The sequence below is a fragment of the Peptostreptococcus stomatis DSM 17678 genome (assembly GCF_000147675.1).
GTDB lineage: Bacteria > Bacillota > Clostridia > Peptostreptococcales > Peptostreptococcaceae > Peptostreptococcus > Peptostreptococcus stomatis.
The window spans coordinates 57,672-100,781 of record NZ_ADGQ01000035.1; the positions used below are offsets into that span (position 1 = coordinate 57,672).

43 protein-coding genes and 1 riboswitch (1 of these 44 cut by a window edge) are annotated in these 43,110 nt (G+C 39.8%); all 43 genes read left to right on the forward strand.

The genetic code is table 11. The features are described 5' to 3' along the window. On the forward strand, positions 1–467 hold the 3' portion of the coding sequence (gene glyQ / locus HMPREF0634_RS03435; protein WP_007788980.1) for a glycine--tRNA ligase subunit alpha. Its footprint begins 418 nt before the window's first position; only the last 467 of its 885 coding nucleotides appear in the window; its start codon lies beyond the left edge, outside the window; the stop codon is at positions 465–467. Beyond that, complete coding sequence (gene glyS / locus HMPREF0634_RS03440) at positions 460–2,529, forward strand: glycine--tRNA ligase subunit beta (RefSeq protein WP_007788954.1); 2,070 nt, start codon at positions 460–462, stop codon at positions 2,527–2,529. The genes glyQ and glyS overlap by 8 nt, the downstream gene beginning before the upstream one ends. Positions 2,530–2,787: 258 nt before the next feature. Next, positions 2,788–3,372: a DUF3793 family protein gene (locus HMPREF0634_RS03445; protein ID WP_007789104.1), complete on the forward strand. Its 585-nt coding sequence runs from the start codon at positions 2,788–2,790 to the stop codon at positions 3,370–3,372. A gap of 13 nt (positions 3,373–3,385) precedes the next feature. After that, the gene (locus HMPREF0634_RS03450; protein ID WP_007788983.1) at positions 3,386–3,811 is read left to right on the forward strand and encodes a flavodoxin; all 426 of its coding nucleotides are present in this window, start codon (positions 3,386–3,388) and stop codon (positions 3,809–3,811) included. A gap of 248 nt (positions 3,812–4,059) precedes the next feature. Continuing rightward, positions 4,060–4,962 (forward strand): alpha/beta fold hydrolase, encoded by a 903-nt coding sequence (locus HMPREF0634_RS03455; protein ID WP_007789034.1) that lies wholly within the window; start codon positions 4,060–4,062, stop codon positions 4,960–4,962. Between the two features lie 93 nt (positions 4,963–5,055). Further along, positions 5,056–6,984, forward strand: a complete 1,929-nt coding sequence (locus tag HMPREF0634_RS03460; protein ID WP_007789081.1) for an OPT family oligopeptide transporter — start codon at positions 5,056–5,058, stop codon at positions 6,982–6,984. Between the two features lie 249 nt (positions 6,985–7,233). Next, on the forward strand, positions 7,234–8,079 hold the full coding sequence (locus HMPREF0634_RS03465; protein ID WP_007789039.1) for an N-acetylmuramoyl-L-alanine amidase family protein: 846 nt from the start codon (positions 7,234–7,236) through the stop codon (positions 8,077–8,079). A 96-nt stretch (positions 8,080–8,175) separates the two neighbouring features. Further along, positions 8,176–8,928 (forward strand): DeoR/GlpR family DNA-binding transcription regulator, encoded by a 753-nt coding sequence (locus HMPREF0634_RS03470; RefSeq protein ID WP_007789118.1) that lies wholly within the window; start codon positions 8,176–8,178, stop codon positions 8,926–8,928. Between the two features lie 127 nt (positions 8,929–9,055). Then, a complete protein-coding gene (pfkB, locus tag HMPREF0634_RS03475) occupies positions 9,056–9,970 on the forward strand; it encodes a 1-phosphofructokinase (RefSeq protein WP_007789027.1) in 915 nt (304 codons plus the stop codon). A 90-nt stretch (positions 9,971–10,060) separates the two neighbouring features. Further along, positions 10,061–11,935, forward strand: a complete 1,875-nt coding sequence (locus HMPREF0634_RS03480; protein WP_007789051.1) for a PTS fructose transporter subunit IIABC — start codon at positions 10,061–10,063, stop codon at positions 11,933–11,935. 306 nt (positions 11,936–12,241) lie between these two features. Then, positions 12,242–12,487 carry a TM1266 family iron-only hydrogenase system putative regulator gene (locus HMPREF0634_RS03485; protein WP_007789032.1) on the forward strand — a complete coding sequence of 82 codons (246 nt, stop codon included), beginning with the start codon at positions 12,242–12,244 and terminating at the stop codon, positions 12,485–12,487. Between the two features lie 56 nt (positions 12,488–12,543). Continuing rightward, entirely contained in the window at positions 12,544–13,596 is a 1,053-nt protein-coding gene (gene hydE / locus HMPREF0634_RS03490) for a [FeFe] hydrogenase H-cluster radical SAM maturase HydE (protein WP_007788939.1), read from the forward strand. Positions 13,597–13,698: 102 nt separating this feature from the next. Then, positions 13,699–15,102, forward strand: coding sequence for a [FeFe] hydrogenase H-cluster radical SAM maturase HydG (gene hydG / locus HMPREF0634_RS03495; RefSeq protein WP_007789111.1), 1,404 nt, complete (start codon positions 13,699–13,701; stop codon positions 15,100–15,102). A gap of 12 nt (positions 15,103–15,114) precedes the next feature. After that, positions 15,115–16,314 carry a [FeFe] hydrogenase H-cluster maturation GTPase HydF gene (gene hydF, locus HMPREF0634_RS03500; RefSeq protein WP_007789102.1) on the forward strand — a complete coding sequence of 400 codons (1,200 nt, stop codon included), beginning with the start codon at positions 15,115–15,117 and terminating at the stop codon, positions 16,312–16,314. A gap of 195 nt (positions 16,315–16,509) precedes the next feature. Beyond that, entirely contained in the window at positions 16,510–17,001 is a 492-nt protein-coding gene (locus HMPREF0634_RS03505) for a DUF1097 domain-containing protein (RefSeq protein WP_007788949.1), read from the forward strand. A 350-nt stretch (positions 17,002–17,351) separates the two neighbouring features. Continuing rightward, positions 17,352–18,221 (forward strand): sigma-70 family RNA polymerase sigma factor, encoded by an 870-nt coding sequence (locus HMPREF0634_RS03510; RefSeq protein ID WP_007789021.1) that lies wholly within the window; start codon positions 17,352–17,354, stop codon positions 18,219–18,221. A gap of 219 nt (positions 18,222–18,440) precedes the next feature. Further along, complete coding sequence (locus tag HMPREF0634_RS03515; protein WP_007788997.1) at positions 18,441–18,971, forward strand: acetyl-CoA carboxylase biotin carboxyl carrier protein; 531 nt, start codon at positions 18,441–18,443, stop codon at positions 18,969–18,971. Positions 18,972–18,988: 17 nt separating this feature from the next. Beyond that, positions 18,989–20,413, forward strand: coding sequence for an acetyl-CoA carboxylase biotin carboxylase subunit (accC, locus tag HMPREF0634_RS03520; RefSeq protein WP_007788942.1), 1,425 nt, complete (start codon positions 18,989–18,991; stop codon positions 20,411–20,413). Next, positions 20,394–21,251, forward strand: a complete 858-nt coding sequence (accD, locus tag HMPREF0634_RS03525; RefSeq protein ID WP_007788952.1) for an acetyl-CoA carboxylase, carboxyltransferase subunit beta — start codon at positions 20,394–20,396, stop codon at positions 21,249–21,251. Before accC ends, accD begins: the two co-directional genes overlap by 20 nt. Beyond that, positions 21,248–21,991, forward strand: a complete 744-nt coding sequence (locus HMPREF0634_RS03530; RefSeq protein WP_007788990.1) for an acetyl-CoA carboxylase carboxyltransferase subunit alpha — start codon at positions 21,248–21,250, stop codon at positions 21,989–21,991. The genes accD and HMPREF0634_RS03530 overlap by 4 nt, the downstream gene beginning before the upstream one ends. 4 nt (positions 21,992–21,995) lie before the next feature. After that, complete coding sequence (locus HMPREF0634_RS03535) at positions 21,996–22,475, forward strand: MarR family winged helix-turn-helix transcriptional regulator (protein WP_007788956.1); 480 nt, start codon at positions 21,996–21,998, stop codon at positions 22,473–22,475. Beyond that, a complete protein-coding gene (locus tag HMPREF0634_RS03540; protein ID WP_007789074.1) occupies positions 22,465–23,541 on the forward strand; it encodes a beta-ketoacyl-ACP synthase III in 1,077 nt (358 codons plus the stop codon). Before HMPREF0634_RS03535 ends, HMPREF0634_RS03540 begins: the two co-directional genes overlap by 11 nt. Positions 23,542–23,668: 127 nt before the next feature. Next, the gene (locus HMPREF0634_RS03545) at positions 23,669–23,893 is read left to right on the forward strand and encodes an acyl carrier protein (protein ID WP_007789060.1); all 225 of its coding nucleotides are present in this window, start codon (positions 23,669–23,671) and stop codon (positions 23,891–23,893) included. Between the two features lie 5 nt (positions 23,894–23,898). Further along, positions 23,899–24,837, forward strand: coding sequence for an enoyl-[acyl-carrier-protein] reductase FabK (gene fabK / locus HMPREF0634_RS03550; RefSeq protein WP_007789093.1), 939 nt, complete (start codon positions 23,899–23,901; stop codon positions 24,835–24,837). A 167-nt stretch (positions 24,838–25,004) separates the two neighbouring features. Then, a complete protein-coding gene (locus tag HMPREF0634_RS03555; RefSeq protein WP_007788991.1) occupies positions 25,005–25,943 on the forward strand; it encodes an ACP S-malonyltransferase in 939 nt (312 codons plus the stop codon). Then, positions 25,940–26,686 carry a 3-oxoacyl-[acyl-carrier-protein] reductase gene (fabG, locus tag HMPREF0634_RS03560; RefSeq protein ID WP_007788958.1) on the forward strand — a complete coding sequence of 249 codons (747 nt, stop codon included), beginning with the start codon at positions 25,940–25,942 and terminating at the stop codon, positions 26,684–26,686. The genes HMPREF0634_RS03555 and fabG overlap by 4 nt, the downstream gene beginning before the upstream one ends. Before the next feature lie 23 nt (positions 26,687–26,709). After that, entirely contained in the window at positions 26,710–27,945 is a 1,236-nt protein-coding gene (gene fabF / locus HMPREF0634_RS03565; protein WP_007788978.1) for a beta-ketoacyl-ACP synthase II, read from the forward strand. 8 nt (positions 27,946–27,953) lie between these two features. Continuing rightward, entirely contained in the window at positions 27,954–28,379 is a 426-nt protein-coding gene (gene fabZ, locus HMPREF0634_RS03570) for a 3-hydroxyacyl-ACP dehydratase FabZ (protein ID WP_007789116.1), read from the forward strand. A gap of 160 nt (positions 28,380–28,539) precedes the next feature. Next, positions 28,540–28,637, forward strand: a riboswitch (purine riboswitch). A 79-nt stretch (positions 28,638–28,716) separates the two neighbouring features. Next, the gene (locus HMPREF0634_RS03575; protein ID WP_007789011.1) at positions 28,717–30,054 is read left to right on the forward strand and encodes a nucleobase:cation symporter-2 family protein; all 1,338 of its coding nucleotides are present in this window, start codon (positions 28,717–28,719) and stop codon (positions 30,052–30,054) included. 74 nt (positions 30,055–30,128) lie between these two features. Next, positions 30,129–30,698 carry a xanthine phosphoribosyltransferase gene (locus HMPREF0634_RS03580; protein ID WP_007789072.1) on the forward strand — a complete coding sequence of 190 codons (570 nt, stop codon included), beginning with the start codon at positions 30,129–30,131 and terminating at the stop codon, positions 30,696–30,698. Positions 30,699–30,732: 34 nt separating this feature from the next. Continuing rightward, the gene (locus tag HMPREF0634_RS03585; protein ID WP_007789058.1) at positions 30,733–31,611 is read left to right on the forward strand and encodes a diacylglycerol/lipid kinase family protein; all 879 of its coding nucleotides are present in this window, start codon (positions 30,733–30,735) and stop codon (positions 31,609–31,611) included. 259 nt (positions 31,612–31,870) lie between these two features. Beyond that, positions 31,871–32,257, forward strand: a complete 387-nt coding sequence (locus HMPREF0634_RS03590; RefSeq protein WP_007789112.1) for a GntR family transcriptional regulator — start codon at positions 31,871–31,873, stop codon at positions 32,255–32,257. Positions 32,258–32,336: 79 nt separating this feature from the next. Beyond that, entirely contained in the window at positions 32,337–33,767 is a 1,431-nt protein-coding gene (locus HMPREF0634_RS03595) for a PH domain-containing protein (RefSeq protein WP_050786345.1), read from the forward strand. Positions 33,768–33,919: 152 nt separating this feature from the next. After that, positions 33,920–34,666 carry an alkaline shock response membrane anchor protein AmaP gene (gene amaP, locus HMPREF0634_RS03600; RefSeq protein WP_040565704.1) on the forward strand — a complete coding sequence of 249 codons (747 nt, stop codon included), beginning with the start codon at positions 33,920–33,922 and terminating at the stop codon, positions 34,664–34,666. Between the two features lie 12 nt (positions 34,667–34,678). Then, a complete protein-coding gene (locus HMPREF0634_RS09345; RefSeq protein WP_050786346.1) occupies positions 34,679–35,173 on the forward strand; it encodes a DUF2273 domain-containing protein in 495 nt (164 codons plus the stop codon). Positions 35,174–35,244: 71 nt separating this feature from the next. Beyond that, positions 35,245–35,628 carry an Asp23/Gls24 family envelope stress response protein gene (locus HMPREF0634_RS03610; protein ID WP_007789065.1) on the forward strand — a complete coding sequence of 128 codons (384 nt, stop codon included), beginning with the start codon at positions 35,245–35,247 and terminating at the stop codon, positions 35,626–35,628. Positions 35,629–35,795: 167 nt separating this feature from the next. After that, entirely contained in the window at positions 35,796–36,671 is an 876-nt protein-coding gene (locus HMPREF0634_RS03615; protein WP_007789041.1) for a DNA-3-methyladenine glycosylase family protein, read from the forward strand. A 123-nt stretch (positions 36,672–36,794) separates the two neighbouring features. After that, complete coding sequence (gene cls / locus HMPREF0634_RS03620) at positions 36,795–38,276, forward strand: cardiolipin synthase (protein WP_007789068.1); 1,482 nt, start codon at positions 36,795–36,797, stop codon at positions 38,274–38,276. A gap of 82 nt (positions 38,277–38,358) precedes the next feature. Then, the gene (locus HMPREF0634_RS03625) at positions 38,359–38,640 is read left to right on the forward strand and encodes a co-chaperone GroES (protein WP_007789003.1); all 282 of its coding nucleotides are present in this window, start codon (positions 38,359–38,361) and stop codon (positions 38,638–38,640) included. Positions 38,641–38,752: 112 nt separating this feature from the next. After that, positions 38,753–40,375: a chaperonin GroEL gene (gene groL / locus HMPREF0634_RS03630; protein WP_007789053.1), complete on the forward strand. Its 1,623-nt coding sequence runs from the start codon at positions 38,753–38,755 to the stop codon at positions 40,373–40,375. A 254-nt stretch (positions 40,376–40,629) separates the two neighbouring features. Next, complete coding sequence (gene guaA, locus HMPREF0634_RS03635) at positions 40,630–42,165, forward strand: glutamine-hydrolyzing GMP synthase (protein WP_007789015.1); 1,536 nt, start codon at positions 40,630–40,632, stop codon at positions 42,163–42,165. Positions 42,166–42,259: 94 nt separating this feature from the next. Next, positions 42,260–42,391, forward strand: a complete 132-nt coding sequence (locus tag HMPREF0634_RS10045) for a hypothetical protein (RefSeq protein WP_276324346.1) — start codon at positions 42,260–42,262, stop codon at positions 42,389–42,391. Positions 42,392–42,459: 68 nt separating this feature from the next. After that, entirely contained in the window at positions 42,460–43,035 is a 576-nt protein-coding gene (locus HMPREF0634_RS03640; RefSeq protein WP_007788953.1) for a uracil-DNA glycosylase family protein, read from the forward strand. The last annotated feature ends 75 nt before the right edge of the window (positions 43,036–43,110 follow it).

The following is a 43,110-nucleotide window of genomic DNA, read 5'->3' on the forward strand; positions in this document are numbered from 1 at the left end:
CTTACTTCCAGCAGGTAGGGAATATAGAATGTGAATTAGAGACTGGTGAAATCACTTACGGTCTTGAAAGAATAGGTATGTATATACAGGACGTAGATAGTGTGTATGACCTAAAGTGGAATGATGAAATCACTTATGGTGAAGTTTTCAAGAGGCAAGAATATGAAAACTCTAGATATGCCTTTGATGAATGTAATGCAGAAATGCTGTTTAAGTTGTTTGATATGTATGAGGCAGAGGCAGTGCGCCTGGCTGAGATAGGCTTGGTAATACCTTGCTATGACTATGTATTGAAGTGTTCTCATACATTTAATACCCTAGAGGCTAGGGGGGCTATCGGTGTTAGCCAGAGGGCAGCCTTTATAGGTAAGATTAGGTCCTTGGCCAAGATAGTAGCAGAATCCTATGTTAAACAGAGAGAAGAACTGGGATATCCATTATTGAAGGCAGGTGAAATCAATGAATAATTATCTATTATATGAAATAGGCGTAGAAGAAATGCCATCAAGATTTGTGGAGTCTACTCTTGGTCAGTTGAAGGACAACCTTACAAGGGCCTTGACAGAAAACAGGGTTGGTTTTTCTGAAATTGAAACTTATGCAACACCAAGAAGACTAGTCCTAGTAGTAAGGGGCTTGGCTGACAGGCAGGCAGACCTAGAAGAAGAGGTAAAGGGTCCATCTAAGAAGATTGCCCTGGCAGAAGATGGTAGCTTTACAAAGGCAGCCCTTGGATTTATGAAGGGTAAGGGCCTTAGTGAAAAGGACGTATACTTTAAGGACCTGGATGGAACTGAATATATATATGCTACCTTAAAGGAAACTGGTGAAGATACAGAGAAAATCCTATGTGATGTCCTGGGAGAGATAGTAAAGGCTGTAGTATTCCCTAAGTCAATGCGTTGGGGCGGAAAGAACATGAGGTTTGTAAGACCTATAAGATGGCTTTTAGCCTTGATGAATGACAGGGTAGTACCAGTAAATATGGAAGGTATTGTAGCTTCTAACAAGACTGTGGGCCACAGGTTCCTTGGATCCAAGTCAATAGAGGTGATAAGTATAGAAGACTACCTGGCTAAGTTAGAAGAAAACTATGTAATACTTGACCAGGCCAAGAGAAAGGCTATAATAAGAGACCAGATAGACAAGGTGGCTGCCAGCATAAATGGTAGGGTAGATATGGATGAAGACCTGCTAGAAGAAGTAACTTATATAGTAGAGTATCCGACAGCCTTCTATGGTGAATTTGACAAGGAATATGCCAGCTTACCGAAGGAAGTAGTTAAGACTCCTATGAAGGCCCACCAGAGGTATTTCCCAGTAGTGGACGATAGGGGAGAACTATTGGCTAACTTCATTGCAGTTAGAAATGGTAATGACTACATGATAGAAAATGTTAAGAAGGGTAATGAAAAGGTACTTGAAGCTAGACTAGCAGATGCCCTATTCTTCTTTAAGGAAGATAGGAAGAAGGCCTTAGTAGACTATAGGTCACAGCTAGATACGGTTGTCTTCCAGGAAAAGTTAGGTACCCTACTAGACAAGTCAGAAAGACTTTACAAGTTGGCAGGAAAGATAGCTGATGAAATAGATGCAGGCATAAAGAAAGACCTGCTAGAAAGGGCAGCCTACCTATGCAAGGCAGACCTGGTAACTAGTATGGTATTTGAATTCGATGAATTACAGGGATATATGGGTATGGAGTACTCAAAGCTAGACAAGGAAGACCCTATTGTATCCGAGGCCATCTATGAACACTATATGCCAAGATTTAGTGGTGATGAAATACCTCAATCAGCAGAGGGTGCCATCCTATCAATCGTAGACAAGATAGATACTATAGCAGGTTTCTTTGCCATTGGTATCCAGCCAACAGGTTCTGCTGACCCATTTGCCCTTAGGCGTCAGTGCCTGGGAATATTGACTATCCTGCTTGAAAAGAATATAGAGCTAGATATAGCTAAACTAGCTGACCTGGCCCTAGATCAGTACGCTGGAGTGGACTTTGACAAGGATGTAGTAGTTGACCAGATAGTTGCCTTCTTCAATGAGAGGACTAGGGTAATGTTTAAGGATTTGGGTATCAGGTACGACGTAGTAGATGCAGTCCTTGCCAGTGATGAAAAGAACATGTCAGACCTATATGCCAGGGCTCAGGCTATAAATGCCTGGATAGATAATCCTAGCCTAAATGATATGTTGGTAGCCTTTAACAGGGTATCAACACTAGCAGAAAAGGCTGAAGGTCTGGATATAAAGGAAGCGACCCTTCTTGAAGCTGCAGAAAAAGACCTATATGCCAAGTTTGTCCTGGTAGAAAAGGAAATAGAAGACCTTATGGGACAGAAGAAGTATACAGAGTCACTGGATTCTTTCGCTTCACTGAAGCCAGCTATAGATGCTTTCTTCGATACGGTAATGGTAATGGATGAAAACCTTGATGTTAGGAATAATAGGCTAGCCCTACTTGCTAATATCTATAAGGCCATGTTAAAGATTTGTGACCTATCAAAGATAGTGTATAAGTAAATTGTAGACGTAAAACCTGTAAATAGGTTTAAAAGACGGGTATAGATAGACCTTGAGCTAACTCTCAATATGAGGCTTAGTTCAGGGTCTATTTTTTATATTTATATGTTTGATGGACAGGATTAAAACCAGTAGACAAAATTATCGAAAATTATTATCAAAAATCATTGACAGAGATTATCAACATTGTTATAATAAAAATGGGTATTGATTGATATAAAAAATCAGTACCCTATCTAAGAAAGGTTGGTATATTTTATGGCAGACGTAAAGTTTGAAAACATACTTGCATACTACTGCTCTCCGGTTTTGACAGGGGCAAAGGTTTCTAACTTGGTATCCATATCAAAGAAAGAATTGCCTGACTATCGCAGACTGGTTCAGTACTATAATAAGAGATTTGAAAAATATGATATTAAAATTAATCCAATATGCGAGTGTGGACAGAGAATTTTAGTTTTTGTCTATAAGCAGTCCCAACTCTACCAGTACTTGAGAATGTCCGATGTAAATACAATCCTGGAGGATTATGGTTACTCTAGCTCATGGTCACTAAACAAGTATATTGCTACTTTGAAAACTAGGATGAGCAGGGGAGACTTCCCCCATGAAATCGGTGCATTTTTAGGCTATCCTGTATCAGACATACTAGGATTTATAGAAAACAATGGCAAGAACTATAAGTATAGTGGCTATTGGAAGGTCTATGGAGATGCTGAAGAGGCCAAGGCCTTGTTTGAAAAATATGATAGGTCTAGGTGTATGATGATGGAAAAGATGAGTTGTGGAGAGTGTTTGGAAAATATATTAGGCCAATTTAAAAATCAATTATACATAGCATAGGAGGAATTAGAAAATGAAGAAAGTTGGAGTTTTTTATTGGAGTGGAACAGGTAATACACAGGCAATGGCAGAAGCTATTGGTGAAGGACTAGCAAAGGCTGGCGTAGAATATGATGTAATAAATATTTCAAATGATCCTGGCAAGAGTGTAAAGGACTATGAATCTCTAATATTCGGTTGTCCATCAATGGGATCAGAAGTTCTAGAAGAAGCTGAATTTGAACCATTCTTTGAAGAAGCTGAAGGTTCAATAGGCGGTAAGAGAGTTGCTCTATTCGGTTCATACGGATGGGGAGATGGAGAATGGATGAGAGACTGGCAGTCAAGAGTTGAAGCAGCTGGTGCTAACCTATTCGACGATGGATTAATCGTTAACGAAACTCCAAACGAAGAAGGCATAGCTCTATGCGTAGAATTAGGAGAAACATTCGCAAGATAGTTGATACTTGCCATGATGAGATACTTCCATTAAGCATGTATTAATCTGCATGTCTGCTGGTAAGATCAGAAGATATTAAAACGTAAATTAGCATATTGAGTGATTTGATTTATATCAAGTAAATTGAGTCTTTTTGATATACCCTAAAGATAAAATAATCAGTGAAAAGAGGCCTACCCTATAGGTCTCTTTTTATTTACTTATATTTTCCTGACTTGTATAATAGTTAGTAAAGGGAGTTGATTTAAGTGGATAGGTTAGAATGGTATTTTGGAGAGAGAAATATATATGCATCAGAGTGGCCAGTTGAAAACCCAAGGGGGGTAGTTCAAATAGTCCACGGCATGATAGAACATATAGACAGGTATGAAGGCTTTATCAGAAAATTGAATAAGGAAGGATATATAGTGGTTGGTGATGACCATATGGGTCATGGCAAGTCTGCTAGTGGTAAGAAAAATTTTGGTATCTTTACAGGGAATTGGATGGACCTGGTAGAGGATATAGGAGACCTTCAAAGGCAGACTGCAGCCAAGTATCCAGACCTACCCTATATCATGCTAGGGCATTCTATGGGGTCTTTTGCAGTCAGAACCTATGCATCCCTATATGGGGATATGATTGATGGCCTTATCGTTATGGGAACCGGCCATGTGCCACTAGTGGCCTCTAGGTTTGGCTTGTTAGTGTCTGCCATTATTGGAAGCTTGAAGGGCGAAAAGTATAGGAGTAAGTATTTACACAAGGCTTCGCTAGGATCCTATAATGACAGGATAGAAAATAAGAGGACCATATCTGATTGGTTGACCAGGGATGATTCAGTTGTAGATTCTTACCTATCAGACAGGTATTGTAGGTTTATACCGTCAGTTAGCATGTATAGGGCCATATTTGAAGGTGTTGACTACGTGGCTAGGAGGAAGAACATAGCCAAGATGCCTAAGGACCTACCAATTCTCCTGATATCAGGCCAGGAGGACCCTGTTGGAGACTATGGCAAGGGGGTAGACAAGTTTTATTCAATCCTCGAAGACCTAGGCTTCAAAAGAGTCACAAAAAAAATATACCCAGGGTGTAGGCATGAGATACTTAATGAGCTAAATAGAGAAGAAGTAATAAAATATATTTTTAACTGGATAGTTAATATTTAGAAAAATATGCAGAGTATGTTATTTTGTGGTATAATAGGTCTTAGGTTAGAATATTATTTTTAATTTAAATTTTTAAGAAAGGAAAATGTGATAATGAGTGCTAAGAAATTATCAAAAGAAGCTTACGGTGGCGTAAAGGGTAAAGATTATGTACCCTACAATACCGATAAGACAAAAAGAGGTTCAAATACTGTAGTTATGATCATAGGTATGATCCTGGCAATAGTATTTGCAGCTTCTACAGCCTATTCAGGAATGAAGGCTGGATTAACAGTTGCAGCAGGTATACCTGGATCTATAATAGGGTCTGCCTTTGTAGCAGCTTTTGCAAAGAAGAAGGGTCTATTAGGAAAGAACCTTGTTCAGGGTATGGCCAGTGGTGGTGAATCAGTTGCCAGTGGTTTGATATTCGTTCTACCAGCAGTACTATTGATTGGCAGTAAGATATCTTTTGTTGAAGGTCTTGTAATAGGTCTAGGAGGTGTCCTATTTGGTCTAGGAGTTGCTTCTCTAGTTCTTGACTACCTAATAATAGAAGAACATGGTAACCTAATGTATCCGGAATCTATGGCTATATCTGAGACACTAGTTGCATCAGAAGGTGCCGGAGATTCAGTTAAGTTCATGGGAGTTGGATTTGTAATCAGTGGTATTATAACAATTTTAACAGGTTCATTCTTAAACCTATGTAACAATGTTTACAGTAAGTTAGGAGAATCATTCTACAAGTTCAAGTTTGAAATAGAAGCTAACCCACTACTATTAGGTATAGGATTCATAGTTGGTTTAGAGGTTTCTATATCAATGTTTGCAGGATCTATCCTTTCAAACTTTGGTATACTTCCTTTGATTGGTTACTTCTCTGATATGGCTCACCAGAGTCACCATGTATGGAATAATGCTTCTACAGCAATTGGTCAGATGGATGTAAATACAATCTCAGGTGCCTATGTTAAGTATATAGGTGCGGGTATGATGCTTTGTGGTGGTGTAATTGGTGCTATCAAGCTTATCCCAGTTATAGTTTCATCTATCAAGCAGACTATGGGTGCTAAATCTGCTGGTGTAAGCCAGGAAGGTGTTGGCGTTCAGAGATTAATCCTTATAGGTGGTATAGTACTAGGTTTCGTTGGTGCCGTAATGGTATCAGGAAACATATTAATGGCTATAGTAGGTATAGTGATTTCATTTATCCTATCAGCTTTATTCGTAATAGTTGCAGGTAGATTGACAGGTACTATAGGTACTTCAAACCTACCAGTTTCAGGTATGACAATTGCATCTCTAGTTATAGCGACTCTAGTATTTGTTATAGCTGGTTGGACTGACCCAGCAAGTAATAAGACTCTATTGATGTTCGCATCATTTATAGTTGTTGCTATAGCTATGGCAGGTGGATATGCCCAGTCACAGAAGGTTACATTCGTAATCGGTGGTAATGAACCAGAAATGCAGAAGCACTATGCTATATCAGGTATCTTAGGTGTTGTTGTCGTTGTTGGTGTAATGATTCTACTTGCTGACCAGTTGGCAATAACAGGTGCTAACCCTCCTTTCGCCCTACCACAGGCTAACTTGATGGCTACACTTACATCAGGTATAATGTCAGGAGACCTTCCATGGGTAATGATTATAGTAGGTGTTGTAATGGCCCTATTCATGTTCTTACTTGACTTACCAATCATGACAGTTGCTATAGGTTTCTACCTACCAATATCTACAAGTTCTATCATATTGATAGGTGCCCTAGTTAGAGTTCTTGTAGAAAAGATGGCTAAGTCTGAAGCAGAAAAGCTTGCAAGAGTGTCTAGAGGTATCAGTTTATCTTCTGGTCTAGTTGCTGGTGGATCTATAGTAGGTCTAATAGGTATCATACTTCAGGTAACTGGTGTTGTTGGTGGACATACTCCAGAGGGATTTGCTGCTGGTAATGGTATGGCCCTAGTATTACTGGCCGCCATGGTAGTCGCGACTTTTGTTGCAATTATGGCTACTAAGGTTAAGCTACACGAGGAAGAATAAAAAATATTTTTATAAATTTGAATTATACTTGCTAGGAAGCCTATCTTATAGGTTTCTAGCTTGTGACAAGGCCCAGTTTGAGGATTACTCAGACTGGGTCTTTTTATGTCAATTTTGTGAGTCACCTTTTAGTAAAACTTCATATATATGGCATATTCTGCTTGAATTTGACAGTTTTTTTTGGTATGGTTATAAATAAGAAGAAAGTATAGGATAATACTTAAATTAGTTTAGAAAGTAGGAGAGTTTATGAGGAAGTTAATTTATGTGTTTTCATTGTTAGTAATGGCCTCAGTGCTATTAGTAGCATGTGGTCCAAATAGTCAGAGGGCAAGTAGTGGCGGGGTTAACCAGTCACAGACCCAAGGGTCTGATGAAAATTCTACCAGGTCAAAGTCCAAGAAACCTGACCAAAAGAATGATAGAAAAAATGAGGATGAAAATGATAGAAAAGGTAAGACAGGCAAGGGTCATACTGTAGTAATTGATCCGGGCCACCAGGAGGCAGCCATGAATGATCTTGAACCAATTGGACCAGGTGCCAGTCAATCCAAGCCAATGCTGTCATCGGGAACAAGTGGAGTTGCAACAGGTGTTCCAGAGTACCAACTAGCCCTGGATGTATCCTTAAAGTTGAGGGATGAACTAAGGGCCAGGGGCTACAAGGTTGTCATGATAAGAGAAGACAACCACTGTCCGATTAGTAATAAGGGGAGGGCAGAAATTGCCAACAAGTATAGGGGTGCCGTATTTTTAAGGATACATGCCAATGGAGATTCCAATCCGTCAACTTCAGGCATGCTAACCATGTGTCCGGCAAGTGACAACCCCTACACACCAGAGATTATAGGGGATAGCAACCGTTTAGCCAGGCTTGTGTTAGACCAGATGGTCAAGTCTACAGGGGCTACCAGTAAGGGAATAATAGAAACAAACAATATGAGTGGTATAAATTGGTGCAAGATACCGGTAACGATTATAGAGATGGGCTTTATGTCTAACCCGGATGAAGACAGGTTATTGCAGACTGAGGACTACCAAAAGAAGATAGTAGATGGAATTTCAAATGGAGTAGACAAGTACTTTGAGATATAGGCTGAGTTTATTTTAGAATGATTAAAGTTTATATTTAAAGGGTTTTACCAGAAGAAAGAATAATAATATAGTATATAGTTAAAGGAGATAATATTGATGTTAACAGAAGAAAGACAGGCCTATATATTAGACAGGGTCAATAAGTTCAACACCGTCAAATTGAAGGACCTGGTGATAGAATTAGGGGCTAGTGAGTCAACGATAAGGAGGGACTTTGACGACCTGGAAGACAAGGGCCTGATTAAGAGGATTCATGGGGGTGCCATGAGTATAGATGGTGCCTTTACCTTTGACAATACGATTTTTGAGAGAAGTGAAAGGGCTCTGAGCGAGAAAATAGCCATAGGAAGATACTGTGGAAACCTGGTTAAGGATGGAGACTTTGTATATATAGATGCAGGTACTACCTGTTATGAAATAATCCCCTTCCTAAGGGGCAAGGATATAGTAGTTGTTACTAATGGAATCCACAATGTAGATAGGCTACTAGAAAATAACATCAAAACCTATATCTTAGGTGGTTATGTGAAACCCCTGACTAAGGCTGTCATAGGGGAAGAGGTAATCTTAGACCTGGGCAAGTACAGGTTTACCAAGGCCTTTATAGGGGCCAATGGTATCAGTGCCAACTCATCAATCACTACGCCAGATATCAGTGAAGCCAACATCAAGGCAGAAGCTATCAGGAGGTCCAAGGATGTCTATGTGGTGACAGATTCTAGTAAGTTTGGCAAGGTATCTTTTGCCAAAATATGTGATTTAGATGAAGTTTCTATAGTTACAGATGCAAAGAAAGAGGTCATAGACAATAGAATACTTGAAAATACTAGGATAATCAGTGTAGAATAATGATGAAAGAAATTGAAAGAAAATTATAAAAAATGGTTGATTTTATAAAAATTTTTTGGTATACTAAGCATATAGTGATAGAAAATAAAAGAAAATAATATATTATGACAGAAAAGAGGTGCATTTCATGATATATTCAGTAACACTTAATCCATCTATTGACTACATAGTCCATTTGAAAGAATTCAATGAAGGAAAGTTAAACAGGTCCGAGGGTGAATATGTAAATGTCGGTGGCAAGGGTATAATGGTGTCTAAGTTGCTCACCAATATAGGTGTAGAAAACAAGGCACTAGGATTCCTAGGTGGTTTTACAGGTGACTATATCTACTCCTGGTTCAAAGACCAGGGGATGAAAGAAGATTTCATCAGAGTAGGCCAGAATACGAGGATAAATGTCAAGCTTAAGGGAAAGCAAGAAAGCGAAATAAATGGCAAGGGTCCAATTATAAGTGACGAAGAAGAAAAAGACTTCTTGGATAAATTGGCAGGCCTAAATGAGGGTGATACAGTCATTATATCAGGAAGTGCGGCACCAGGGCTTAGTAAGGATATCTTTGACCAGATAATTAAAACATGCAAGGATAAGAAGGCTGACTTTGTAATAGATACCAGCGGTCAGGCCCTAAGAAAGGCAATAGAATCAAAGCCCCTATTAATTAAACCAAACTTCGATGAAATAAGCGAACTTTTCGACCAAGAATTTACTAGCAAGGAAGAAATAATCCCATACGGTAAGAAGTGCCTTGATATGGGAGCCCAGTACGCAATAGTCTCTATGGGTGGAGACGGAGCCCTATTCTTTGATGGTGACAATGTATATTATGCACCAGCTGTAAAGGGTGTCCTGGTAAACTCGGTGGGGGCAGGAGATTCAATGCTAGCAGGTTTTGTAGGTAGTATAAAGAGTGGGCTAGAACCACTAGAGGCCTTTAAGTGGTCGGTTGCCAGCGGCACAGGAACTGCATTTTGTCAGGATATAGCAACCAAGGACCAGATTGATGAAATCTATAAAAAGATAAAAATAGAAAAGTTGTCATAAGGAAGTCGTCAGCTTGGAGAGTAAGTTGACCCAAAGTATCTTGAGAGTCTTTTGAGGGATGCTTGATTTAAAATTAGTAAAGGAGTAATTATGAAAATTTCAGATTTGTTGAAAAAAGAAATTATGATTATGGACCTTAGTGCCGATACTAAGGAAGGTGTAATCGATGAAATGATCGCTAAATTAAGCGAAAAGAATATGATAAATGACCCTGTAGCCTTTAAGCAGGAGATTATGAATAGGGAAGAATTATCATCAACAGGTCTAGGCGATGGTATAGCAATGCCCCATGCCAAGACTAGTGCAGTAAATACACCTTGTGTTCTTTTTGCTAGAAAGTCTCAGGGACTTGATTACGATTCACTAGATGGCCAGCCAGCCTACCTATTCTTTATGATAGCGGCAGAAGATGGGGCTAACAATACCCATATTGAAACCCTAGCCAACTTATCAAGACTTCTCTTAAAGCCTAACTTTATAGATTCTCTAAAGGCAGCCAAGGATGCTGATGAAGTCCTAGCCTTGGTAGAAGCTGGTGAAGCAGAAGTTACTGAGGCAAAGAAGGAAGAAGCCCAGGCTGTAGTGGATGAAGAGAGACCATTGATAGTGGCAGTTACTGCTTGCCCAACTGGTATAGCCCATACATATATGGCTGAAGATGCCCTAAAAGAGCAGGCCAAGAAGATGGGTGTAAATGTAAGGGTTGAGACAAATGGTAGTGATGGTGCCAAGAATGTATTGACTAAGGAAGAAATAGAAAAGGCTGTTGGTGTAATAGTTGCAGCCGACAAGAATGTAGAAAAGGATAGGTTTGATGGCAAGCACCTACTAAAGACACCAGTTAGTGAAGCCATTAGAAATCCGGAAGACCTAATCCAGAAGTCTTTAAATAAGGAAGGAAGTATCTTCAAGGCTAGTGGAGAGGTCAAGTCTCAGGAAGATAATAAGGAAAAAACTTCTATAGGAAGTAAGATATACAAGGATGTAATGAACGGTGTATCTCACATGCTACCATTCGTAGTAGGTGGAGGTATCCTGATAGCAGTATCATTTATGGCAGAGAGCTCATTTGGTGAAAATAGCCAGATATACAAGTTCTTGATGGATATTGGTGGTAATGGTGCCTTTACAATGTTGATTCCTATCTTGGCAGGTTACATAGCTATGAGTATAGCTGATAGACCAGGTCTAATGCCAGGTATGGTCGGTGGTCTTTTGGCAGTCAACTCTGGTTCAGGTTTCTTGGGTGGTCTAGCTGCCGGTTTTATAGCTGGTTATGTAGTCCAATTCCTAAAGAAGTTGACATCCGGTATGCCTAGGTCCCTTGATGGTATTAAGCCTATGATTATCTATCCGGTATTTGGTTTGTTATTGACAGGATTAATCATGCAGTTTGGTATAAATCCGATATTCGCAGGAATTAACAAGTCAATGAATACAGCCCTTACTCACTTGGGTACAGGTAATGCAGTCCTTCTAGGAGCAGTTCTAGGTGGTATGATGGCAGTTGATATGGGTGGTCCAGTTAACAAGGCAGCCTATACCTTCTCAATAGGTGTATTCACAGCAACTAAGTCTGGTGCCTTCATGGCAGCCGTAATGGCAGGTGGTATGGTTCCACCTTTGGCTATAGCCCTAGCTACACTAGTATTTAAGCATAAGTTTACAGACAAGGAAAGAGAGTCTGGTATGACAAACTGGTTGTTGGGTGCAACATTTATCACTGAGGGTGCAATACCTTTTGCGGCAGCAGACCCAGTAAGGGTAATCGTGAGTTCAGTTATAGGTTCAGCTATAGCAGGTGGACTAACTCAGTTATGGCATGTTAATGCCCCAGCCCCACACGGTGGTGTCCTGGTTGCCTTCGTAATGAACCCTCACCACGTATTGTTCTTCTTCCTATCAATAATTATAGGTACGGTAATATCTGGTATGATCTACGGTATCTGGAAGAAGGTTGCTTAGCCACTAGTATCAGATGATACAGAGCGTTTAAGTATTTAAGCATACAAGTATTTAAGCATATAAGATGCCCCTGAGAAGGTGGGTAATTTTCTTAAAAGCGCACAAATAAAGACTTTAAAATAAGCATAAATCTAAAACTAATAAAAACAATTAATATATGATCAGAAAGAGGAGTCTTCTCAGACCAGACCTAAGGGTCCTGGTGGAGTGGGCTTCTTTTTGGATTATCCAGTTTCCTGTATTAAAAGACTATACTTTATGATATAATTTTTAGGTAAGGAGTAGATGACTTTTGGAGGTGGAATTATGGAGGAAAGAGTAGCCGTTATAGGTGCTATCTTGAAAGACCCTACAAGGTCGCAGAGTCAATTTAATAGGATAGTTGCTGAATACCATGACCTGGTCAGGGGTAGGATGGGACTACCACTTAAGGACAAGTGTATGTCTGTCATTAGTATTACAGTTGTTGGTAGTATGGACCAGATAAACACTATGACAGGCAGGTTGGGCAACCTGGAGGGAGTCACAGTCAAGACTGCAATTTCAAAGTAAGATTTGCTAACTAGCCTGCTAGAGGAAGATATATTTTATAGAAAGAATGATAGTTTATGAATAAAAAAGTATATAAGCTAATAAATGACCTTTACTTTGAGCATGACTTGAAGGAAGAGGACCTGGTATATATCTTGGACAATATGGACTCTGAAGACGTGGACTACCTTCTTGGCCTGGCCTACAACACCAGGAACAACCATTATGGTAAGGCCGTCTATCTCAGGGGTCTAATAGAGTTTAGCAATTATTGTAAAAGAGAGTGTAAATACTGTGGTATCAATACCTTCAACAGGGATGTCAAGAGGTATAGGATGACCAAAAAAGAGATAGTTGACACCTGTAAAGAGGGCTACAAGTTGGGTTTTAGGACCTTTGTACTCCAGGGTGGCGAAGATCCATACTTTACAGATAAGCGTATCTGTGATATTGTAAAAGCTGTAAAGAAACTATTTCCCGATGTAGCCATTACCCTATCTCTAGGTGAAAGGCCAATAGAGTCATACAGGGCTATGAAGTTTGCTGGTGCTGATAGGTTTTTGCTTAGGCATGAGACTTCCAACCCAGGCCTATATAGGTGGTTACACCCCTTTTCCAGCTTGGATTCCAGAATTGGATGTCTATATAGCTTGAAGTATACGGGTTTCCAAACAGGGGCAGGTTTTATGGTTGGCCTACCTTGGTATACCAACAAGGACTATGCTCATGATTTGAGGTTTTTAAAGGACTTGGAGCCTGAAATGATAGGTATAGGTCCCTTTATACCACACTCAAGTACCAGTATGAAGGACTATAGTCCAGGGTCTTTAGACCAGACTGTTTTGATGTTGGCCCTTATAAGGCTCCTACTACCAAAGGTGCTCTTACCTGCTACAACTGCCCTTGCAAGCATAGGTCATATGGGTAGGAAGATGGGCTTGGATGCTGGTGCAAATGTAATAATGCCAAATTTAACCCCAATAAAGTATAGGGGGGACTACAGCCTCTACAACAATAAAAAAAGTACAGGTAGTGAGTCTGCTGATTCATTAAAAATGATAAAGCAGGAGCTAAGATCCTATGGATATAGGGCAGATATGTCTAAGGGAGATAGTAAAATGTGCGACTAGTCGAGCTAGGGTTATTGAAAAATTTAAGACCCTTCTTGGTAAGTCTGTTAAGTGTATTAAAAATCTGACAAAAAAGTGTTTCTAATTTGAAAGGTGGACAAAATGAATAGGAAGAGATTTGACGAAAATGTAAGTATAGATAGAGACTATATTCTATCTTTAATTGATGGTGCAAAAAATACTACAAGACAAGACATCGACAGGATATTGGAGAAGGCTACACATAAGAAGGGGCTTGACCATGCTGAGATTGCAGCCCTGCTTGAAATCAAGGACCCTGACCAGGTTCAGAAGCTTTATGAAGTTTCAGGCAGGATCAAGAGGGATGTCTATGGGAATAGGATAGTATTGTTTGCACCTTTATATATTAGTGATTATTGTGTAAATAACTGTGTTTACTGTGGATATAAATGTAAGAATAAATTCAATAGGAAGCGCCTGACTATGGACGAAATCAGACGTGAGGTGGAAATCCTTGAGGAAATGGGCCACAAGAGGTTGGCCCTAGAAGCAGGTGAAGATCCCCTAAACTGCCCTATTGACTATGTTCTAGAGGCAATAAATACCATTTATGATACCTATGAAAAAAATGGGGTTATCAGGAGGATAAATGTAAATATAGCAGCCACTACTGTGGAAAACTACAGGGCCTTAAAGGATGCCCAGATAGGAACATATATCTTATTCCAGGAAACATATGACAAGCCAGTCTATGAAAAGATGCATCCAAACTGCCTAAAGGGAGACTATAACTACCACTTAACAGCCTTTGACAGGGCTATGGAGGCAGGTATAGATGATGTTGGAGCAGGTGTCTTGTTTGGTCTAGCAGACCCTAAATTTGAAGTCCTAGGCCTTATGTTGCACAATGAACACCTGGAGAAAAAGTATGGGGTAGGCTTCCATACCATATCAGTACCAAGGCTACGTCCAGCAGAGGGGGTATCACTGGAAACTTTCCCACACCTCCTAGACGATGATATGTTTAAGAAGATTGTTGCCATAATCAGGTTGGCAGTGCCATATACAGGTATGATCCTATCAACTAGGGAAGATGAAGACATGAGGAAAGAACTTATAGAATACGGTATATCACAGATATCTGCAGGTTCATGTGTGGGCGTTGGTGGTTACCATGAGTCCATGGTCGGAGAGAATATAGGCCAGTTTGAAATGGCAGACGACAGAAAGCCAATAGAGGTAATCGATGACTTGATAGACAACGGTTATATACCTAGTTACTGTACAGCCTGCTATAGGTCTGGACGTACGGGAGAGAAGTTTATGAATATAGCCAAGTCAGAAAAAATCCACTATATGTGCAAGCCAAATGCCCTTACAACCCTAATGGAGTATGCAGTTGACTATGGTAATGAAGAATTCTTGGAAAAGGCTGAACAGTTTGTAAGAGACCAGGCAGATGAAATAGATAGAGAAGATATTAAGAAGTTTACCCTGGACAATATAGATAAGCTGAAGGCTGGAATCAGGGACTTATATATTTAGGTGGAAGTAGGAATGAATAATACGCCAATTGCAAATAGGAAGACCATAGTCCTGGTAGGTAATAGGAACAGTGGTAAGTCTAGCCTCTTTAACCTGATATTGGGCCAAGATATGTCAATAGTATCTGACTATGCAGGAACTACGACGGACCCAGTAGGAAGGAATATGGAACTTATAGGCTATGGTCCTGTAAGAATAATAGATACAGCAGGTCTAGATGACCTTGGTGACCTGGGTCAAATGAGGGTTAGAAAAACCCAGCTAGAAATAGGGGAGGCAGACCTGGTAGTCCATGTATTTAATGCTGGATATGAGGGAAAACAAGACCTCTTAGATGCCAGGGACAGGTATGAAAAACTTAATAAAAAGGCCATATATATATTTAATAAGTGTGACGGTATAGAGGATATCCAGGCCTATAAAAATGCTGTCAGACCAGGGCAGGACTGCATATTTACCTCTGTCAAGTTGGGGGATGACCATGATTTGAAGGATATGGTCTGCAAGTTTATAGCAGAAAATATAAGTGGCCTGGAAGAAGACAGGGGCCTATTAGAAGGATTGGCCAGGCCAGGTGATACGGTGGTTTTGGTAGTTCCCATAGATTCAGAGGCACCCAAGGGCAGGCTTATCCTGCCCCAGGTCCAGATGGTCAGGGCCTGCCTGGATGAGGGTGTAATTAGCATAGTGGTCAAGGATACAGAACTAGAGGCTGCCCTGGATAAATTCCAGGATATAGACCTGGTAGTAACAGATTCAAAGATTTTTGATAGGGTGGCTGGTATTTTGGATAAGTCGGGTAAAGATATTGATTTGACTAGTTTTTCCATAGTATTTGCCAGGCAAAAGGGAGACATAGACATCTTTTTAGAGGGGGCAGCCTACCTGGATAGGCTCAAGGATGGAGATAGGGTCCTTATAGCCGAATCCTGCACCCATACAACATCACATGAGGATATAGGTACAATCCTAATACCAAACCTTATAAGAAAAAAGACAGGCAAGGACCTGGACTTTGAATTTTCCCAGGGAAAATTGGATGAGACAGACCTATCCAGGTTTGACCTCATGATCCAGTGTGGTGGCTGTATGATGACTAGAAATAATATGATGAATAGGATAGGATTAGCAGGTCAATCAGGCATACCAATTACCAACTACGGTGTGGTCTTGGCCTACCTAAAGGGGGTCTTTGATAGGGCGATCTACTAGCTTGGATTTAGGTAAAGACATGCTTAGGTAAAGACATACTTAGCGGTATAATGCAAAGAAGTTTAGAAAAGTAAACTCTTGTCTGTAATAACAGATTTAATTCTAAAAAATTAAGAATTGCAAAGTCTTAATTCACCATGATATACTATTGTAGGATGATGTTTATTTAATAATATTAAGTATGGGAGGATTTTGATGAGCGCTTTATTTGCTTTAGGTTTGGGAACAGGTATTTGTTGTGGTATATGGGGAGCCATATCTTCAATACAATCACTAGGCCTGGTTACTTGGATTGGTTTTGCTGGATGTACAGCATATTTTGCCTCTGGTAAGCACGGTCTAGAGGGTGTAAAGACGGCAATCTTGTCTACCCTATCAGGTATGGTATCTGCCCTTGTAGCCATGTATATATCGAGTTTAGTACCAAATGTAGTTGCTATATCCTTTATAATGACGGGTGTAATATCAGCTACTATGTGCTGGCAGTCTAAGGCCAAGGAATTATGGTTTATACCGGGAGCCTTTATGGGATGCTTTACAACATTTGGGGCAGCCTCAATGGGCATAAATGTTATGAGTGGAGACATAATACATGTAATATTGTCATTCTTGTGTGGTGGAGTTTTAGCCCTATCATGCGACAAGAGTGGCCAGTTCTTGCTAAAGAAGTTTGGTAAGGAAGAATAAACTTTAAAAAATATTAATTACAAATAAAAATAGGTCGTAGATCCAAAAAGTAGAAAAATGGATATACGACCTATTTTTTTGCCTATTTTACATAGAAGCTTAAAAGTCTTAATCTAGACTTTTATAGGACAATACTTGCTTATTTATTTAAAAATAGTCATATAAACTATCTTCTAACTGACCCTAAAAAGCCTGTTTATTTGGATTTTTGAGAAAATCAGAAAAATTTTGAAAAATTTATAAATTTTTTTAAAAAATGGTTTAAATTTTTAGTGAATAGACTATAATAGAATGAGAAATGATTATCGTAATTGTTAAATTAAATATTATAGGCTAAGGAGGTTATTTTCATGCTTGAATTAAAAGACGAAGGTAATTTTTTAGAATTAGTAGCTAATGGCGAATATAAGACCTTATACAATGGACAGGATATAGATTTAGAATCTCTCGATATAGAAGATTTTAAAGATAGGGTCTTGCTTATGAGATCTATAAATGGTGATAGGTCGGCTAGGAACAAGTTTATATTAAGTAAGATAGATTACATAAGGAAAATTGTTACATGTGATAATGAAATAAAGAGTTTTAAGGCTAGGGGCTTAGATGATGATGACCTATTCCAAACAGGGGTAATGGGTGTCCTTTGTGCTATAGATAAATTTGATTTTAGACCAGGTGTCAAGGTAAAAACCTATATAAATAATAATGTTAAGTACAGCATAAAGAATACATATAGAAAGTATGGGTCCATAAGTGTATCCAGGGAGGCAAATTCCATTTACAAGATTTGCTCAAGCCAGATGGACCTATTAGAAGATAAAATTGATTCAAGAAAAATACTCAAAATATCAAGGGAGACCAATATACCTCCCTCAAGGTTGGAATATGGAATTATGGCAGTAAAGAGTAGAAATTGCCAGTATAGGTATGACAATGATGGATGCCTGGACACCGACCTTGTATCTATGGAAAAATATTCTCGTAAAGTTCTTATGAACTACAATCAGGAAGCAAAACGCAAATTTAACTATTGGCTGGTAATGGAGGCCATATCCAGATTAGAAGGAAAAGAAAATTTGGTTATCAAGGAAATTTATATTAATGACAAGACCCAAAAAGAAGTGGCTCGCCAACTAGGATGTTCGACAACATCTGTAGGAAATATCAAGAGGAGGGCCCTGGAAAAAATAAGGTATATGATGAGGGATATAGAAGAATAAAGGTTTAGACCATTTATATCTTGGATTATGAAGTGTGTAACTTGGAGGTTGAGAGTGCACACTTTTTGTATTTAAAAAGGGATCTCATGAGGTAAGAAAGTTGATGTCAAAAAAAGTTTTGATATTCAAAATAAAAGCTTGACTTTTAAATTTCACTCTTCTATAATTAGAAAAAGATAGTTTGTATATCAAAATATATATGAAAAGGGGAGTGTGATAATGGATATAAATTTTATAAGAGATCTAGCAGGTGTAATGCAAGAATATAACTTAAATAGACTTGATTACAGTTGTGGTGATACTAAATTAGAACTAGAAATATATGGAGAAAATACTAGCAAGAAAAACAGGAATATATTAGATAATCAAAATACTATTGTTGATAGGCTTGATATTGGAAGTGATAAGGAAAATAACAAAAATTATGTAGCTAATAATATTGATGGACAAAATATTAATCAAGAAACTAGTGACAAGAATGACCTAGAAGAAGACTCAAGTATAGGGACTATCCAGTCAAATATGATTGGTACCTTCTATTCAAAGCCATCTCCTGATGACGAGGCCTTTGTCCAGCCTGGTAAGATGGTAAAGAAGGATGAGGTTGTATGTATTATTGAGTCAATGAAGTTGATGAATGAGATTAGGGCACCGTTTAAGTGTGAAATAGTAGAAGTTTTAGTTGAGGATGGCCAGATTATAGAATTTGGTCAGGACTTGTTTAAGGTTAAAAACCTTGAGACTAAATAGGTTTTGGAGGTGAATACATGTCTAGACCTAAAGAAAGGGAATTAGATGTGGCTAGGTCTTTTAAACCGGCTAGAGAAGGGCTTAGACCTATCAAGAAAGTTTTAGTAGCCAACAGGGGTGAGATTGCAGTAAGGATAATCAGGACCCTAAAGGACATGGGGATAAAGAGTGTGGCAATTTTTTCAAATGCAGACAAGAACTCTCTCCATGCAACCATAGCTGATGAGGCCATTTGTATAGGGCCTGCCAGCGTCAAGGACAGCTACTTAAATAAGATACAAATAATAAACGCAGCCCTTGTGACTGGGGCAGATGCTATCCATCCAGGTTTTGGCTTTCTATCAGAAAATCCCGGTTTTGCCAGGATGTGCGAGGTCTATAATATAAAGTTTATAGGTCCGACTAGCAGGGTTATGGCCATGATGGGTGACAAGGAAGTTTCCAAGAAAATGATGAAGGAGGCTGGAGTCCCAGTGGTTGAAGGATCCGATGGGGTTGTTGAAAACCTGGAAGAGGCCAAGGAGGTCCTTGAAAGACTAGGCCTACCTGTTATCATCAAGGCCAGGTCTGGCGGAGGTGGTAAGGGCATGAGGCTGGTAGAGGATATGGATGACCTTAAGAGGCAGTTTGATTCTGCGAGGAAGGAAGCCCAAAATGCCTTTGGTGACTCGGGAGTATATATAGAAAAGTTTATAAAGTCCCCACGCCATATAGAGGTCCAGCTGATGGCTGATGAGCATGGAAATATAATACACCTGGGGGCAAGGGATTGTTCCTTGCAGATGAACCACCAAAAGGTTATAGAAGAGGCCCCACCAGAAGGGGTAGACCATGCTATATTGAACCAGCTCTATGAGACATCTATAAGGGCTGCCAAGTCTGTTTCATATACCAGTGTAGGTACTATAGAGTACCTCTTGGACCAGGACGGGTCTTACTACTTCATGGAAATGAATACCAGGATTCAGGTGGAACACCCGATTACCGAGATGATTACCGGCATAGATATAGTTAGGGACCAGGTCTTGATTGCCTGTGGAGAGAGGTTGGCCTACAAGCAAGAGGATATTCTTATTAGGGGGCATGCCATAGAATGTAGGATTAATGCCTACGATTCTGACAACAACTTCCTGCCTAGCGTGGGCAAGATTCAGGCCTTAAATATGCCGGGTGGATATGGGGTCAGGGTTGATAGTGCCATATACCAGGGCTATGAGGTCCTGCCTTTTTATGATTCCATGTTGGCAAAGGTAATATCCTATGGTAAAAACAGGGCAGAAGCTATTAAGATAATGAATAGGGCCTTGGAGGAATTTGTAGTTGAGGGGGTCAAGACCAATATAGGTTTTAACCTAAAATTGATAAATGACCCGGTATTTATAGAAAATAAATATGATACATCATATTTGGAGAGGAGTATAGATGATACTAGATCACTTTAAAAACAAAAGCTATAGGCCAGTTAAAAAAGTTGATATTCAACCGGACTGTGTAATCAAGTGTCCCAAGTGTGAATCCCTTTTCTTCATAGATGATATGGACCATGTAAACAAGCTATGCCCTCACTGTGGTAAGTACTTCAATATGACTGCCTGGGAGAGGATAGCCAGTTTGGTTGATGAAGGCAGTTTTGTGGAGTACTTCAGGGAAAAAAAGATAAGAGACCCGCTTAAATTTCCAAAATACAAGGAAAAGCAGTTAAGCTTAAGAAGGAAGTATGAACTTGATGAGGGGGTTGTCTGTGGTATAGCCAGCATCAAGAACATAAAGGTGGCCATAGCAGTTATGGATACAGACTACCTGATGGGTAGTATGGGAACTACTGTAGGTGAAAAGATTACAAAGACAGTTGAGCTATCTATAAAGAAGAAGCTACCCCTACTAGTATTTTCGGCTTCAGGTGGGGCCAGGATGCAGGAGGGTATGTTCTCTTTAATGCAGATGGCAAAGACTTCCCAGGCCATAGCAAGGCACAAGGAAAAAGGCCTACTATATATATCTATAATGACCAACCCTACTACAGGGGGTGTCAGTGCCAGCTTTGCCAGTCTAGGTGATATTATCATAGGTGAGAAGAATGCCTTGATTGGCTTTGCAGGTCCTAGAGTTATCAAGCAGGTGACGGGGACAGAGTTACCTCCAGGTTTTCAGAGTGCAGAGTTTCTTCTAGACCACGGCCTACTTGATATGATTCTGTCTAGGGAGGAAATGCGAGACAGGCTGGGAGATATATTAGAAATACACACAAATGTCAATAAGTCTAGGGGGGTGAGAAGATGACAAAGGCAATGGATATGGTTCGTGCCTCGAGAGACCCTCAGAGGAAAAAGTCCTATGACTACATTAAGTACCTCTGCGATCCCTTTGTTGAGATGCATGGAGACAGGCTCTTTGCTGATGATGATAGTATTGTAGGTGGCATAGGAAGCCTAGGTCCCTATTCTGTCATGATAATTGGCCAGCAAAAGGACAGGAATTTTGGTATGCCAAATCCAGAAGGTTATAGGAAGGTTTTGAGGTTGGCTGAATATGCTGAAAAGTTTAAGCTACCCCTGATAACCCTGATTGACACTCCAGGTGCTGGATGTGGAATTGAGGCAGAGGAGAGGGGGCAGGCAAGCTCAATCGCCAATTGTATATGCAGGTTTTCATCATTGAAAGTGCCAAGCCTAGCCATAATTATAGGCGAAGGGGGTAGTGGTGGAGCCCTGGCCCTAAGTGTAACAGATGAAATTTGGATGCTGGAAAAGAGTGTCTACTCTATACTGTCACCTGAAGGATTCTCCAGTATTTTATGGAAGGAACCTAGTAAAAAGGATGAGGCTGCAGAGCTGATGAGGTTGACTAGCTACGACCTAATGGAGGATGGATTTGTAGAAAAGATCATAAAAGAAGATGGTGGAGAGATATATAATTTAAAAAATGAAATATTGAATTTTTTAGATAAATCCTATTCTGTTTCTATAGAAAAAACTCTTAAAAAAAGATATGATAAGTATAGAAAGATTTTAGGAGGATAAGAATTTGGATAAGAAAAATAAAAACTACGAAGATAGTCGTAAGGTTATAAACGGTATAATAGTTGAACTATTTAAGAATATATTGACAATAGAAGAGAAATCTCTAAAAGATAGGGGGATCAAAGACCTGTCAATAACAGAGATTCATGTAATAGAGGCCATCGGAATAGGTAATAGGAAGATGATGTCTGAAATAGCCGATATATTGGAAGTTACAATGGGAACCCTGACTATAGCCATGACCAAGTTAGAAAAGAAGGGTTATGTAGTAAGGGAGAGAGACTCGAGAGACAGGAGAATTGTCGTGTGTAGCCTGACTAGAAGGGGTGTTTTAGCTGAAAAAATTCATAGAAATTTTCATGATGAGATGATTGACCACTTGATGGTGGACCTGAAGCTAGAGGAAGAACCAGCCTTAATCCAGGCCCTAAAGAATATCAATGCGTTTTTCATCAGAGAATATGGAGGAAAAAATGACAATTAACATAATTTCTACTGGAAGTTATGCTGGAGAAAAGATATTAGACAATGAATATTTTGCCAAAATTGTAGATACAAATGACGAGTGGATACAGGAGAGGACAGGCATCAAGACCAGGCATATCTGTGATGATATTACTACTGAAGAAATGGCTGCCAGGGCTGGTGAGTCTGCCCTGAAAAAATTAAACATAGACAGGTCTAAGATCGGTCTGGTTATCCTTGCCACTGTTAGTTCTGATACCAAGACACCAGCATCATCTTTCACAGTGGCTGGTAACTTGGGTCTTAAGGGAAACCCAATCTGCTTTGACCTAAATGCTGCCTGTAGCGGTTTTGTCTACAGTATGGCAGTTGCCAGGTCTATCATGGCTGACATGAATATAGCCTATGCCATGATAATAGGGGCTGAAAGGTTATCTAAGTTTGTCAATTGGTCGGACAGGGGTACTTGTATCTTGTTTGGTGATGGTGCAGGTTGTGCCATACTAGAAAACTCAGACCTTGCAGACCCAGAGGTTACTTCTAGTCTGGACTACAAGCTGGAAATAGAAGGAGACTACCTGGCTGGTAAATTTGATAGCAATAGGTACCTTACTCTTGACTCAAGATTTAGCCTGGATGAAAAGAAGTACCCATATATAGGAATGAATGGTAGACAGATATACAAGTTTGCTACAGATGTGGGTGTCAAGGTGATTGACAGGCTATTAGGGGACAAGGGCCTATCTAAAGATGATATAGAACTGATAGTTCCTCACCAGGCCAACAAGAGGATAATAGAAACCCTGGCTATCAAGAGTCAAATACCTGAGTCCAAGTGGTTTGTAAACCTGGATAAGTATGGAAATACATCAGCAGCCAGCATACCTCTAGCCTTAAACGAGGTCGTTGAAGATGTATTGGCAGCTAGGAATGTCGACCAGATGGATGGCAAAAGGATACTTTCAGTAGCCTTCGGTGGTGGTTTGAGCTATGGTGGTTTCTTGTTGAAGATAAGAAAAAATAAGACCAATAAAAAGTTGATAGGAAATCAAAATAGGCATCAAACAGTAGATAGAAATATATAGAAAAAGTAGAACAAAAGAAATAGAGAAAACAAATATAAGAAGAGAAATAGAAGTAAAAAAGTCATAAAATATGATATCAAATGATATCAAAAATATAAAAAAATGTATTAAAAAGGAGATTATAAAAATGATAACAAAGATTAAGGAAATATTAGCAGACCAGTTAGATATAGAACTAGAAGATATTAAGGATGACAGTGATATCCAGGAAGATCTGGAAGCAGATTCACTAGATGTAATGGACATAATGACAGAAATAGAAGATGAATTCGATATAGAAGTAGAGGACGAGGCTATAGAGGAATTGAGAACTCCTCAGAAGATAGCTGAATATATAGAAAAGGTAAAGTAAGAGCCATGAAAAACAAGGAAATATGTACTTTGTTGGGCATAGACTACCCTATTTTTCAGGGGGGCATGGCTTGGGTATCAGATGCTGAATTGGCAGCTGCCGTATCAAATGCAGGTGGCCTAGGCATCATAGCAGCAGGTAATGCACCCAAAGACTGGGTTGTCAATGAAATTAGGAAGATAAAGGGACTTACAGACAAGCCCTTTGCCCTAAATCTTATGTTACTCAGCCCCTTTATAGATGAGGTGGTAGATGCCGTAATCGAAGAGGGTGTAAAGATAGTAGTAACTGGAGCAGGTAATCCAGGCAAGTACTTTAGCAAGCTAAATGAACACGGGGTCAAGATAATACCCGTAGTGCCATCTGTAGCCCAGGCTATAAGGATGGAAAGAAATGACGGTGTCGTAGCCATGATAGCAGAGGGGGCTGAGGCAGGAGGTCACGTAGGTGTGACTAACACTATGTCCCTAATCCCCCAGATAGTGGATGCTGTATCCCTACCTGTCATAGCAGCAGGTGGTATAGCTGATGGCAGGGGATTTGCTGCAGCTATGTGCCTAGGAGCCAGTGGTATCCAGGTTGGTACTAGATTTTTGGTGGCTGATGAATGTAATGTCAGTGAACCTTACAAGGAAAAGGTCTTAAAGGCCAAGGATACTTCTACTTTGACAACTGGCAATTCTACAGGTCACCCTGTCAGGGTAATCAAGAACAAGTTTGCCAAGAAGTTCAAGGCCATGGAAGATGCCAGGGCAGACCAGGCAGAATTGGAGGCCTTTGGAGCTGGTGCCTTAAGAAAGGCAGTAGTTGAAGGTGATGTTGACAATGGGTCAGTTATGGCAGGCCAGATAGCAGGCCTGGTTAATAAGAAAGAATCTTGCAAGGATATTATAGAAGACTTGATGAAGGGCTATGAAGAAGTAGTCAAGGGACTGAATATTTAATTCGGTTCTTATCCCAACTAGTATTTGAGGATAATATGCTACTAGCATATAAAGAGTCTAGGACTTTTATGAGGATACAGCTTGTATCAGAATATAGGTCGTATCTGAATACAGGTACCTAGTTGGGTTTGTGAAGTCGATTTAGATAGTGAAAGGATAGGTTAAGAATGAGTAAAAAGATAGCAATACTATTTCCTGGCCAGGGGTCCCAGTACGAGGGCATGGGCAGGGACTTGATAGCTAGTCCGGTATATAAGAGGGCCAAGGAAATTCTGGATGACCATACATATTCGGTAGTTGAGGAAGCCAGCCTTGATCAATTATCAAAGACCAGGTATGGTCAGGTGGCCATATTCTTAAATAGCCTTAGCCTATATCAAGAACTTAAAGACAGGGTTTTAGATCCAAATGACATAAGTGTATCAGCCAGTCTAGGTTTGAGCTTGGGCGAGTATACAGCCTTGTGTGCAGCAGGAGTATTTTCCCTTGATGAGGGAATTGACCTGGTAAAAAACAGGGGGCTTATCATGGGGCAAGGAGCTGGAGGCAAGGGGTCTATGGTAGCAGTTATGAAGACTAGTCTAGAAACTATTCAAGACCTTGTAGACCAGGCAAAAGAGGACAATGTACTAGCTGTATGCAACTTAAATTCACCAGGCCAAATTGTGGTAGGTGGAGAATTTGAGGCCCTTGACAGGTTTGAAGAAAAATGCAAGGAGGCCAAGATAAAGAGGTATATGAGACTAAATGTTGAAGGTCCCTTCCATACACAAATCTTAAGCCAGGCAGCCCAAGAATTTGCAGATGACCACTTGGCCAAGATAGACTACAGGGAACCTGGCATGGATGTTTATACCAACTTGTCTGGAAAGAACTACAAGCAGGTGGACTCTATAGTAGAAAATCTTAAGGACCAGATGTGTTCACCAGTCAGGTTTATAGACTGTGTCGAAAATATGATTGCAGATGGTTGTCAGGTCTTTATAGAAATAGGGCCAGGCAAGTCCCTAAGTGGCTTTGTAAAGAAGATAAACAAGGATGTAAGGGTCATTAACATACAAAATATATCCGATATAGAGGGTATAGATTTGGAGGATTTAAAATGAATGATATAAAAAAAGTAGCCTTTGTAACAGGTGCATCTAGGGGTATTGGCAAGGCCATAGTTGAAAAACTAGCCTCTGACGGTTTCAAGGTTGGATTTAGTTATGTAAGTTCAGATGAAAAGGCCAAGGCCATAGTCGATGAGATGACAGAAAAGGGCTTGGAGGTATTTTCAGTAAAGTTTGATGTAAAGAACTTCCAGGAAGTTGAGGATGCCTTTGACAAGATATATGAAGAATATGGAAGGATAGATGTCCTGGTAAATAATGCAGGTATAACTAGGGACAAGCTGTTTTCCAGGATGAAGGAAGATGACTTTGACCAGGTCATAGATACCAATCTAAAGGGTATATTTAACTGCTCAAAGCAGGTGGCAAGGAAGATGTCAAAGCAAAAGTCAGGCCGTATAATAAATATATCATCACTAGCAGGCCTGGTAGGTAATATAGGCCAGGTAAACTATTCTGCATCAAAGGCGGGAGTAATAGGCTTTACAAGGTCCTTGGCAGCTGAATTAGGTGCCTATGGGATCACTGTAAATGCAGTTGCCCCAGGCCTGATAAAGACTGATATGACAGACGCAATTCCAGACCAGATAAGGGAAGGAATGATCAAGGCCGTACCACTTAAGCGTATAGGACAGCCTGAAGATATAGGCAATGTAGTAGGCTTCTTAGCAGGAGAAACAGGCTCGTATATCACAGGGCAGGTTATCAGTGTTGATGGTGGTTTATCATCAATATAGGTTGAAAGGAGAACAAGTTTTTTATGAGTAGAAGGGTAGTTATTACAGGGGCTGGTGTAGTCAGCGCCCTAGGAAATTCTGTAGATACCTTTATAGAAAATATAAAAGACGGAAAAAACGGGATTAGTCTCATTGAAGGAATAGATGTAGGCCAGAATAAGGTAAAGCTGGCAGCAGAGGTTAAGGACTTTGATCCCAAGGACTTTGATATAGATGGCCACAAGAAAAAGGACAAGTTTGTCCAGTATGCCATGGCTGCAGCTAAGCAGGCCTATGAGTCTAGTGGTTTTGAAATAAATGATGAAAACAGGTTCAGGACAGGAGTGGTTATAGGTAGTGGAATTGGTGGTCTAGTGACTATACAGGATACCTATGCCAAGTACCTGGAAAAGGGACCTAGGAAGGTATCTTCCCACTTTATACCAAAGGCCATAATAAATATGGCATCTGCCCATGTATCAATAAAGCTTGGTACCAGGGGTGTGTGTACATCCAGCGTAACGGCGTGTGCAACAGCAACAGACTCTATAGGAAGTGCCTTTAGGTTGATAAAGGATGGCTACCAGGATGCAATATTTGCAGGTGGCTGTGAAGCATCTATTTGTGAGCTAGGAGTGTCAGGCTTTGAGGCCATGTCAGCCCTAACTGTTTCCCAGGATGTAAATAGGGCCTCTATACCTTTTGACAAGGAGAGGTCAGGCTTTGTAATGGGTGAGGGTGCAGGAGTTCTTCTACTAGAATCCCTAGAATCAGCCCTGGCTAGAAAGGCCAATATAATATGTGAAATAGTTGGTTATGGCCAGACTAGTGATGCCTACCATATTACAGCCCCAGATCCAGAGGGTGAAGGAGCCAAGATGTCTATGCTATTGGCCCTTGAAGAGGCTGATGTAGAGCCTGAAAAGCTTGCCTATATAAATGCCCATGGAACTAGTACACCTATGAATGATGCCATAGAAACCAAGGCTATAAAGAAGGCCTTTGGTGACCATGCCAAGAACCTTTGCGTTTCTTCTACTAAGTCTATGACAGGTCATATGCTAGGGGCAGCAGGGGCAATTGAAGCACTTGTATGTGCCTATGCAGTCAGGGATGGATTTGTTCCCCAGACCCTTAACTACAAGGTGGCTGATGAGGAATGTGACCTAGACTATGTAGGAGGTGCTACCAGGTACCAGGAGGTCCCATATGCCATATCAAACTCACTAGGTTTTGGTGGACATAACTCAAGCCTCCTATTTAAAAAGTATAGCGAGTAGGTGGAAATATGTTGAATATAGAAGAAATAAAGGAAATAATACCACATAGGTACCCATTTTTGTTGATAGACAGGGTAGAGGAGATGGAAGTAGGCAAGAGCGTTCATGCCATAAAGTGTATCACGGCATCAGAACCCTGGTTTACCGGACACTTCCCAGAACACAATGTAATGCCGGGTGTCTTGCTTGTAGAGGCCATGGCCCAAGCAGGAGCAGTTTCCATCCTATCTATGGAAGAAAACAAGGGCAAGCTGGCCTTTTTCTCAGGTATCAAGAATGCCAAGTTTAGGAGAGAGGTAGTACCTGGAGACAGGCTGGATATACATGTGGAAATAACTAAGATGAGAAGAAATTTTGGAAGTGGGGCAGGTAAGATCTACTGTGGTCAGGACCTGTGCGTAGAAGCAGAAATCAGCTTCTTTATAGAAAAGTAATCCCATTGAATAATTTATCAATTTATGAGACAACATCTGTAAGATACTTATAGTTATAGATGTTGTCTTTATTTTATAAATTACAAATAAAATTTCCCACCATAATGAATAATATTTCTCCAAGGTGGTGACAATCTTCGTCTTTTTCGATATAATAGTTAATTATAAAAACATAGATACTCATATAAGCCTCTAATATGGTGAGGTGTTTCTACCTATAGCCCTAAACTATAGTCTATGAGTTGGAATTGGAAGACTTCTGACTCAATATCTTTTGAGTAGGGGTCTGTTTTTATTTTATGAAATTATCAAATTTATTAGTATTTTAGGAGGAAAAATGAAAGAAATGAATGTGAACATGGACCAGGCAAGCCAGTCCACTAAGAGGGATGAACTCAAGTATTCGATAGAGTCAGTGCCACCAATGGGTGTATCTATACTACTGGCCCTACAGCATATACTAGCAGCCTTTGCAGGTATAATAGCCGTACCCCTTGTTGTTTGTGCAGCCTTGAAGCTAAGTGTTGAGCAAACTACCCTAATGGTAGGGGCTACTATCTTTGCATCTGGTATCACAACAATACTACAGTCAAAGGGTCTAGGACCTATAGGTTCAAGGGTTTCAGGTATGATGGGTACCGATTTTACCTTTGTAAATCCATCTATCAGTGTTGGTGCCAAGTTTGGTATAGCTGGTATAATAACGGCTACAATCACGGGTTCCTTTGTGGAAATAATCTTGAGTAGGTTTATCAAGCCACTTATGAAGTTTTTCCCACCACTGATTACAGGTACGGTTGTATCCCTGATAGGTATTACCCTATTGCCGGTTAGTATAGACTGGGCAGCAGGTGGTGTAGGTGCCGCCGACTACGGGTCTATAAAAAATATATCTGTTGCCTTTGTGATTATGTTATTTACTTTGTTTTTAAACCACTTTGGCAGGGGTATGTTATCAACAGCAGCAGTATTTATAGGTATGGTCTTTGGTTATATAGTATGTATACCAATGGGTATGGTTGACCTGACATCTGTAGCAAATGCAGACTGGATAGCAATACCAAATATTTTACGTTATGGCTTCCATTTTGATATGGCTTCTACCCTTTCATTTGTACCAGCCTATGTGGTTTCTACTATAGGTACAGTCGGTATAATGATGGCGATTGGTGAAGCTTCCCATGAAAAAATATCTAGTGACAGGGCAGCTGCCGGTGTCCTATGTGATGGTGTGGGTTCAATGATATCAGGCCTATTTGGGGCAGGTCCAAATACAGCATTTTCACAAAATGTAGGCCTAATCACCCTTACTAAGGTTGCAAGTAGACACGTAATGATAATTGCTGGTATAATATTAACCATACTAGGTGTATTTCCAAAGTTGAGCGCCCTAATTGCTGTAATGCCATCACCAGTATTGGGTGGTGTTGGCGTAATTATGTTTGGCCTGGTTGCAGCCCAGGGTATAAAGACCCTAGCTTCAATTGACTTGGGAGACCGTGAATTATTGATAATATCTGTTGCCTTTGCCCTAGGTATAGGTGTAACAGTAAAGCCTGAAATATTACAGGGTCTGCCAAATGCCCTAAAGATGATCCTATCATCTGGTATTTCAACAGGTACTCTGGCAGCCTTGATACTAAATATTGTCTTGGTTGACAGGAGGAAAAAGTAAGTCCTTAAAGGACAGGATATATAGGTCCTAGAGGGACAGAAATAAGGTGTGTCCTAAGGGACAGGAGGAATATAATGAAACTATTAGAAGATATGATATTAAAAAGGGGCAGGGTCCTTGATGGCAATATATTGAAGGTTGATAACTTCTTAAACCACCAGATAGATGCAGACCTCTTTATGGAAATGGGCAAGGACTATTATGAGCATTTTAAGGACAAGGGCATTACCAGGATACTTACACTGGAGGTGTCAGGTATAGCGATAGCCTTTGCTGCAGCTACATACTTCAAGGTTCCCCTGGTTTTTGCTAAAAAATCAGCCTCTCTTACCTTGTCAGAAGATGCCTATACTAGTAAGGTAGTGTCCTATACAAAGAAGAAGGAATACGATATAAAGGTCGATAGGAACTTCTTGTCACCAGGTGACAAGGTCTTGATAATAGATGACTTCCTGGCTACGGGTCAGGCTCTGAAGGGACTTGTTTCCTTATGTGACCAGGCAGGAGCAGAGGTGGCAGGAATTGGTATAGCCATAGAAAAAACTTTCCAGGATGGTGGAAAGTTATTCAGGGACCAGGGTTATGATGTATATAGCCAGGCCATGATCAAGGCTTTTGAAAATAATTCAGTTATTTTTGAGTAAATTTTGCAATTATATATAAGGAAATGAGGTTATTATGAAAAAAGCTTTGCTGATTATAAATCCGACATCAGGTGGAGAAAAGGCCTTGACTTACAAGGGAAAACTTGAAAGAAAAGCAGGTCAATATTTTGACCATGTTGAAACTAAAATAACTAAGAAAGCCAAGGATGCCACTGAATTTGCAAGGCAGGCATCAGAAGAAGGATATGAGGCCGTATTTGCCTTTGGTGGTGATGGCACAGTAAATGAAGTTATATCAGGACTTGCTGAAAGGGACTATATTCCTAAACTGGCTATTATTCCAGGAGGCACAGGCAATTTGATAACTAAATTCCTTGGAATCAGCCAGGATATTGATAAGGCAATAGAAGAAATAGACTTTGATTCAACCAATAAAATTGATATTGGAAAATGTAATGATAAGTTTTTCGGATATGTTTTTAGTATAGGATCTATACCCGAAGCTATTCACAATGTAGAGATAGAGGAAAAAACAAAGTATGGATTTTTAGCCTATGCGGTTAGAAGTGTCAAGTCTGTGATAAATGATGAAACCTTTAAGATTCATATAAAGACTGAAAATGGTCAGTATGATGGCGATGCTAGTCACGTGATTGTTTTGCTATCGAATTTTATAGGGGATAGAAAAATATTTGAACAGAATAGGGTAGGTTATGCCAATATTCTAATTTTGAAAGAGGCATCTATTATTTCCAAGGTATCCCTAATTCCTGACCTGTTAAAGGGTGAATTGGTTGAGAATAATAAAATTGAATATCTTCAAGCAAAAGAGATAAGTATATCTTCTGACATCCCTCTGGGAACAGATATAGATGGAGATGAATGCGACAAGCTGCCGGTAGATATTAAGATTTTACCAGAACATATTGAGGTCTATTCACCACAGAATTAATATATGGTCAAGAAGATAAAATAAGGATGGAGAATAGGGCGCTATATTTATGACTATAAGGTCATAGGTATGGCGTTTTTTTGTAAGGAGATTATAAGTAGACCTAAAAAGAAGCTGGAAAGATAGTAAAAGGGGTTTGAATTATAGTATAGTTTGTATTATAATGAATAATACAAACTAAGTATTATATATTGTAATACAAATTAGACTTATATAATAATACAACAGTAACTTGTAATTTGGGATAGGAGGAACTTATATGATTATTTCTTTAGATACATCATCCAGTATTCCTATTTATGTCCAGCTAAGAAACCAGATAGTCCTGGGCATAGGTAGGGGTGAATTGAAGCCAGGTGAAAGCCTGCCAACTGTTAGGCAGATGGCCAAGGATGCTGGCATCAACACCATGACTGTCAACAAGACCTACCAGATCTTGAAGACAGAGGGCTTTATAGAGATAGACAGGAGGTCTGGTGCCTTTGTATCTAAAAGCCAAAGAATGGATAAGGATTTTGAGGAAAAGCTGGAGTCAGACTTGACCCTATTGATGGCCGAGGCTAGTGTCAAGGGTATGGACAAGGAAGATTTTTTGAAGCTGTGTGAGAGGGTATTTGCAGGTCTTGAGCCCTGCCAAGAGCTTTAAGTAACTCTTGGGATTTGCCAAGAAATTTAGATTATTATAGGTATTTTCTAAGAACTTTAGATAATAAGGAGTGTTGAATATGAATATATTGTTATTAGTGGTAATTGGAATTTCTAATCTTATCATCTGCCTGGTATTTTGGATGGTCCTAGGTAAGATTTTGGAATATAAAAATGGTATGGTTTTAGGTATGCATGTAGACCGTGACAAGCTGGAGAACCCAGACCTGGTAGCCCTGCTTGAAAAATACAAGAAGAGGTTGAATATTTTTAAGCTGGTTTTGATTGTGGGTTCTTTTCTTACCCTGGCAATAATCTGGCTTGATGTTAGTTTATTCATTGTACTATATATGACCTGGCTTGTCTTTATAATAGGCTACTACCAGTATATTTCCGTATTTTGCATGAGGGATATGTACAGGCTAAAGGAGGACAGGGGCTGGTTGACAAAGGGCTCTAGCCTGGTAAAGGTAGATACCAGGGTATCTAGCATGGTTGATAAAATTAAAATACATCCACTTGTCCACCTACCTTTTATGCTTGTATATACACATTTGTTGATAGATGGCCTAATAGGGGGAAAGATATTTAAGGCTGTGGCCAAGGGTATGGTCCCTGCTGACTACCAGGACTTTAGGTTCATTGGTCTGATAATTTTAGCCATTGGGCTAGTCATGTCCTTATCCTTCCTTTTTACCCATATAATTTACGGGGATAGAAAAAACCAGGTATACTGCGAGGACAGCAAAATTAACTACATGGCCAACAGGGTAGACAAGCTATACTGGTCCAGGGCCTGCCTGATAGGGGATATAATGGTATTCTTGACAAATACCTATATACTTTATAGGTTGTCTAAAAATGCCTGGTTGTATGAGATAGACTTTGGCATTTACATAGGAGGCCTGGTTATATCAAGTATAGTTGTGGCCTTTGTAGCCAAGATAGTCAATACCAAGAAGGATGACATACTTAGCCAGGCTAAAAATATTGAATATATGGATGATGACTATTACTGGAGAAAGGGCTGGTACTCCAACCCAAACGACAAAAGAATTTTTGTACCTAGCAGGTTAAACACAATGAACCAGGAATTTAATATGGCCAAGAAGTCAGCCATAGTAATAAACATAGTTCTCCTATTGGTAATCCTGGGAACTTTTGCGATATGCCTGGTTCCTATTGATAAGAATGTAATAGTAAAGGCTAACAATAATCAGATAAGTGTGAAGTCAGGTATGTATAAGACTGAATTTAAGAGGTCAGATATCCTAGACCTGGACCTGGTTGATGATTTGGAAGATGACTCCTATATAAGGACCAACGGAATAAGTATGGGAGAAATTGGTATAGGAAGGTTTAGGGGGAAGAAGTCTGGAAGGCTAGATCTCTATATCAACAGTGCCAAGAGGCCACTTGTGAGGGTTAAACTCAAAAATAAGCTGGTCTATATCAGTGGTGATAAGAATAAAAAGGCAGAAAAAATATATAAGTTAATAAGTGGAAAATAAGGGGAAAATCTTATTTAAGTTTAGGGAAATGTATTAATTGTAAATATATTTCCCTATATTATCTTAAATATCTTTTTTTTATGCCCTTTATGTGCTAAACTAGAATTGTGAACTTATATGTAAATATTGATATAATATTTAGGAGAAATGATATGTCTACTTTTAGAAAAATAATAAATTTAATATACTTCTTGATCCTAGTATGTCTACTAGTAGTCCTGTACTCCATGGCCTTTGATTTAGAGTTTATGAAGACTCTTGTAGATGCCGTCAGGGATAATGCTGGCTACACTATGCTTGTAAATATAGGCCTAGTCCTAGTACTAGGAGTGACATGCCTAAGGGCAGTATATACCTTGTTTAAAAAGTCATATGATAGTTATATAGACCTGTTTGAAGATGAGGGCAGTATCAGAATATCTGACAAGTCTATAGAAAGGACTATCAGACACGCTGCAGGCCAGATTGAAGAAATAGACCAGGTGGATATAAGCGTCAAGGCCAGAAACAAGAATGATGGAAATCCAGATGTGAAAATAAATATAAAGTGTGGACTTGACTATGCAAAATATATGCAGGCAAGCTACTTTACAGAAGAAAGGCTTGTTGATGACCAGGTAGACTTAGATGCTAGCCAGGTAGGTAGCCATGATACAGATCTTGCACCAGTGGTTGATAATGCTAGCCAGGACCAGGCTATAGGTATGACAGGCCTAACTAATATGATTCAAGAAGAACTACACAAGGCAGTTGAAAATTTTATCGGCCAGAGGGTAGATCAAATAAATATTAAATTCTACGATGTAGAAAAAAAGAAGAAGGACAACAAGCCTAAGAAGGCTCCTAAGAAATCCAATACTGGATCTGAGATTAGGGGCAAGGTTAAAAGGGTTAAGTAAGGGGGTGCCGAAATGATAGATGAAAATTACCACATAGAAGATATAGACGATATATTTGATAGTCAGAATGAACCTGTCAAGGAGGCAGCTGCTAAGACTGAGCCTGTAAAAGCCAGGATAATATTTGAAGACAGCACTTCTAACCAGGTAAAAAAGGAAGAGCCTGAAAATGCTTATTCTCAAGCCTATGAAGAGGGTGACTATGGCCAGGAAGGGTCAGAAAAACCAAGTGGTGAAAAGAGAAAGCCACTAATTGACAATGTCAAGAAAAAAACTCTTACAGAAAAGCTAGAGGGAATCCTACTAGCAGCCTACAAGGACAAACCAAATACAGTTGTAGCTACCATAGTTGGAATTATAATAGCGATTTTATTTTTATGGATTGGTTTCTTAAAGACACTTGTAATATGTCTGGTAGTATTTGTAGCAAATATAATCGGTCAGTTATTTGACCAGAACCCATTTGTTGTAGGTGTTTTTGAGACCATAGTTAGGAAATTCAAGTAGCTATAGGGTAAAAGTTATTTAGGTACTTATACGGTATAGGAGTGCAAAAAGTTTAATAGAGAGGTGTAAAGATGGAATACAAGGATAATAATACAGAAATCCAGCACAATAGCAAGTTGGTATTTGAAGAACAGGTAATAGCCAAGATAGTTGCCATGGCTATAAAGGGCCAGGAGGGTATCACTACTGTCAAGAGTAACAGTGCCTTTTCAGGTATAGTAGGCAGGGGAAATGAAAGCAGTGGTATAAATGTTGAAGTTGGTGAAACTGAAGTTGCAGTTGACCTGAGATTGTGGTTAGAATTTGGCAAGAATGCCAGGGATATCTACACGAAGCTTAAGGAAATAATTGAAGAACAGGTAATGAGCATGACAGGCCTAAAGGTTGTAGAGGTCAATGCAAAAATTGAAGACGTCTTAAGCCCAGATGAATTTAGAGATAGGCTTAATGGCTAGTAGCAAAATAGGGCAGTTGTACTAATGTATGGCTGCTTTTTAAATAAATCGATATATTTAGGATAAAAGCTTTATAGTCGACAAAGCTTAGGCTTGGAGTATGTTGATATATGATTTGGAATAAAGTGAAAGTAGCTTTGGAATAAATCTTAGGAGAGAGGGATAAGATGCAGATAAGAGAAGTTGAAAATGGGATTATATTAGAGGGTATAGAGGACTTTGAACCCGCCCATGTATTTGACTGTGGCCAATGCTTTAGGTGGATAAGGCAGGAAGACGGGTCATATACGGGGGTTGCCATGAATAGGGTTATCAATATCAATAAGGAGGGTGATTCTATCCATATAGACAACACCAACCTGGAAGACTTTGAAAATATATGGTATGAATACTTTGACCTTGCTAGGGACTATGGGGCCCTAAAGAAGGACCTGGCCAAGCATGATGAAAACCTGAAAAAGGCAGTAGAATTTGGGCCTGGTATCAGGATCCTAAAGCAGGATGGTTGGGAGATGCTGATTTCCTTTATAATATCCTCTAACAACAGGATACCTATGATACAGAGGGCCATCAACAATATATCGGAAAGGTATGGCCACAAAATAGGAACTTATAGGGGCAAGGACTATTACGCCTTTCCTAGCCCAGAGGAATTGTCCAGGGCAAGCATAGAAGACCTTAGAGACTGTAAGACCGGCTTTAGGGACAAGTATATCTACCACACTACAAGGGCTGTCTTAGATGAAAAGATTGACCTTAAGGCCTTTGTGGATATGGACCAGGATACCTGCCACAAGGAGCTTATGAAGTTCAAGGGTGTAGGGGCCAAGGTGGCCGACTGTATAGCCCTATTTGGCATGAGAAAGTACCAGTCCTTCCCGGTAGATGTCTGGGTAAAGAGGGTAATGCAGGAATTTTACGGGGCAGAGGACATGAGCCTGCCTAAGATGAGGAAGTTTGGTATGGACCTCTTTGGTGATGATGCAGGTTTTGCCCAGCAGTACCTATTTTACTATGTGAGGGAACTGGAAATAGGTAAGTAGGCCTATTATATCATGTGAAGCTACTAGGTATAAGAAAGTAGGCCATATTACTAGGAAAGACAAGTAGAAATAGGTAAGTAGGCCTATTTTAGAAAAAGATGTTTATATAGGTAGGAGGATGCGATGATATTAAAAGTTATAGCTTTAATAATTTTATTGTCCTATCTAATTGGGATAATAATTTCAATGGAGATACTTTTGGATAATAGGGACCCATCAAAGACCCTCTTGTGGCTCTTGATGTTTATGATTTTTCCAGGAGTAGGTATAGTATTTTATGTATTTTCTGGTAGGAATATCAGAAAACAAAAACTATTCAAGGCCAAGGCCCAGTCTAGTAAGCTGAGTCACAGGCAGCTACTATACAGTATGGAAGCCCTAAAGAATATAGTTAAAAACCAGCAGAAGATGTTGGAAGACGGGGTTCTGATGGGGGATGATGTCAGCCCTATCAAGGAGAGGGTAGTCAGGCTTCTTTTTAAGATAGGCCAGTTTCCATATACTACCAACAATGAACTGGAAATATATAAGGATGGACACGAGAAGTTTGCTAGCCTAATCAGGGATATGAAGGAAGCCAAGGACCATATCCACCTGGAGTACTTTATAGTCAAGGACAGCCAGATAGCCAGGGAAATACAGGCCATCCTCATAGAAAAGGCAAAAAGTGGGGTTGAGGTCAGGCTCTTGTATGACGACTTTGCCTGCTGGAGACTCAAGATAAGAGGGGCCTTCCTAAAAGAACTAAAAGAGGCCGGGGTCAAGTGTGCAGCCTTCCTGCCGACCAAGTTTCCAATTTTTGGTGGCCAGCTAAACTACAGGAACCACAGGAAGATTGCAGTGATTGACGGTAAGATAAGCTATACGGGTGGCCTCAATATAGGCGACGAATATATGGGCAAGTTCAAGAAGTTTGGTTACTGGAGGGACAGCCATATCAGGATAAGGGGGATAGCAACCCACATGCTCCAACTCATCTTTATAATTGACTGGTATCTGACGACCAAGGAGCTATTAAATGATGAAAAGTATATGCCTAAGATGGAAATTATAGGAGATACGGCCATCCAGGTAGTTGGTACAGGACCTGACAGCAAGTGGGAAGACATCCATTATGCCTTTTTTGCAGCCATCAGCCAGGCCAAGAAGAGGGTATATATCGAGACCCCATACTTTATACCGGATGAGAGCCTCCTAAAGGCCATAAAGACAGCGGCCCTAAGTGGTGTAGACGTCAGGATTATCTTCCCCCAGAAGATAGACCACTACCTGGTAAATGTGGCATCCTACTCCTACCTTGAAGAGATAATGAAGGCAGGTGGCAAGGTCTACCTATACCAGAAGGGCTTTATCCATTCCAAGGTATTCTTGGTAGATGATGACCTGGCATCTATAGGGTCTTCCAACATGGATTTAAGGAGTTTCATGCTCAACTTTGAGGTCAATGCCTTTATCTATGACAGGGACTATGTAAACAAGATTGCGGACCAGTTTTATGCTGACCAGGAAGATTCCATCCAACTTTTGGAGGAAGACTATAGGCTCAGAAATATGTGGGTGAGGCTAGCAGAGTCAATATCAAGGCTCTTCTCACCACTACTTTAACTTAAGCTTTTTTTAAGAATAAAGATATATACTATTAGCAGTCGTATATAACGAGTGCTAAATAAATGCGGAGGTGTTTAATATGAGAATAAAACCATTAGGAGATAGGGTTGTTTTAAAGAGGGTAGAAGCCGAGGAAAAGACAGCCAGTGGAATAATTTTGACGGGTGCTGCCAAGGAAAAACCCCAGTTTGCAGAAGTTGTAGCTGTAGGCTCAGGTATAGTTGACGGTAAGGAAATAGAGATGGAAGTAGAAGTAGGCGACAAGGTAATCTACAACAAGTTCGCCGGAACAGAAGTAAAGATAGACAAGGATGAATTTATAGTCCTAAAGATAGAGGATATAGTAGGTATATTGGTATAGTATCTATTTTGAAATATAGAATTAGATAAAAAAGCTTAAAAAATAAAAAAAGATATAAAAAATATACAGGATATATCCTAAAGATAGATACTTATTTGGAAGGAGTTTTAAAATGGCAAAGGAAATTAAGTTTGCAAAAGATGCAAGGGCCTCTTTGGAAGCAGGTGTAAACAAGCTAGCAGACACTGTTAAGGTTACACTAGGACCAAAGGGTAGGAATGTAATACTAGACAAGAAGTTTGGGGCACCACTGATCACAAATGACGGTGTGACAATAGCCAAGGAAATAGAACTAGAAGACAAGTTTGAAAATATGGGAGCCCAGTTAGTCAAGGAAGTAGCAACAAAGACTAATGATGTAGCAGGTGACGGTACTACTACAGCTACAGTCCTAGCCCAGGCAATTATCAGGGAAGGCCTAAAGAATGTAACGGCAGGCTCAAACCCTATCCTGCTTAGGAAGGGTATAAAAAAGGCCGTAGATATTGCAGTAGAAGAATTAAAGCACAACTCTAAGGAGATAAATACAGAAGAAGAAATAGCCCAGGTAGGAGCTATCTCAGCCGGTGATGAAGAAGTAGGTAAGCTGATAGCAGAAGCCATGAAGACAGTTGGCAAGGATGGGGTAATAACTATTGAAGAGTCAAAGTCAATGGTTACAGAATTGGAATCAGTAGAGGGTATGCAGTTTGACAGGGGCTTTGTATCTGCCTATATGGTAAACGACGTAGAAAAGATGGAAGCAGTCCTAGAAAACCCATACATCCTTATTACAGACAAGAAAATTTCAAATATCCAGGAAATACTACCATTGCTTGAAGAACTAGTCCAGCATGGTGGCAAGTTACTTATCATAGCAGAAGACCTAGAGGGTGAAGCCCTATCTACCCTAGTAGTCAACAAGTTAAGGGGTACATTTGATGTAGTAGCAGTCAAGGCCCCAGCCTTTGGTGACAGGAGAAAGGCCATGCTAGAAGACCTGGCTATCCTGACTGGTGGTAGGTTCGTATCCACAGAACTAGGCTTTGACCTAAAGGATGTCCAGTTAGAAATGCTAGGAAGGGCCCAGACAGTAAAGGTAAACAAGGAAACTACAACTATAGTTGGTGGAGTAGGATCAAAAGAAGATATAAGCCACAGGATTAACCAGATAAAGATGCAGATGGCAGACTCTACATCAGACTTTGATAGGGAAAAATTGGCAGAGAGATTGGCCAAACTATCAGGTGGAGTAGCCGTTGTCAAGGTGGGAGCAGCTACAGAAGTAGAGATGAAGGAAAGGAAGCTAAGGATAGAGGATGCCCTAAATGCAACTAAGGCAGCTGTTCAGGAAGGTATAGTAGCAGGTGGTGGTACAGCCTTTGTAAGCGTAATACCAGCAGTTGATAAATTAGTAGCAACACTAGATGGGGAAGAAAAGCTAGGTGCACAGATAATCAGAAGGGCCCTAGAAGAACCACTAAGACAGATAGCGATTAATGCAGGCCTAGAAGGATCTGTAATCATACAGAATGTAATAAACTCAGATTCTCAGATAGGCTTTGATGCCCTAAACGAAGACTATGTGAACATGATAGAGGCCGGTATAGTAGACCCGACTAAGGTGAGCAGGTCAGCCCTACAGAATGCCTCATCAATAGCAAGTGTGTTCTTGACTACAGAAGCAGCCATAGCAGACCTACCAGGTGACGATGATATGCCGGGAATGCCAGGTGGAATGCCGGGAATGATGTAGTCTAAGACAGGTATATAACAGGATAAGACAAGCAAATGGAGGTGCGTATCCAGACCACAAGTAGGCGGATATGTGACCTCCATTTTTATCTTCATACAGGGGTGATAATTAATGAAATTATGCTGATATAGACCCCTAATTTATGGTATAATAATTATTATAAGAAAATTAAAACGAAAAAATATTTCAATAGGACTTAGATTGTTCGTATATTTATTTGATAAATCTAGTGCCGGAATAAGAAGGGAGAAAATATGAAACACGAGATAGTTCTTGTAATTGATTTTGGAGGTCAGTACAACCAGCTAATTGCTAGAAGAGTAAGGGAAAACAACGTATATTGTGAAATCCTACCATACACAACTAGCATTGAAAAGATAGAGGAAAAAAATCCCAAGGGTATAATATTCACAGGAGGTCCTAACAGTGCCTACCTAGAAGATTCACCAAAGATTTCAAGAGAAATATTTGAAATAGGTGTACCAATTCTTGGTATATGCTACGGTGACCAGCTGATGGCCCACCTACTAGGCGGTAAGGTTCAGAAGGGTGACAACCAGACTAGAGAATACGGAAAGACAGTAATAGAATACGGTCAGTCACCAATATTTAAAGGAATATCAAGCAACCAGGTATGGATGAGCCATACAGACTATATACTAGAAGTGCCAGAGGGATTTGATGTAGTAGCAACTACAAAGAACTGTCCAGTGGCAGCTATGCACAATGTAGACAAGAAGCTATACGGTGTACAGTTCCATCCAGAAGTTGAGCATTCAATCGAAGGTGACAAGATCCTTACAAACTTCCTATACAAGATTTGTCAGGTAAGTGGAGACTGGACTACTAGCTCATTTATAGATGACAAGGTAGCAGAAATAAAGGCTAAGGTAGGCGACAAGAAGGCCCTATGTGCCCTAAGTGGTGGTGTAGACTCATCAGTAGCAGCAGCCTTGATGCATAGGGCTATAGGCGATAATTTGACTTGCGTATTCGTTGACCACGGTCTACTTAGAAAGAACGAGGGTGACGACGTTGAGAGAATCTTTAGGCAGAAATTTGGCATGAACCTAATCAGGGTAAATGCAGAAGACAGGTTCCTAGGCAAGCTGGCAGGAGTAACAGAGCCAGAAGCAAAGAGAAAGATTATAGGTGAAGAATTCATCAGGGTATTTGAGGCAGAATCTCAGAAGCTTGGTAAGATGGACTTCTTGGTACAGGGAACAATCTATCCAGACATAGTAGAATCTGGTAACGGTGAATCTGCAACAATCAAGTCTCACCACAATGTTGGTGGCTTGCCAGAAGATGTAGATTTTCAGGAAATAATAGAACCTCTAAGAGAGCTATTCAAGGACGAGGTTAGAAAGATAGGTCTAGAATTAGGCATAGAAGAAAACCTGATATTTAGACACCCATTCCCAGGACCAGGACTTGGTATCAGGGTAATCGGAGAAGTAACTAAGGAAAAGTGCGATATCCTAAGAGAGGCTGATGCTGTATATATGGACGAGCTAAGAAAGGCTGGTCTATACAAGGAAATATGGCAGGCCTTCGCTACACTACCAGACGTAATGACTGTAGGCGTAATGGGTGACGAAAGAACATATGCCCACCTAGTTGGATTGAGGGCTGTTGCGTCAAGTGACGGTATGACGTCTGATTGGTACAAGATTCCTTATGATGTGTTGGAGAGGATCTCTAATAGGATTATCAATGAGGTAGAAGGGGTTAATAGGGTTGTGTATGATATAACTAGTAAGCCTCCTGGTACTATTGAGTGGGAGTAGTTAAGTCACTATCTAAAGCCATTGATTTTACTGATTATTCTAAGGTTTCAAGTGGTTAGCTGAAGATGAAAGCCGTGAGGCAAGAATTGCTATCATGGATTCTGATATCGATGTTATCAGCTCAATTTACTCAATGGAAGAAGATATAATGTCAACATTCTACTTTGAGACTGGTACAGTAATACTTTACTCAGCAAAGGGCGAGAACAAGGTTATAGAGCTATAAGCTACATATTATTTAAGCCTCACTATTTAATGGTGAGATATTTGTTTTTTAGTATCGGAGGTTATATTATGTCGCTAAAAGGTATAATAAAGCAAATTGAACTAGACAAAAGAAATACCGAATATACAAATAAGAACATACCACCAATACTTCAAGTAGATAAGGAAGCTAGGATTCTAATCGTAGGTCAGGCACCTGGAAAAAAGGTGGAGGAATCACTTATTCCATTTAATGATAAATCTGGAGAAACCCTTATTTCTTGGATGGGTATAGATAAAGATACGTTTTATTCTAAAGAAATTGCAATAGTTCCAATGGATTTTTACTATCCTGGCAAGGCTAAAACAGGTGATTTGCCACCTAGAAAATTTATTGCTCAGGAATACCATGGACCTATACTTAAGGAACTAAACAACATTGAACTTACAATTCTTATCGGTAAATATTCTATGGATTACTATCTCAAGGGTAGGACAAAGAAGAATCTTACAGAAACAGTCAGGTGCTTTGATGAGTATTTACCTAAGTATTTTCCAATCGTTCATCCAAGTCCCTTGAATTTTAGATGGCAGGCAAAGAATCCTTGGTTTGTTCAAGATGTTGTTCCAGTGCTAAAGAAAACTGTAAAGAAAATATTAAAATAGATTAAAAGGATAGTATAAATTATCGGGTTGGTTAGAAAAATCCATCTCTAAACTATCGGGTTGGTGACTATGAAT

Excerpts from the sequence above, each read along its gene's own strand:
- HMPREF0634_RS03485 (WP_007789032.1), top strand. The coding sequence starts at position 12,242 with ATGGAGGAAAGAGTAGCCGTTATAGGTGCTATCTTGAAAGACCCTACA.
- accC (WP_007788942.1), top strand. The coding sequence starts at position 18,989 with ATGTCTAGACCTAAAGAAAGGGAATTAGATGTGGCTAGGTCTTTTAAA.
- HMPREF0634_RS03510 (WP_007789021.1), top strand. The coding sequence starts at position 17,352 with ATGCTTGAATTAAAAGACGAAGGTAATTTTTTAGAATTAGTAGCTAAT.
- groL (WP_007789053.1), top strand. The coding sequence starts at position 38,753 with ATGGCAAAGGAAATTAAGTTTGCAAAAGATGCAAGGGCCTCTTTGGAA.
- HMPREF0634_RS03585 (WP_007789058.1), top strand. The coding sequence starts at position 30,733 with ATGAAAAAAGCTTTGCTGATTATAAATCCGACATCAGGTGGAGAAAAG.
- HMPREF0634_RS03515 (WP_007788997.1), top strand. The coding sequence starts at position 18,441 with ATGGATATAAATTTTATAAGAGATCTAGCAGGTGTAATGCAAGAATAT.
- HMPREF0634_RS03470 (WP_007789118.1), top strand. The coding sequence starts at position 8,176 with ATGTTAACAGAAGAAAGACAGGCCTATATATTAGACAGGGTCAATAAG.
- HMPREF0634_RS03445 (WP_007789104.1), top strand. The coding sequence starts at position 2,788 with ATGGCAGACGTAAAGTTTGAAAACATACTTGCATACTACTGCTCTCCG.
- hydE (WP_007788939.1), top strand. The coding sequence starts at position 12,544 with ATGAATAAAAAAGTATATAAGCTAATAAATGACCTTTACTTTGAGCAT.
- HMPREF0634_RS03595 (WP_050786345.1), top strand. The coding sequence starts at position 32,337 with ATGAATATATTGTTATTAGTGGTAATTGGAATTTCTAATCTTATCATC.
- HMPREF0634_RS03625 (WP_007789003.1), top strand. The coding sequence starts at position 38,359 with ATGAGAATAAAACCATTAGGAGATAGGGTTGTTTTAAAGAGGGTAGAA.
- fabZ (WP_007789116.1), top strand. The coding sequence starts at position 27,954 with ATGTTGAATATAGAAGAAATAAAGGAAATAATACCACATAGGTACCCA.
- HMPREF0634_RS03580 (WP_007789072.1), top strand. The coding sequence starts at position 30,129 with ATGAAACTATTAGAAGATATGATATTAAAAAGGGGCAGGGTCCTTGAT.
- HMPREF0634_RS03480 (WP_007789051.1), top strand. The coding sequence starts at position 10,061 with ATGAAAATTTCAGATTTGTTGAAAAAAGAAATTATGATTATGGACCTT.
- pfkB (WP_007789027.1), top strand. The coding sequence starts at position 9,056 with ATGATATATTCAGTAACACTTAATCCATCTATTGACTACATAGTCCAT.
- HMPREF0634_RS03540 (WP_007789074.1), top strand. The coding sequence starts at position 22,465 with ATGACAATTAACATAATTTCTACTGGAAGTTATGCTGGAGAAAAGATA.
- HMPREF0634_RS09345 (WP_050786346.1), top strand. The coding sequence starts at position 34,679 with ATGATAGATGAAAATTACCACATAGAAGATATAGACGATATATTTGAT.
- HMPREF0634_RS03530 (WP_007788990.1), top strand. The coding sequence starts at position 21,248 with ATGACAAAGGCAATGGATATGGTTCGTGCCTCGAGAGACCCTCAGAGG.
- accD (WP_007788952.1), top strand. The coding sequence starts at position 20,394 with ATGATACTAGATCACTTTAAAAACAAAAGCTATAGGCCAGTTAAAAAA.
- HMPREF0634_RS10045 (WP_276324346.1), top strand. The coding sequence starts at position 42,260 with ATGGATTCTGATATCGATGTTATCAGCTCAATTTACTCAATGGAAGAA.
- cls (WP_007789068.1), top strand. The coding sequence starts at position 36,795 with ATGATATTAAAAGTTATAGCTTTAATAATTTTATTGTCCTATCTAATT.
- amaP (WP_040565704.1), top strand. The coding sequence starts at position 33,920 with ATGTCTACTTTTAGAAAAATAATAAATTTAATATACTTCTTGATCCTA.
- HMPREF0634_RS03615 (WP_007789041.1), top strand. The coding sequence starts at position 35,796 with ATGCAGATAAGAGAAGTTGAAAATGGGATTATATTAGAGGGTATAGAG.
- hydG (WP_007789111.1), top strand. The coding sequence starts at position 13,699 with ATGAATAGGAAGAGATTTGACGAAAATGTAAGTATAGATAGAGACTAT.
- fabK (WP_007789093.1), top strand. The coding sequence starts at position 23,899 with ATGAAAAACAAGGAAATATGTACTTTGTTGGGCATAGACTACCCTATT.
- HMPREF0634_RS03545 (WP_007789060.1), top strand. The coding sequence starts at position 23,669 with ATGATAACAAAGATTAAGGAAATATTAGCAGACCAGTTAGATATAGAA.
- glyS (WP_007788954.1), top strand. The coding sequence starts at position 460 with ATGAATAATTATCTATTATATGAAATAGGCGTAGAAGAAATGCCATCA.
- HMPREF0634_RS03465 (WP_007789039.1), top strand. The coding sequence starts at position 7,234 with ATGAGGAAGTTAATTTATGTGTTTTCATTGTTAGTAATGGCCTCAGTG.
- hydF (WP_007789102.1), top strand. The coding sequence starts at position 15,115 with ATGAATAATACGCCAATTGCAAATAGGAAGACCATAGTCCTGGTAGGT.
- HMPREF0634_RS03460 (WP_007789081.1), top strand. The coding sequence starts at position 5,056 with ATGAGTGCTAAGAAATTATCAAAAGAAGCTTACGGTGGCGTAAAGGGT.
- HMPREF0634_RS03575 (WP_007789011.1), top strand. The coding sequence starts at position 28,717 with ATGAAAGAAATGAATGTGAACATGGACCAGGCAAGCCAGTCCACTAAG.
- HMPREF0634_RS03505 (WP_007788949.1), top strand. The coding sequence starts at position 16,510 with ATGAGCGCTTTATTTGCTTTAGGTTTGGGAACAGGTATTTGTTGTGGT.
- HMPREF0634_RS03590 (WP_007789112.1), top strand. The coding sequence starts at position 31,871 with ATGATTATTTCTTTAGATACATCATCCAGTATTCCTATTTATGTCCAG.
- HMPREF0634_RS03450 (WP_007788983.1), top strand. The coding sequence starts at position 3,386 with ATGAAGAAAGTTGGAGTTTTTTATTGGAGTGGAACAGGTAATACACAG.
- HMPREF0634_RS03640 (WP_007788953.1), top strand. The coding sequence starts at position 42,460 with ATGTCGCTAAAAGGTATAATAAAGCAAATTGAACTAGACAAAAGAAAT.
- HMPREF0634_RS03555 (WP_007788991.1), top strand. The coding sequence starts at position 25,005 with ATGAGTAAAAAGATAGCAATACTATTTCCTGGCCAGGGGTCCCAGTAC.
- guaA (WP_007789015.1), top strand. The coding sequence starts at position 40,630 with ATGAAACACGAGATAGTTCTTGTAATTGATTTTGGAGGTCAGTACAAC.
- fabF (WP_007788978.1), top strand. The coding sequence starts at position 26,710 with ATGAGTAGAAGGGTAGTTATTACAGGGGCTGGTGTAGTCAGCGCCCTA.
- fabG (WP_007788958.1), top strand. The coding sequence starts at position 25,940 with ATGAATGATATAAAAAAAGTAGCCTTTGTAACAGGTGCATCTAGGGGT.
- HMPREF0634_RS03610 (WP_007789065.1), top strand. The coding sequence starts at position 35,245 with ATGGAATACAAGGATAATAATACAGAAATCCAGCACAATAGCAAGTTG.